Origin of the sequence: Pseudoalteromonas sp. Of7M-16 (genome assembly GCF_022347805.1) — a bacterium.
Classification (GTDB): domain Bacteria; phylum Pseudomonadota; class Gammaproteobacteria; order Enterobacterales; family Alteromonadaceae; genus Pseudoalteromonas; species Pseudoalteromonas luteoviolacea_F.
In genome coordinates, this window is sequence record NZ_JAKRFY010000018.1 from 57672 (window position 1) to 115342 (window position 57671).

General features: G+C 42.6%; 56 protein-coding genes (2 of these 56 cut by a window edge). 25 read left to right on the plus strand and 31 right to left on the minus strand.

The window, feature by feature from the left end:
- The 25 genes from MHN81_RS17885 to MHN81_RS18005 form a co-directional block, all read right to left on the minus strand.
- On the minus strand, positions 1-1549 hold the 5' portion of the coding sequence (locus tag MHN81_RS17885) for a chemotaxis protein CheA (protein WP_023401820.1). It extends 710 nt beyond the left edge of the window; the window shows 1549 of its 2259 coding nt (coding positions 1-1549); it begins with the start codon at positions 1547-1549; the stop codon falls past the left edge of the window.
- A gap of 15 nt (positions 1550-1564) precedes the next feature.
- On the minus strand, positions 1565-2332 hold the full coding sequence (locus tag MHN81_RS17890; protein WP_023401819.1) for a protein phosphatase CheZ: 768 nt from the start codon (positions 2330-2332) through the stop codon (positions 1565-1567).
- Between the two features lie 20 nt (positions 2333-2352).
- A complete protein-coding gene (gene cheY, locus MHN81_RS17895; RefSeq protein WP_010364893.1) occupies positions 2353-2736 on the minus strand; it encodes a chemotaxis response regulator CheY in 384 nt (127 codons plus the stop codon).
- 47 nt (positions 2737-2783) lie between these two features.
- Positions 2784-3518: an RNA polymerase sigma factor FliA gene (locus MHN81_RS17900; protein WP_023401817.1), complete on the minus strand. Its 735-nt coding sequence runs from the start codon at positions 3516-3518 to the stop codon at positions 2784-2786.
- Between the two features lie 2 nt (positions 3519-3520).
- Positions 3521-4381 carry a MinD/ParA family protein gene (locus MHN81_RS17905; RefSeq protein ID WP_023401816.1) on the minus strand — a complete coding sequence of 287 codons (861 nt, stop codon included), beginning with the start codon at positions 4379-4381 and terminating at the stop codon, positions 3521-3523.
- A complete protein-coding gene (flhF, locus tag MHN81_RS17910) occupies positions 4374-5870 on the minus strand; it encodes a flagellar biosynthesis protein FlhF (RefSeq protein WP_023401815.1) in 1497 nt (498 codons plus the stop codon). The genes MHN81_RS17905 and flhF overlap by 8 nt, the downstream gene beginning before the upstream one ends.
- Positions 5871-5892: 22 nt before the next feature.
- Positions 5893-7992, minus strand: coding sequence for a flagellar biosynthesis protein FlhA (flhA, locus tag MHN81_RS17915; RefSeq protein ID WP_023401814.1), 2100 nt, complete (start codon positions 7990-7992; stop codon positions 5893-5895).
- A 58-nt stretch (positions 7993-8050) separates the two neighbouring features.
- Positions 8051-9181: a flagellar biosynthesis protein FlhB gene (flhB, locus tag MHN81_RS17920; RefSeq protein WP_023401813.1), complete on the minus strand. Its 1131-nt coding sequence runs from the start codon at positions 9179-9181 to the stop codon at positions 8051-8053.
- 9 nt (positions 9182-9190) lie between these two features.
- Positions 9191-9970: a flagellar biosynthetic protein FliR gene (gene fliR / locus MHN81_RS17925; protein WP_023401812.1), complete on the minus strand. Its 780-nt coding sequence runs from the start codon at positions 9968-9970 to the stop codon at positions 9191-9193.
- 1 nt (position 9971) lies between these two features.
- Positions 9972-10241, minus strand: a complete 270-nt coding sequence (fliQ, locus tag MHN81_RS17930; protein WP_023401811.1) for a flagellar biosynthesis protein FliQ — start codon at positions 10239-10241, stop codon at positions 9972-9974.
- A gap of 1 nt (position 10242) precedes the next feature.
- Positions 10243-10986: a flagellar type III secretion system pore protein FliP gene (fliP, locus tag MHN81_RS17935; protein ID WP_023401810.1), complete on the minus strand. Its 744-nt coding sequence runs from the start codon at positions 10984-10986 to the stop codon at positions 10243-10245.
- 5 nt (positions 10987-10991) lie between these two features.
- On the minus strand, positions 10992-11363 hold the full coding sequence (fliO, locus tag MHN81_RS17940; RefSeq protein WP_239426341.1) for a flagellar biosynthetic protein FliO: 372 nt from the start codon (positions 11361-11363) through the stop codon (positions 10992-10994).
- Positions 11364-11374: 11 nt separating this feature from the next.
- Positions 11375-11770: a flagellar motor switch protein FliN gene (gene fliN, locus MHN81_RS17945; RefSeq protein ID WP_023401808.1), complete on the minus strand. Its 396-nt coding sequence runs from the start codon at positions 11768-11770 to the stop codon at positions 11375-11377.
- Positions 11771-11794: 24 nt separating this feature from the next.
- Positions 11795-12889: a flagellar motor switch protein FliM gene (gene fliM / locus MHN81_RS17950; protein ID WP_023401807.1), complete on the minus strand. Its 1095-nt coding sequence runs from the start codon at positions 12887-12889 to the stop codon at positions 11795-11797.
- 9 nt (positions 12890-12898) lie between these two features.
- Positions 12899-13423, minus strand: coding sequence for a flagellar basal body-associated protein FliL (gene fliL, locus MHN81_RS17955; RefSeq protein ID WP_023401806.1), 525 nt, complete (start codon positions 13421-13423; stop codon positions 12899-12901).
- Positions 13424-13469: 46 nt separating this feature from the next.
- Complete coding sequence (locus MHN81_RS17960; RefSeq protein ID WP_239426342.1) at positions 13470-15716, minus strand: flagellar hook-length control protein FliK; 2247 nt, start codon at positions 15714-15716, stop codon at positions 13470-13472.
- An 83-nt stretch (positions 15717-15799) separates the two neighbouring features.
- Positions 15800-16246, minus strand: coding sequence for a flagellar export protein FliJ (gene fliJ / locus MHN81_RS17965; protein ID WP_023401804.1), 447 nt, complete (start codon positions 16244-16246; stop codon positions 15800-15802).
- On the minus strand, positions 16246-17589 hold the full coding sequence (fliI, locus tag MHN81_RS17970; RefSeq protein WP_023401803.1) for a flagellar protein export ATPase FliI: 1344 nt from the start codon (positions 17587-17589) through the stop codon (positions 16246-16248). Before fliI ends, fliJ begins: the two co-directional genes overlap by 1 nt.
- Before the next feature lie 20 nt (positions 17590-17609).
- Positions 17610-18428, minus strand: coding sequence for a flagellar assembly protein FliH (gene fliH / locus MHN81_RS17975; RefSeq protein WP_023401802.1), 819 nt, complete (start codon positions 18426-18428; stop codon positions 17610-17612).
- A 3-nt stretch (positions 18429-18431) separates the two neighbouring features.
- Positions 18432-19472, minus strand: coding sequence for a flagellar motor switch protein FliG (gene fliG / locus MHN81_RS17980; protein WP_023401801.1), 1041 nt, complete (start codon positions 19470-19472; stop codon positions 18432-18434).
- Positions 19465-21183, minus strand: coding sequence for a flagellar basal-body MS-ring/collar protein FliF (gene fliF / locus MHN81_RS17985; RefSeq protein WP_023401800.1), 1719 nt, complete (start codon positions 21181-21183; stop codon positions 19465-19467). Before fliF ends, fliG begins: the two co-directional genes overlap by 8 nt.
- Positions 21184-21208: 25 nt before the next feature.
- Positions 21209-21544, minus strand: coding sequence for a flagellar hook-basal body complex protein FliE (fliE, locus tag MHN81_RS17990; protein WP_023401799.1), 336 nt, complete (start codon positions 21542-21544; stop codon positions 21209-21211).
- Positions 21545-21697: 153 nt separating this feature from the next.
- Complete coding sequence (locus MHN81_RS17995) at positions 21698-23107, minus strand: sigma-54 dependent transcriptional regulator (protein WP_211010431.1); 1410 nt, start codon at positions 23105-23107, stop codon at positions 21698-21700.
- Positions 23104-24210, minus strand: a complete 1107-nt coding sequence (locus tag MHN81_RS18000; protein WP_239426343.1) for an ATP-binding protein — start codon at positions 24208-24210, stop codon at positions 23104-23106. The genes MHN81_RS17995 and MHN81_RS18000 overlap by 4 nt, the downstream gene beginning before the upstream one ends.
- 224 nt (positions 24211-24434) lie before the next feature.
- The gene (locus MHN81_RS18005; RefSeq protein WP_239426344.1) at positions 24435-27101 is read right to left on the minus strand and encodes a hypothetical protein; all 2667 of its coding nucleotides are present in this window, start codon (positions 27099-27101) and stop codon (positions 24435-24437) included.
- A 192-nt stretch (positions 27102-27293) separates the two neighbouring features.
- On the opposite strand from MHN81_RS18005, the gene MHN81_RS18010 reads away from it, so the two are divergent.
- Positions 27294-27899 carry a DNA-3-methyladenine glycosylase I gene (locus MHN81_RS18010; RefSeq protein ID WP_239426345.1) on the plus strand — a complete coding sequence of 202 codons (606 nt, stop codon included), beginning with the start codon at positions 27294-27296 and terminating at the stop codon, positions 27897-27899.
- 16 nt (positions 27900-27915) lie between these two features.
- Here MHN81_RS18010 and MHN81_RS18015 read toward each other — a convergent pair whose 3' ends face one another.
- A complete protein-coding gene (locus MHN81_RS18015) occupies positions 27916-29352 on the minus strand; it encodes a sigma-54 dependent transcriptional regulator (RefSeq protein ID WP_023401794.1) in 1437 nt (478 codons plus the stop codon).
- Between the two features lie 149 nt (positions 29353-29501).
- The gene (locus MHN81_RS18020; protein ID WP_239426346.1) at positions 29502-30290 is read right to left on the minus strand and encodes a flagellin; all 789 of its coding nucleotides are present in this window, start codon (positions 30288-30290) and stop codon (positions 29502-29504) included.
- Between the two features lie 225 nt (positions 30291-30515).
- Between MHN81_RS18020 and pseB the strand changes: the two genes are divergently transcribed.
- Genes pseB through MHN81_RS18035 form a run of 3 tightly spaced genes read left to right on the plus strand, consistent with a single transcriptional unit; the run spans position 30516 to position 33835 of the window.
- Positions 30516-31517 (plus strand): UDP-N-acetylglucosamine 4,6-dehydratase (inverting), encoded by a 1002-nt coding sequence (gene pseB, locus MHN81_RS18025; RefSeq protein ID WP_023401792.1) that lies wholly within the window; start codon positions 30516-30518, stop codon positions 31515-31517.
- Complete coding sequence (gene pseC / locus MHN81_RS18030; RefSeq protein WP_239426347.1) at positions 31514-32692, plus strand: UDP-4-amino-4,6-dideoxy-N-acetyl-beta-L-altrosamine transaminase; 1179 nt, start codon at positions 31514-31516, stop codon at positions 32690-32692. The genes pseB and pseC overlap by 4 nt, the downstream gene beginning before the upstream one ends.
- A 9-nt stretch (positions 32693-32701) precedes the next feature.
- On the plus strand, positions 32702-33835 hold the full coding sequence (locus MHN81_RS18035) for a Gfo/Idh/MocA family oxidoreductase (RefSeq protein WP_239426348.1): 1134 nt from the start codon (positions 32702-32704) through the stop codon (positions 33833-33835).
- Between the two features lie 37 nt (positions 33836-33872).
- On the opposite strand, the gene MHN81_RS18040 is transcribed toward MHN81_RS18035, so the two are convergent.
- The 4 genes from MHN81_RS18040 to pseI are packed head-to-tail and all read right to left on the minus strand — an operon-like array spanning position 33873 to position 38266.
- On the minus strand, positions 33873-35423 hold the full coding sequence (locus tag MHN81_RS18040; RefSeq protein ID WP_239426349.1) for a class I adenylate-forming enzyme family protein: 1551 nt from the start codon (positions 35421-35423) through the stop codon (positions 33873-33875).
- Positions 35392-36981, minus strand: coding sequence for a pseudaminic acid biosynthesis protein PseG (locus tag MHN81_RS18045; protein WP_239426350.1), 1590 nt, complete (start codon positions 36979-36981; stop codon positions 35392-35394). Before MHN81_RS18045 ends, MHN81_RS18040 begins: the two co-directional genes overlap by 32 nt.
- Positions 36978-37226, minus strand: coding sequence for a hypothetical protein (locus MHN81_RS18050; protein WP_239426351.1), 249 nt, complete (start codon positions 37224-37226; stop codon positions 36978-36980). Before MHN81_RS18050 ends, MHN81_RS18045 begins: the two co-directional genes overlap by 4 nt.
- Entirely contained in the window at positions 37226-38266 is a 1041-nt protein-coding gene (gene pseI / locus MHN81_RS18055) for a pseudaminic acid synthase (protein ID WP_239426352.1), read from the minus strand. Before pseI ends, MHN81_RS18050 begins: the two co-directional genes overlap by 1 nt.
- A 167-nt stretch (positions 38267-38433) precedes the next feature.
- Here pseI and MHN81_RS18060 point away from each other — a divergent pair, with 167 nt between their 5' ends.
- The 21 genes in view from MHN81_RS18060 to MHN81_RS18160 are tightly spaced (at most 54 nt apart) and all read left to right on the plus strand, a layout consistent with a single transcriptional unit that may run on beyond the window.
- Positions 38434-39177, plus strand: a complete 744-nt coding sequence (locus MHN81_RS18060) for a glycosyltransferase family protein (protein ID WP_023401785.1) — start codon at positions 38434-38436, stop codon at positions 39175-39177.
- Between the two features lie 8 nt (positions 39178-39185).
- Positions 39186-40250 carry an FkbM family methyltransferase gene (locus tag MHN81_RS18065; protein ID WP_023401784.1) on the plus strand — a complete coding sequence of 355 codons (1065 nt, stop codon included), beginning with the start codon at positions 39186-39188 and terminating at the stop codon, positions 40248-40250.
- A gap of 25 nt (positions 40251-40275) precedes the next feature.
- On the plus strand, positions 40276-41223 hold the full coding sequence (locus MHN81_RS18070; protein WP_239426353.1) for an SDR family oxidoreductase: 948 nt from the start codon (positions 40276-40278) through the stop codon (positions 41221-41223).
- Positions 41220-41831 (plus strand): SIS domain-containing protein, encoded by a 612-nt coding sequence (locus MHN81_RS18075; protein WP_023401782.1) that lies wholly within the window; start codon positions 41220-41222, stop codon positions 41829-41831. The genes MHN81_RS18070 and MHN81_RS18075 overlap by 4 nt, the downstream gene beginning before the upstream one ends.
- Positions 41824-42819, plus strand: coding sequence for a GDP-mannose 4,6-dehydratase (locus MHN81_RS18080; RefSeq protein WP_239426354.1), 996 nt, complete (start codon positions 41824-41826; stop codon positions 42817-42819). The genes MHN81_RS18075 and MHN81_RS18080 overlap by 8 nt, the downstream gene beginning before the upstream one ends.
- A gap of 7 nt (positions 42820-42826) precedes the next feature.
- Positions 42827-43489, plus strand: coding sequence for a class I SAM-dependent methyltransferase (locus MHN81_RS18085; protein ID WP_023401780.1), 663 nt, complete (start codon positions 42827-42829; stop codon positions 43487-43489).
- Between the two features lie 36 nt (positions 43490-43525).
- A complete protein-coding gene (locus MHN81_RS18090) occupies positions 43526-44992 on the plus strand; it encodes a GSCFA domain-containing protein (protein WP_239426355.1) in 1467 nt (488 codons plus the stop codon).
- A complete protein-coding gene (locus MHN81_RS18095; RefSeq protein ID WP_239426356.1) occupies positions 44992-45792 on the plus strand; it encodes a transketolase in 801 nt (266 codons plus the stop codon). Before MHN81_RS18090 ends, MHN81_RS18095 begins: the two co-directional genes overlap by 1 nt.
- Positions 45792-46712, plus strand: coding sequence for a transketolase C-terminal domain-containing protein (locus MHN81_RS18100; RefSeq protein ID WP_239426357.1), 921 nt, complete (start codon positions 45792-45794; stop codon positions 46710-46712). Before MHN81_RS18095 ends, MHN81_RS18100 begins: the two co-directional genes overlap by 1 nt.
- Positions 46709-47305, plus strand: coding sequence for a hypothetical protein (locus tag MHN81_RS18105; protein ID WP_023401776.1), 597 nt, complete (start codon positions 46709-46711; stop codon positions 47303-47305). The genes MHN81_RS18100 and MHN81_RS18105 overlap by 4 nt, the downstream gene beginning before the upstream one ends.
- Entirely contained in the window at positions 47302-48306 is a 1005-nt protein-coding gene (locus MHN81_RS18110; RefSeq protein ID WP_239426358.1) for an aminoglycoside phosphotransferase family protein, read from the plus strand. The genes MHN81_RS18105 and MHN81_RS18110 overlap by 4 nt, the downstream gene beginning before the upstream one ends.
- On the plus strand, positions 48303-49355 hold the full coding sequence (locus tag MHN81_RS18115; RefSeq protein ID WP_239426359.1) for a zinc-binding dehydrogenase: 1053 nt from the start codon (positions 48303-48305) through the stop codon (positions 49353-49355). The genes MHN81_RS18110 and MHN81_RS18115 overlap by 4 nt, the downstream gene beginning before the upstream one ends.
- A 4-nt stretch (positions 49356-49359) precedes the next feature.
- Positions 49360-50379 carry a radical SAM protein gene (locus MHN81_RS18120; RefSeq protein ID WP_239426360.1) on the plus strand — a complete coding sequence of 340 codons (1020 nt, stop codon included), beginning with the start codon at positions 49360-49362 and terminating at the stop codon, positions 50377-50379.
- Positions 50380-50433: 54 nt separating this feature from the next.
- Positions 50434-51078, plus strand: coding sequence for a formyltransferase family protein (locus tag MHN81_RS18125; protein WP_231105426.1), 645 nt, complete (start codon positions 50434-50436; stop codon positions 51076-51078).
- Positions 51075-52346 carry a hypothetical protein gene (locus MHN81_RS18130; protein WP_239426361.1) on the plus strand — a complete coding sequence of 424 codons (1272 nt, stop codon included), beginning with the start codon at positions 51075-51077 and terminating at the stop codon, positions 52344-52346. Before MHN81_RS18125 ends, MHN81_RS18130 begins: the two co-directional genes overlap by 4 nt.
- A complete protein-coding gene (locus MHN81_RS18135; protein ID WP_023401770.1) occupies positions 52339-52842 on the plus strand; it encodes a WbuC family cupin fold metalloprotein in 504 nt (167 codons plus the stop codon). The genes MHN81_RS18130 and MHN81_RS18135 overlap by 8 nt, the downstream gene beginning before the upstream one ends.
- Positions 52835-54043 (plus strand): DegT/DnrJ/EryC1/StrS family aminotransferase, encoded by a 1209-nt coding sequence (locus tag MHN81_RS18140; RefSeq protein ID WP_239426362.1) that lies wholly within the window; start codon positions 52835-52837, stop codon positions 54041-54043. Before MHN81_RS18135 ends, MHN81_RS18140 begins: the two co-directional genes overlap by 8 nt.
- Positions 54044-54053: 10 nt before the next feature.
- Positions 54054-55346, plus strand: coding sequence for a class I SAM-dependent methyltransferase (locus MHN81_RS18145; RefSeq protein ID WP_239426363.1), 1293 nt, complete (start codon positions 54054-54056; stop codon positions 55344-55346).
- Positions 55327-56388 carry a Gfo/Idh/MocA family oxidoreductase gene (locus MHN81_RS18150; RefSeq protein WP_023401767.1) on the plus strand — a complete coding sequence of 354 codons (1062 nt, stop codon included), beginning with the start codon at positions 55327-55329 and terminating at the stop codon, positions 56386-56388. Before MHN81_RS18145 ends, MHN81_RS18150 begins: the two co-directional genes overlap by 20 nt.
- Positions 56367-57254, plus strand: a complete 888-nt coding sequence (locus tag MHN81_RS18155) for a sugar nucleotide-binding protein (RefSeq protein WP_239426364.1) — start codon at positions 56367-56369, stop codon at positions 57252-57254. The genes MHN81_RS18150 and MHN81_RS18155 overlap by 22 nt, the downstream gene beginning before the upstream one ends.
- On the plus strand, positions 57242-57671 hold the 5' portion of the coding sequence (locus MHN81_RS18160; RefSeq protein WP_239426365.1) for a PfkB family carbohydrate kinase. Its footprint extends 1034 nt past the window's final position; the window shows 430 of its 1464 coding nt (coding positions 1-430); it begins with the start codon at positions 57242-57244; the stop codon falls past the right edge of the window. The genes MHN81_RS18155 and MHN81_RS18160 overlap by 13 nt, the downstream gene beginning before the upstream one ends.

Genomic DNA, 57671 nt, shown 5'->3' on the forward strand with positions numbered 1-57671 from the left:
GGATATGATCACCTTCTTGTGAAGCTGACAAGGTCACTGTACCTGTACGCACTTTTCCAGCCGCTTCACGAACATCTGGCATTTCTATTCCGTGGTCAACAGAGTTTCTAACCAAGTGAACCAAAGGATCCGCCAGCGCCTCTACGAGGTTTTTATCTAAATCAGTATCTTCACCTTCAAGGATCAGATTAATATCTTTTTTAAGGCTACGCGCCAAATCCCTAACAACGCGAGGGAAGCGACCAAATACTTTCTTAATTGGCTGCATTCGCGTTTTCATAACAGCACCTTGCAAGTCTGCGGTAACCACATCTAGGTTTGAGATGGCTTTACCCATAGCTTCGCTGTTGCTGTTATTGGCAAGACTTACTAAACGATTTCGAACCAATACTAACTCACCGACCATATTCATTATTTGGTCTAAGCGTTTTGTATCAACACGGACTGTGGTCTCAGCTTGCGCTGCTGGCTTTTTCGCTGCTCCACCTTTTGGCTCTGCTTTAGCAGGCGCTGGTGCCGATTTTGCCGCAGGCTTCGCAGCCGGTTTTGGCGCTTCCACTTTTGCAGCTGGCTGAGGTTTAGGCTTTGGAACAGGGGCAGGTTCAGCTTTTGGTGCCGGTGCAGGTTCCGATTTTTCTGACGACTCTTCCTTGTTCTTAGGCGCCTGACCTTTACCATGTAGCTCGTCTAATAAGGCCTCAAATTCGTCATCATTTATTTCCTCATCAGCACCTGTCGATTCTGTCGCAGGCGCTGGTGTTGGTGCTGAAGCAGCTGGAGCCGCTGGCTTCTCAGGTTCAGTGGGTGTAGAACCAAACTGACCAACACCGTGTAACTCATCTAACAAACTATCGAATTCATCGTCAGTAATATCACCGTCATTTGCATTTGCTGGCGGTGCAGCAGGCGACGGGGCAGCCGGTGCTTGCTCTTCTACCGAAGGACCGTTTCCTGAGCCATGTAGCTCATCTAACAGGCTTTCAAATTCTTCTTCTGTTATTTCATCAATGTTATCAGACTTAGCGGGCTCGCTACTTTCTTCACTACTGCCATCTAAGTCAAAAAATACGTCAGCTTCAGGTTCGGGTGGTGCTTCTGGCGGCGGGGCAACAACAGCCTCTGGTTCTGGAGTTAATGCGACAGGTTCTTCGTCAGCAGATGCTGGTTGGCTAAGCTTGTGCAATACATCAAGTAACGCTTGATCAGCAGGTTCTGGTTGCTCGCGGTTTTGAATACAAGCAAACATATCGTTTATTGTATCCAGTGACTGCAAGATCACATCCATTAATTCTGGGTTGACTGAACGTTGGCCTTGTCTCAGTACATCGAAAACATTCTCAGCACCGTGACAAGCATCAACCAGCTCATTCATGCCTAGAAAGCCTGCACCACCTTTGACGGTGTGGAAACCTCTAAAAATTGCATTTAGTAAATCTTTGTCATCTGGGTTGTTTTCTAATTCAACGAGTTGCTCAGATAACAGTTCGAGTATTTCTCCAGCTTCAACAAGAAAGTCTTGTAAGATATCTTCATCGACTTCAAAGCTCATTATTATACTCTCCTATTAGAAACCCAAACTAGATAACAAATCATCAACTTCATCCTGACCAGACACAACATCGTCTCGTTCTTCAGCGTCAATGATAGGTCCTTCTGGACCAGATAGTTCATCAGTGGTGGTTTCAACTACTTCTTGTGGTTGTTGAGCCGTGCTAAGTTGACCCACTTCTGACGTGCCAAATACAGTTAATAAGTGAATTAAACTGTCTTCAACCTCTCTGACAAGTTCAATGACTCGGCGAATAACTTGACCGGTCAAATCTTGATAATCTTGCGCCATCAATACATTTGTCATCAAGGTTTGTAGCTCGTCGGTACGGCCTTGTGAAGATTGCATAAAGTCGTTTAAGTCGTGACACAGGGATTTAAACTCCCCTAATTGTATATCACGACTCATTAACCTATCCCAGGTAGGCTTTATTTCAGAAAGCTCATCTGCCAACTGTTGAGCAAGCGGCAAACTCGCTTCCACCGCGTCCATTGTTTTGTTAGCCGCGTTTTCTGTCATTTCCATGACATAATTTAAACGTTGTTTTGCATCTGGTAAGGCTTCAGTTGTTAAGTCTGATAAACGCGTATCTAACTCGAAGTTTTTCAACGATTCGTGTAATTGGCGTGTCAATTTTCCGACTTCAGCAAATAATTCAGATTGTTCTTTATTAGTCGCTTCAATTAAAATTTGATCAGCTTTTTCTTGTTCACCATTTTCAAGAAACTCAACAAGTTGCTTTGCTTGCTCTAATGTTATTTGTGGCGCAGAGGATTCTGACATAAGCCTATCCTTACTCGTAACTAGCCTAAGCGTTCAAAGACTTTTTCTAACTTAGTTTTCAATGTTCCAGCTGTAAATGGCTTGACGATATAACCATTCACACCAGCTTGAGCTGCTGCAACAATTTGTTCTTTTTTAGCTTCTGCAGTTACCATCAGCACAGGAATGTGCTTAAGGCTGTCATCGGCTCTTATCGCTCTTAGCAGGTCGATACCTTGCATACCTGGCATATTCCAATCGGTAACAACAAAGTCAAATTCTTGATTTTGCAACATTGGAAGCGCAGTGCTGCCATCATCTGCCTCTTGAACATTTGTAAAGCCTAAGTCTCTCAACAGGTTTTTGATTATTCTTCTCATTGTAGAGAAATCATCAACCACGAGAATTTTCATGTTCTTATCCAAAACTTCCTCCGGTGAGGTTTGAACCTAAATAAATAATAAAATGTACTCTAATTGATCCAGTCATTTATCTTGGCTCTGAGTTTAATCATTGCCTGACCATGAATCTGACTCACTCGAGACTCGCTCACATCAAGGATCTGGCCAATCTCTTTTAAATTCATTTCATCGTTATAGTACAAAGACAGAACCATCGCATCTCGCTCCGGTAATGTTTTAATTGCTTCTACTAACGATTCATTAAAGCGCTCATTCTTAACGTTATTGAATGGTTTGTCTAGCGCTAAATCACTGCCTGCAGGTGAAATTACATCTTGATCGACACCCAAGTCTTCAATGCCAATAATTTTACTTGCATTTACGTCATGTAAAATATGATGGTACTCATCTAAGGGAATATCAAGTTTTTCAGCGATTTCAGTATCTTTAGGCTCTCGGCCTAAGGCTGTTTCCAGCTCAGAAATTGCCTCTGCCACCATACGGCTATTTTTATGAACTGAGCGTGGAGCCCAGTCTCCGCGGCGTATTTCATCTAACATAGCACCGCGAATTCGAATCCCAGCAAAGGTTTCAAAACTAGCCCCTTTACTTGCATCAAAATTCTTTGTCGCTTCAATTAAGCCGATCATGCCTGATTGAATTAGGTCATCGAGTTGAACGCTCGCGGGTAGCCTCGCGAGCAAATGACAAGCAACTTTTTTGACTAAAGGTGTATGACGCTCAACCACCTTATTCAGGTGATCTGCTGTTTGATATCCCGCCATTCGATTGACCGGTGTAGCCATAATTACCCGTTAACTAGTTGCTCAATGAAAAACTCTAAGTGACCTGAAGGCTGGTGAGGTACAGGCCATTTCACTGCTTTACTTGCCAATCCCCTAAATGCAACTGCTGCTGGGGAATTAGGGTAGAGTTCCACGATCGTTTTTTGACGACGCGAAGACTTTCGCATATTTTCGTCGAAAGGTATTGTTGCAACGAGTTCAAGCGCTACATCTAAAAACCTGTCCGTCACTTTCGAGAGCTTTGCAAAAAGTTCTTGGCCTTCGCGAAGGCTTCTCACCATATTCGCGACAATTTTAAATTTGTAAACTCCGTGCTCTCGGCTTAATACTTTTATCAGTGCGTAAGCATCTGTGATTGACGTTGGCTCATCACAAACGACAACCATGACATCTTGAGCTGCTCTTGAAAAACTGAGTACCATATCTGAAATACCAGCAGCCGTATCAACAATCAGAACATCAAAATCGTTGCTTAATTCACTGAATGCTCGAATAAGACCTGCATGTTCTGCTGGGCTTAATTCAACCATATTTTGAGAGCCTGAAGTAGCAGGCACAATTCTTATACCAGCAGGCCCTTCAACTAAAATCTCATCTAATTCACATTCGCCGGATAGCACATGAGACAGGTTGCGTTCAACACGTAACCCTAGCATTACGTCACAATTTGCTAATCCAAGGTCAGCATCTAAAACTAATACTCTATGGCCTTGTTGTCCTAACGCAATCGCAGTATTCAATGAAACATTGGTCTTACCGACTCCTCCTTTACCACCAGTTACTGCTATTACTTTTACTCCGTGGTTACTTTTTTGATTCATTTTACGCAGGCCACTTGCTTGATCTAAAACTGTATTAATCATACATTCCTACTGTCTGGGACGCCACTGCTTCACGTCGTGAATGTTGTGCTTTTGTTCTTTTTAAATACAATTGCTCAGCCTTTTTAACTAATTTTTGAGCATTTGCTACACGAATGTCTTCTGGCACTCGCTGTCCGTTGGTAAGATACCCTATTGGCAAACGATTTTGAATCGCAATACTAATAATCTCACCTAAACTTAGACATTCATCAAGTTTTGTAAAAATGCAACCGCTTAAATTTACTTTCTTAAAGTGATTGACAGTTTCTTGTAAAACATGCATTTGCGATGTTGCACTTAATACTAAATAGCTACGAATATCAACTCTTGAACTACGCATCAATGTATTAAGTTGTTCAGTTAAACGCAAGTCTCTTTGACTCATGCCTGCAGTATCTATTAATACTAGTCGTTTATTTCGTAAATGATAAAGAACTTCTGCTAATTCATTAGCATCTTTAACTTGCTTTACCGGACAGCCAATGATTCTACCATAAGTTGCCAATTGCTCGTAAGCACCAATTCGATATGTATCTGTGGTAATTAAAGCAACTTTATCTGCACCATACTTTTGAGCGCCTAATGCAGCTAGCTTTGCAACAGTAGTTGTCTTACCAACTCCAGTTGGTCCAACCATGGCATACACACCGCCTTGACGAAGAATATCGTTATTGGTTGTGTGCATTTGATTTACAACCATATTTAAAAGTGCATTCCACGCTTCTTTTCTCGATACGTCATCAGGGATAAAACAGGCCATTTGCTCTGCGACATCAGAACTAATACCCATACCTTGAAGGCGGTCCACTAAACAAGCTCTGGTCGGATCACGCCGTTCCATTTCTTGTTTCATTAAACCCGAAAGCTGATATTCAAGTAATTGACGTATCGCATTCATCTCATCACGCATCGAGCTCATTTCATCTTGTGGAGCGGCTTTAACTGTTTGTTGCGGATCCAGCTCTGAATCTAAATCATCGTCAAAACCCCAATCTGAAGAAATAGGATCTGCTTCTTTAACAGGACGTTGACGAGCGCTAATAGGTTGAGTTTGCTGAGTTTGATTAAATTCAGGTCTCTGTGCTTGTTGAGGTTGAAACAAGTCATCAGTATCTATACCTGAGTTCGAAAACATAGAAGCAAGCTCAGGAGAACGAGGTTTTGGAGCTTGACGCTCTAGGAGCGCTTCTAGGCTATCAGCCACTTGAGCCTGAGGCTGTGCTTGAGGACGACGCGTTTGAGGCTTAACCACTCTTGCAGGCTGACTATATGTTGGCTTTTGTACAGCTGCAGGTGCAGGCTCTGGACGAGTATCCACGGGTGCTGCCTGTGCCTGCGGCGCTACACGGTCGTTGTCAATTGCAGCGACAATTTCTACGCCGTCAGCAAGCTTTTTGTTTGACATGATCACCGCGTCTGCACCTAATTCATCTTTTACTTCTTTTAGAGCAGTACGCATATCTTTTGCAAAAAATCTTTTAATCTTCATAACTCAGCACCTCGTTCCTCTATTATTGCCCTACAGAGCTAATAATCTTGATTTGTCTCTCGTCTGGTACTTCCTGATAAGACATCACTCTTAATCCAGGGATCGTATGTTTGACAAATCGAGATAAAACACTTCTTAACATACCTGAGGTTAATAAGATGGACGGCTCGCCTAGCATTTCTTGCGTTTGATGCGCTTCTCTCAATGAACCTTGAAGTCGCTCTGCAAGTCCTGGCTCTATGCCTGCCCCCTCATCACCTGCGTTCTGAAGTGACTGATGCAACATCTGTTCCAACTCGGGCGCCAATGTTATGACAGGTATCTCATCAGCGTTACCAACAGCATCTTGAACAATGAGTCTGCGTAGTGAAATTCGCACTGCAGCCGTTAGTACATCAGGGTCTTGGCTTCGCGGACCGTATTCAACTAAGGTCTGTACAATTGATCTCATATCTCGAATTGCCACACCTTCATTGAGTAAATTTTGCAGTACTTTTACAATCGTTGTCAGTGGTAGTACATCTGGAACTAGCCCTTCAACTAATCGCGGATGGCTTTTCGCTAACATATCTAATAAGTTTTGAACTTCTTCATGGCCTAACAGCAAAGAAGCATTATTGGTCAACAGCTGGCTAATGTGCGTTGCAACCACTGTAGCCGCGTCTACAACCGTATAACCTAAAGAGTGAGCCTCATCTTTTTGGTCAGGTTTAATCCAGACAGCATCTAATCCAAAAGCCGGATCTTTTGTAGCGACACCTTGAATTGGTCCAAATACCTGGCCTGGGTTAATCGCTAGTTCATCGCCATGTTTTAGTTCGCCATCGCCAGACCCAACGCCCATTAGCGTGATCTTATAAGCATTAGGATCTAACTCTAAATTGTCGCGAATGTGAACAGGAGGGACGAGAAAACCAAGCTCTTGTGATAACTTTTTACGCACACCTTTAATTCGGCTCAGTAACTCACCACCTTGAGCCTGATCGACAAGTGGAATAAGTCTATAACCTACTTCTAATCCAATCACGTCAACTGGTTGAACGTCATCCCACCCAAGCTCTTTTTGATCTTGCTGCTTATTAGCTACTTGCGTACCTTTGGCTTCTTGCTCAGCTTGTTCAGCAGCAGCTTTTGCTTTGTGCTGCTTCGAGTAATATGCTAAGCCACCTATTAAGCTCCCCAAGCCTAAAAATGCAACATGTGGCATACCCGGCACTAAGCCCATTACGATGAGGATACCAGAGGCAATGTACAGTGACTTTTCATTACCTAACTGCTGTGTTACCTGCTCACCCATGTTGTGCGATTCATTTTGACGTGTCACAACGATTGCGGTGCCGATTGATAACAACAGCGAAGGTAACTGTGCAACAAGGCCATCCCCTATCGTCAGTAGCGTGTATACCTCCATAGCTCTGCCGAACGTAAGGTCATGCTGTACCATACCGACAAATAGTCCACCAATAATATTGATCGCAAGTATCACAATGCCAGCGATCGCATCACCTTTTACAAATTTACTGGCACCATCCATCGAACCATAAAAATCCGCTTCTCTTGTCACTTCTTCTCGGCGGGTACGTGCATCTTCAGCTGAAATAAAACCGGCATTCAGATCTGCGTCAATTGCCATCTGTTTACCTGGCATCGCGTCTAATGTGAAACGTGCTGATACCTCTGAAATACGTCCAGCACCTTTGGTGATTACCACAAAGTTAATAATGATAAGAATTAGGAAAACGACCAAACCAACGGCATAGTTACCGCCGATCACAACAGAGCCAAATGCTTCAATCACTTTACCAGCCGCATCACCACCGTTGTGACCTTCGAGAAGCACTACTCGAGTACTGGCAACATTCAGTGCCAGCCTCATGATTGTTGCAATAAGAAGCACCGCCGGGAACATACCAAACTCAAGTGGTTTTAGCGTATATACCGTTACCAATAATACGACCAATGCCAGTGCAATATTGAATGAAAATAAGATATCTAACAAAAACGGAGGCATGGGTAATATCACCATACCTAGCGCAGCAAGAACCAGTAACGGTGTACCTATCCCCTTCGCATATTCTTTTTTGTCTCGATTAATTTGTTGTAGAACCGCTTTAAAATCCATAACTTATCAACTTCAATTTATTGACGCAGATAAGTTAAAGCAAACTTCGTTCCAACTATCAGTGTTTCAAACTATCAGGAATAGGTAAGTCTTTACTCAGCTCGTTAGGCCTGCGACCACGGCCTTTATTGAATTTTTTCAGCTGGAATACATAAGCGAGCACTTGTGCCACTGCAGTAAACAACTGATCAGGTATTTGGTCACCCACTTCTGTGGTGTGATACAAAGAACGAGTCAACACGGGAGATTCGACAATCGGCACCTCATTACCTTTAGCCACTTTTCGGATCTGCATTGCTAATTCATCGACTCCTTTGGCTATAACCATAGGTGCACCTGCTTTTTCTGTGTCATATTTCAGCGCTACTGAGTAGTGTGTGGGGTTTGTTACAACAACATCTGCATCAGGTACATCTTGCATCATGCGCCGCTGTGACATTTCTCGTTGTGTTCTACGAATGCGCGCTTTAATTTGTGGATCACCTTCTGAGTTTTTATACTCATCTTTCACTTCTTGCAACGTCATCTTCAATTGCTTGTTGTGGTTATAACTTTGATAAGGTGCATCAATGGCAGAAATTATGATCATGGTGCAACTGAGAGCTAGGAACAGCCAAGACAAAATCTCCAATGAGTGGATAACACTACCTGGTACCGATTCGATACTCAGGTGTAAGATGTCGTAAAACATCCACTTGATGAATAAAATTGCAAACCCAGCAACCAGTACAAACTTTAATATCGATTTAAGCAACTCGACTGCGGCTTGCGGTCCAAACATGCGTTTGATCCCTTTCATCGGCGACATTTTGCTGGGCTTTGGAGACGCGGCTTCCCAGCTAAAATTAAAGCCGCCAAGCAGTGTATTACCGATCACACCGGCGACAAGAATAATCAAAACAAACATCGACATAGGAAAGAAAAGTTCGGAGAATGCATCCCCCCAAACAGCAAACATTTTGGTTGTATCATATGTTTCATTGCGATTGAGTGTGAGCATGCGGCCCATGATGTTATAAAGGCCTTTTGCGATATCCGCCCCATATAAAATGAGTGCGACGGCCGAGAAAATAAGTACAAAAGTCGTCCCCAGTTCCTTAGAACGAGCGACTTGGCCTTTTTTTCTCGCATCACTGATCTTTTTCGCGGTGGGTTCTTCGGTACGTTCTTGACCCGAATCTTCAGCCATCTTACTCTCCTACACCGTACAGCCAATTAAATTACACATCAGCTCTGTCATTTTAAGCCACTGAAACTCATACTGCATGGTAAAGTTGCCCAGCGTCGCCCAAATAATCATTAGTCCAGCTACTAGGGTAAACGCAAAGCCAACAGAGAAAATATTCATTTGTGGCGCGGCACGCGTCATGATACCAAAGGCCAAATTTATCACTAACATTGCAGTTAAAGGTGCCAGCGAAAGAGACAAAGCCGTTGCGAACAGCCAAGACCCCCAGTTAGCAATGTCATAATAATTATCCACATGCCACCAGTCGCCTCCGATAGGCCACGACTGAAAGCTAAATACAATCATTTGGATCATCATCAAATGGCCGTTGAACACAAAAAACAACAGTGTTGCTAGAATTAAGTAAAACTGGCCTACGGCAGGCACGCTCAAACCATTTGATGGATCAACAACGGATGCGAAGCCCAAGCCAGTTTGCATCGCCAAAACTTGACCGGCAAGAATAAAGGTATTTAATAACAGCAGCGAAGCAAAGCCAATCGCTACTCCAACAATCATTTCTTGGATCACCACCAGTATCATCTGAAACGAAAATAAGTCGGTAAATTGTGATTGCGGTATTGCGGGAGCAACAGCTAGAGTCACCACCATAGATAAACAAATTTTTATCCGCTTTGAAACACTTTGCGCACCTAAACCAGCCATCACCATGATCATTGAACTAATGCGAATGAAAGGGATCAAGTAATCACTTAACCCCTGCATTATGTCTGAGAATAAAAACTCCATCCTAGCCTGCTATTTCAGGGATACGCATAACCATTAGTTTAAAGAAGTCCATCAACTCTTGAGTCATCCAATGGCCCCCTGCGATTAAGGCAACCAGCGTAATGATGAGTTTTGGTAAAAAGCTTAAGGTTTGCTCATTGATTGATGTAGCGGCTTGAAACACGGACACCACAAGACCAACCATCAAGCCGGGAAGCACAATTGCGGAAACTAATTTGATGACGATAAACAGTGAGTCACTTAAAATATCTACAAATATTTCCGGTTCCATCTTACACTCCTAAGCCGAAACTTCGTGCCAATGTCCCCATAACCAAGGACCAGCCGTCAACTAAGACAAAAAGCATGATCTTAAATGGTAAAGAGACAATCATGGGTGATAGCATCATCATACCCATTGCCATCAAAACACTGGCGACCACCAAATCAACAATTAGAAATGGAATGAAGAACATAAACCCAATTATAAAAGCGGTTTGCAGTTCGCTAGTTACAAACGCCGGTATGATGACGATAAATGGCGTATCTTCTGGGCTATCCAACTTATCATAACCAGCTATTTTCGCAAAAGTCTCCAAATCTTTTATCCGTGTTTGCGACAGCATAAATTCCTTCATTGGCTCTTTTGCTGCATGCAAAGCTTGTACCGACGTCATTTCTTCATTGATATAGGGCTGCACCGCTTCATCATATATTTTGCTAAAAATGGGGGCCATAATAAAAAATGTCAAAAATAATGACATACCAACCAAAATTTGATTTGACGGTGACTGCTGCAAGCCAATTGCCTGACGTAATATCGCCAGTACCACGATGATCCGGGTGAATGAAGTCATCATGATCAATGCGGCAGGTATAAAACTAAACGCCGTCATGATGGCTAACACTTGAAGTGTTACAGAGTACTCTTGAGACCCGTCAGGGTTGGTCGTCACACTCAACGCTTCGATACCATCATTAGCGCTTACTTGTGGAATAAATACAGTTAATCCAAGTAGAATTAGCAATCGAAGCATGATATTCACTTTGTTTTTTTTATGGGTTGATTCATAAAACGACTGAGCTCTTTGACAAAAGGGGCCGTTTGATTTTCACTTAAAGGAGTTTCCAACTGATATAAGTAGTTGATATTTTGGGGAGTAACACCGAGTAAATGCTGTTTGTCATCAATTTCGATTACAAGCAATCTCTCACGAGTCCCTAAAGGCATACTTCGGATCACTTTAAAATCTTGATTGTTACCCACATTAGGGTTTATCCGCTTCACCAACCAAGCTAAGCCAACTATTAGAACAACAATAGCAGCCAGTGACAACATCACTGTCACTATTTCCAGGCTTGGTCCTTGTGGCTGCGAAACTGCAGCCGCATTTGAAAACATTATCCAAGTCATTTTTTAATATATTACCTGAGCTTTTTAATTCGCTCTACTTGGCTAATGACATCTGTTAGTCGTATACCAAACTTATCGTTTACCACGACTACCTCACCGTGAGCTATCAAAGTCCCGTTAACGAGTACATCTAAAGGCTCACCTGCAACCCTATCTAACTCGACGACCGAACCTTGGTTAAGCTGTAACAGGTTACGAATGTTTATTTTAGAACGACCCACTTCCATTGAAATGGTAACGGGAATATCTAAAATCGTATCTAGCTTTCTTTTTTCATCAACACTTAGGTTGGCGTTGCTTTCTTCAAGCTCTTCAAGCTCGGCTACTTCAGCATCACCTTGATCAGCATCTTCTGCTTCAGCAAGTGCTGCCGCCCATTCGTCCATTGTATCTTGATCATCACTCATGCACTAACTACCTTAAAAACTTGATCACCAGTCAAGGTCTACACCTTCAGACAGGTGCAGATCTTCTTCTAATTCCGCCAATTCTGCATCCGAATCGAGCTTTTTACCACCTTTGGTAAATACGTGAAGCTCTGATTTAACAGACTCTGGACGTTTGATTTTTTCACTTATTTGTAAAGCAACATTGTCTCTAGAACGACCCATTTTTGCTCTAAATGTAGGTAGCTCTTCGACAAAAACAGTAATATGTTCTGGCATCTCCACAGGAATAATGTCTCCTGCTTTTAGATCCATAATTTGTTGTAGTGACAAGTCGACTTCCAATAACTGTGTTGACATTTCGACTTCAACGTCCATTATTTCATCGCGAAGCGCCTTACTCCAACGTAGGTCTGTATCTTCTGTATCCGACTGTACACCTGCGTCCAGTAATTCTCTTATAGGCTCTAGCATTGAGTAAGGAAGAGAAATATGGAAGTCTCCACCACCTCCATCTAGTTCTATATGAAATGAGCTAATAACGACTACTTCGGTAGGCGAAACGATATTCGCCATCGCGGGGTTAACCTCTGAATCTAAATATTCAAATGACACATCCATGACAGGTGCCCAAGCTTCTTTATAATCTTCAAAGATGATCTTGAGCAGCATTTGAACAATACGGCGTTCTGTCGGCGTAAACTCTCGCCCTTCAATTTTGGCATGGTAACGACCATCGCCACCAAAGAAGTTGTCCACCAAAATGAAAACCAGTCGCGCTTCCATAGTGATGAGGCCTGTCCCTTTGAGTGGACGAAACCGCACCATATTCAAACTAGTGGGTACAAACAAAGTATGAATATACTCACCGAACTTAAGCATTTGGACGCCATTGATAGACACTTCAGCAGTGCGTCTCATCATATTGAATAAACTGATCCGCATATGTCTCGCAAAACGTTCATTCACAATTTCAAGTGTTGGCATCCGACCACGAACAATGCGGTCTTGCGATGAAAAGTCGTATTGCAAGGCATTTGCATCCTCGCCCTCTTCACCTGTGGATACTTCATCTTCTTCGACTTCATCAACGCCATGGAGTAGCGCGTCGATTTCGTCTTGCGATAATAAGTCACTCACAATTTAGTCCTACTGCATTACAAAACCAGTAAACAGCACACGCTCTATCACCTTGCTGCCCTCAACGCCTTCCATTGCAGCTTGCACCTTGTCCAGTGCTGTCAAGCGCAGAGTCTCTTTGCCTGCACTCGTACTTAGTTCGTCTGCAGTAGTCGTCGAAAATACGCTCAATAAAGTCCCCTCAATAAGCGGGATATGCTTCTTAGCAACTTCTTCATTAACGTCTCCGCGCACCAAAAGTTGCACTTTAATTTGCACAATTCGGTCTCTACTCGCACCAGGCACGTTAAATACGAAAGGTCGCGGCATAGCAACATATAATGCACTACCCATTTCAGCTGAGTTTTGTTCGCTTAAGTCTTCCTGTACAGCGGTCGCTTCCTCTTCTAACGAAGCTTCCTCTTCTTCACCACCAGACAATAGGAAAAAGGCTGCTGCACCACCTAAAATAACCACCGCAGCAGCGATTATGATGATAAGTTTCTTCTTCGACCCACCCGTTTCTTCTATTTCTAAATCGGTTTCTTCTGCCATATGTGCGCTTCTATAACTCAATAATCTTTTCTAATAATAGCAGTTGTTAAGCATAGTAATCTATCGCCGAATCACTTTGTTTTCTGCTAGTCACTGATTGTTCTTTATTATTTTGCGCTTCACTGCCTTCATTAGCAAGTTTTCCATGACCATTTTGCTCATTCCCTTCGTTGTCGCTGTTGCCTTCGGACTGTTGTTGAATATTACTTTCCCCTAATTCAATGCCTTGTTCCTCTAGCATTTCTCTCAGTTTAGGCATAGATTCTTCCAGCAGCTCCTTAGCTTGTTGGTTTTGAACAACAAAGTTTATTTGTGCCTGTTCAGCATCTGAGCGAATACGGATTTGCATACTGCCCAGTTCAGCAGGGTCAAGACGTATCTCAGCCTCTTTATTATTTAAGTTAATCATCATGTTAACTTTATCCTGCAACATTTTTGCGGCATCATTTCTTGCTAGATTCAACGCCTGTGTTACGGCTGGATCAGCCTGTAATTTAGCCTGCGCTGTCACTTGTTGTTGCACAGTTTGCTGACTCTGACGAGACTGTTCAACCTGATGGATCACTTGTTCAAATTCTTCTTTGCTCTGTATTTGCTCTGTGCCTAAAGAGCGGATCGCTTTGAAGATATTTTCCACATTTGCGCTAGCGGTTTGGCGCTGGTTGCTACCCGAATTTTGCGACTGTTCACTATCGGTATCAGATGTCATCTCTTGTGACTCATCACTTGGTGCTACCTCAACATTTTGTTTAGGTGACTCTGCAGTTGTTGTTTCTTTGGTTGAAACAACTTTTGTTGAATTATACGTTACTTCTGGTTTAGCAGCTTGAGGTGTCTTCACATCGCTAACTAAGCTATCCAACTTAGATTGACTTTCAACAGTCTTGTCTGGCTTTTGCCCTACGACTGCAACATTTTGTGCCTGTGCTGTCCCTGCTTCACCCTTGCTAGCTTCTCCTACTGGTTTGCCAGTTACCATTGCATATAGCGTACTTTCTATTCGCTTTACTTGGGGATCTGCTGCTTTGTCGCTATTGATACTTTCTTTGAGCGCCACTTCTAATTGTTTTTTCTCTTGAGGGCTCAGCTGTTCGACCATGGCTTTTAAGTCGGATATGGACTTGTTACTCATATCAGCGGGAATACGCTGCATAGCACTAGCTTCTGTGTTTTTACCCATATTCACAGCTGCTGGTTGTTCATCTGTTTGTTGTGTTGAATTCTGAGTAGATGCAGGCTCTCGGGCTTGTAACAGCGCTTTTTTAATATCAGCTGCTAACTGAGTTGTTTCAGCTTGAGGGCCAACTTCTGGTTGCTTAACAGGCTTTGTTAGATGCTCTGTAGACTCGCCATTGACATTCGATGCAACACTTGGTTTCTCTGCACTTTGGGACACTTGAGTGGCTTTTTCATCAGCTTGTTGCTGGGCTATTGCCTCTTGGCTTGCCGCATTTTTATTGTGTAAAAACCATTCCCTCGGCTTAATTTCACCGTTAAATGCTTCTACTTTTGAGTTTAAGTTTTTGCCGCGTTCAAGTTGGTCATTATTCGTTTGGCTCGCTTTAGCGTCAGTTGGCTCCTTTGAGCCAATAATTGGGCCTTCAGAGTATCTAGGACCTGGCTCTGTCGCTTTGAAGGCTTCTACATGAGTTTGTTTAGTTTTTGCAGCTTGCCCCTCTTCTAAGCCACTTTTGCCGGTCACCTTAACACCATCCGTTTCAACTTGCGGCTCTTCCCCTTGCTTAACTATCGGACCAATTAAATCAATCGGACCTTTTTTAGTCTCTTTGGCTATTATGTCGGGAGCAACAATTTCAACCTTTCCGGCATGATCCTGCATAGATTTTGGCAGTGCCCCGACGTGATGTTCAACATCTGTCTTTTGGTTGTTTGAGGCAGTAATTTGAGATAGCAAACTATCAGGGCTAGTTGACTTTGATTGGTCTTGCTCTCCTGCTGACTTTTCAACTTGCAACATGACATCTGGGCCATTTTTTGGTTTTGGCAAGTGTGAGTCATCTAGTTTAAGGCGTTCATCTGGGCCGATGTGGTTGGGGTTGTCAACACTATTGACGTGCTGCTCTTCACTACTCTCTTCGCTTTTTGTAGTGAAAAATCCGCGTAAAATCTCTTTACTGCCTTCATTGTCAGTACTGGCTCTTTTTTCCTGCTCCTGCTCATTCGCCTGCGCCATAATGGCCATAAACTTCTGATCATCTTGGTTTTCTTCAGTCTGTCGATGTTGAGGTGAAACTGTTTTGTTTAAACCTACATCTAGCGAAACATTAGCCATACTCTCACCTTTTCATGTGGCAATTTAAAACCGCTTGCCTACTTCAAATACTATTATTTCCAAAAAATGCAATTTTCAAGCCACTAATTGAGCAGTTTATTGCGCATAAATATATTAGTCGCAAATTCATCGAGCATTTTTTGCTCTGCTTTTGCTTCTAATCTTTGTTTTTCATCTTGTTTTTTCTCAATCAGCTTAGCGATCGCCTTTACTTTTGCCTGCTGAGATAGCCACAGCTTTCTTCGCTGCTCAACAACTCGTTTTGCAGTTGCAACCGTATTCGCTTGTTGTTTGATGGCCTCTTCAATTTTATTTATGAAGCTATGATATTGGGTAAACCCGCTACTACTTAGCCCCTGCTGCGCCTTTGTATGCAGTTGTTGTGTATATTCCAAGCGAAAATCATTTAACCCTTTGAGCTTCTGTTGATTCTCATTCAGGCTATTTTCGGCTTGTACAAAATTAATTCTCAGTGAATCTTCTTTATCTGTTTCAAGCTTATGTAACAAAGATAATTTATCTGCAGCCATTAACCTTGTCCTAGTATTTGTGATAAGCCTTGTAAGCACTCATCATAGTTAAGTACATCTTTCATACCTTGTTGCAAGAACCCATTTACAGTCGGCATCATCGCTATCGCTTGATCTAACATAGGATCACTCCCTTTTTGGTATGCCCCTAGGGTGATCATGTCTTTGTTCTGTTGATACATTGAATAAACCTGCTTCAGTACTCTTGCTTGCTGCATATGCGTATCTGATACAACTTGAGGCATAACACGACTAATGGACTTTTCAATGTCGATAGCGGGATAGTGCCCGCTATCAGCCAGTTCTCTAGACAATACAATGTGGCCATCAAGAATTGCCCGTGCTGAGTCTGCAATTGGATCTTGCATATCATCCCCCTCACTAAGCACAGTAAAAAATGCAGTAATTGAACCCTGCCCTTCACCTCCGTTACCTGCTCGCTCTACCAGAGCTGGTAACTTGGCAAATACAGAAGGCGGATAGCCCTTTGTTGCAGGCGGCTCACCAACAGCCAAAGCAATTTCACGTTGCGCCATTGCATAACGTGTTACCGAATCTAAAAGTAATAAAACGTTTAGTCCTTGATCTCTAAAATACTCGGCAATGGTGACTGCACTTTCACAGCCTTTTAACCTCATCAAAGGAGATGCATCTGCTGGTGCGGCGACAACGACAGAACGACGGCGACCTTCGGCACCCAGTATGTCATCTATAAACTCTTTAACTTCTCGCCCCCGCTCTCCGACTAGGCCTACCACGATGACATCTGCTTCACTGCCTCGCGTCATCATGCCAAGCAGTACCGACTTACCCACACCACTACCAGCAAACAGTCCCATCCGCTGCCCCTGTCCAACTGTGATGATGGAATTTATCGCTCTAACTCCCACATCCATTGGCTCTTTAATTGGTCTTCTTGCAAGGGGGTTTATGGGGGCTTGTGCGAATTTCAGTCGTGTATCGGCTTGAATTGCACCTAAGCCATCTAAAGGTCTACCTAAACCATCAACGACCCGGCCTAATAACCCCATACCAACAGGCAAGCCCGCTTCTTTAACTTGAGGAATAACCCGTGCGCCAGGTAAGACACCTGATATACGATCATTTGGCATGAGATACAGAACATCATTATTGAAACCTATGACTTCAGCATCAATAAAGCCATTTATTGTTTCAATCTTGCACTGGCTGCCTACTGCAGCATTTAAACCTTTCGCTTCTAGGGTCAGCCCAACAACACGTGTTAGGCTCCCCGCAACGGCAACACCGAAAGGGTGAATATGTTTTTGATACTTATTTAAACGTTGTGCAAACGACTGACTTTGTGATTCAAGATCTGACATGACACATGATGCGGTTATTCTTAGATACCGCTATCATGCAAAAACTTTTCCAATATTTCAGTTAGGCGCGTTTTTATTGTTAAATCGATAGAAGAGATAGGCGATTTTATTTCACATCCACCGCGTTCGAATGTTGGCTCAGGGATCAGTTGCCATTGCTGCTTTTGTATCATTTCTGCGCCGTACGCCTCTTCCACTAGCGCCAAGTCTTCTGGGTGAAGATGTACTTTTAACTGTACCTCTGCAATTGGCAGCGCATCCAAACCTTTTTTCAACGCTTGAAGAATTAAACTAGGATTGGCTTTAATTTCATGAAAAGTGATTTGTTGCGTCAATAAACTGACAAGTTCTATCAATTGCTTTTCACACGCCTCATCAACTTGCTTCAGTGGGTCATGCATCTTTTCAATCAGAGAGGATAACGTGTGTAGCCTTTCTTCCACCAAGGGCTTAGCATCTTCAAGGCCCTGTTGTTTACCGATCTCAAGTCCCTCTTTTTGACCCGCTTCGTTTCCTTCTTTAGCGCCTTTTTCAAAGCCTTCTATGTATCCTTGTTCGTGACCCTGTTTGAGGCCCTCATCATAGGCATCTTGGCGGATTTGTTCTAACTCTTCAAGCGTCAGAGTGGGGATTTCTGGCTCAACTGCTTCAGGTTCAACATTGCGCTCGGTTTTGGTGTATAGCTCTTCTAGGGGCGTACCCATCGCTGTTGAACGCCCCGACAAACCACTCAGATCCTCTTTCACATCTGGAATGGGCCAATCTTCTAAGTGCTCTAATAATGCATCGACTGCATCACCTTGCACGGGTCTGCCGCGTTGTAACTTAGGTTCAGACATGGTTTATAAGAACTCCTCACCGCCACCGCCGCCAAGCATGATCTCTCCTGAGTCAGCCAAACGTCTTGCTGTTGCTAATATTTCTTTTTGTGCCGCTTCTACTTCACTAATACGAACAGGTGGCATTGCTTCAAGGTCATCTGCCATCATTTCTGCGGCACGCTTCGACATATTGCTAAGGATCTTGTCTTTCAAGGAGTCATCAGCGCCTTTAATGGCCTTCATTAACACATCCTGCTGCACCTCGCGTAATATTGCCTGAATACCTCTGTCTTCAACATCCATTAAGTTTTCAAACACGAACATAAGGTCTTGGATCTGCTGCGACATTTCTTCATCATGTTCGCGGATAGAATCCATTAACTGACCTTCCACGTTCGTATCAAGGTAGTTCATGATGTCAGCAGCCGCTTTCAAGCCACCCATCTTCGCAGCCTGTGCCCCAGCTTGCCCTGCAAACTGTTTCTCCATAATTTCGTTTAGCTCTTGCAATGCAGCTGGTTGTACTTCTTCCAAGTTCGCAATACGCATTGTTAAATCAAGTCGTACTTTCTCAGTAAACTGCGACAAAATTTCCGCAGATTGCTCCGGCTCTAAATACGACAAAACGATAGTTTGGATCTGAGGGTGCTCATTTCGAATGATATTTGCAACCTGCTTAGAGTCCATCCATTTCAATGAATCTAAACCCTTCGCGCCTGAGCCCATGACAATTTGGTCAATTAAGCTCGCGGCCTTATCTTCACCCAACGCAGCCGTTAATGCCTTTTTAATGAAGTCTTCTGATTGGAAACCTATGGTACTAAAGCTTTGAATTTGTTCGATGAACAGATTATGTACCGCACTAATTTTAGATTGCGACAGGTCATCTATCGCGGCCATAGCCATACCGACTTTTTGCACTTGCTTAGGCTCTAAGTGCTTTAAGATTTGCGCCGCATCTTCCTCTGTTAGGCTCAGAAGCAAGATGGCTGCCTTGTCGACACCATCTAGCTTCTCAACATCGAATGTTGGGGGCAGTTGTTTTTGTTCTTCATCACTCATCTTCAGTTAACCACGCTTTGACCACTTGTGAAGAAAGCTCTGGTTCATTTGCTACCAATGCACGAACCGCTTTCAATAGATCTTCATCTCCATGTAAGTCTGGCAATTGTAATGTACCATCCGAGGAGAAGCCAACAGCTGATTCATCAAAGTCATTACTTAACATATCTAAAGTACTATCTCCTAAGTCTACACCAGCAGTAAGTGCATCCTCATCGTAGTCCTCAAGTGTATCATCTGGGTAAATAAGTCTTTTCAGCATAGGGCGAACTACTGCCATTATCAATACAATGATAACCAAAGCACCTGCTGCTAAACGGGCAACTTTCATAAACCACTCTTGTTCCCACAGTGGTTGCTCTGATGCCTCTAGAATATCTTCACGTACAAACGGAACAGTAACAACCTCTAGCGCATCACCTCGCTGCATATCGAAACCAACACCACCTTGCAGTAAACGACGAATGTTATTTAATTCTTCTTGAGCGCGGGGCACCATGGAAACATTGCCTTCTGCGTCCGCTTTTGCGACATAATCGACTGCTACTGAGACACTGATCCGACGGATCACGCCAGTTTGTTGACGCTTATGAGAAATCGTTGTATCCAGCTCGTAATTGCGCGTAGCCTCTTTTTGCGAACGACTCGGAGTCGTGCCTTTACCGCTGCCACCAGCACCTGCTACTTCAGGAATATTCGAGTCCATCGGTGGCTGATTACTCAACGCACCTGGGATACCTGCGGTTATCCCGCCAATGTTACTCTCTTCAAAAGTGGTTTCGCTGCGCACTGCAGGTAAGTCAGGGTTAAAGCGCTTTTGCGTTTCTTCAACCGCACTAAAGTCCATGGTCAAGTCAACTTGTGCTGTGAAATTGCCCAGCCCAACAACCGGGATCATAATGCTGTCTATTTTAGATAGATATTCAGATTCACGTTTGCGTTCAATTTCATATTCTTTGCGTGAGCGAGCAGCCAATGAATCTTGAGAACCTGAATTGAGCAGTCGACCATTTTGGTCAGTCACAGTAACACGTGATGGCTCTAAGCCCTGTACCGCGGACGCGACGATATCTACAATTGAGTCAACCTCTTCACCATCTAGTGTACGGCCGCGTTTCATTGTTAATACCACAGTCGCTGAAGGCTTTTTCTCTCTGCGAGCAAATACATTCTCTTTAGGTATCGCCAACAATACTTTTGCACGATTGATGTCTTGCAACTCTTCAATTGTGCGAGCTAGCTGCTGCTCTCGGCTATGCTTTAGTCGCTCTCTTTCAAGACGTTGACTCACACCAAAACCCATATCTTGCATTAAGATATCTGCGCCTGACGACGGTGATTGTGAAAACCCATCTCGCGCCATTTTTAATTTGATATTTTGGTAGTCCGATTCGGCAACCATGATGGTATTGCCTTCAAGGTCATACTCAATTTTTTGCGCGTCTAAAAAGTCTAGGGTTTGCACCAATTCATCAGTGGGATATTGACCCAGCGGACGCATATCTGGCTGACGCGCCCAAATGATGATGAAAACAGCGATTGCCAAGCAAATTGCCAGTGCGATGACGAGCGTAACTTGACGTAGCATATCAACGCCGCTCAAAGCGCTAAAATAGCCAGACTTTTGCTCTTGCTGGGTGTCTGCGCCTTCAGCTACAGCACCTGCTTGGTTGTCTGAAAGTGCTAAATCTGTCGTTTGATTCGTAGCCACAGTTACTCTCCAATCATCTCTTCAATTATACCGGCATGCTCATGATATCTTTGTAAGCTTCTACAAGTTTATTACGAACTTGTACAGTTGCTTCAAAAGCGACCGATGATTTATTTTTTGCAATCATCGCCTCTGCCAAAGAGACACTGCGATCTCCCATTTCAACGGCTGTCACTTTTTCTTTTGCGTCTCTTTGCAACCCGGCCACTGTATTCAATGCATTTTGCAGTACGTCACCAAACTGTGCCGTTGACGTAGCAGCACTTTCTTGAATAGGCGGCTTCGCCTGTGGTTGAACTCGGCCCGCTTGCGCTGCCATAGATTGCATTTCTTGATATAGACTGGTGTTTTGAATTTTCATGTCGCTCACCCTGTAAATACTCTTACACTGGATAAAGCACTAATCATGCCAACTTTTAAGCCTTTAATTTCAAAAGGTTACAAGTTAATTTGGAGGGGCAATATTTTGACAGGTTATAAAGCAACCAGTTGATAACTGGTTGCTTTATATAAATTAGGCTGGAACTGGTAATCCTAAATCTCGCATTTTAGCTAATTTATATCTTAGCGTTCTGGGGCTTATTCCGAGTATTTCCGCTACGTCCTTACGCTTACCGTTACAACGCGTTAATGTATCCAGAATAATTTGATGTTCCTTGTCTTGGAGCTCTTCTTTGTAGCTCAGGCTATCTACTGGTGTTGTATGGTTTTGCTCTTCAACAGGCTCTACTTTAAAAGGAGATGCATCCAATTCAACTGGATTTGGGTTGAGGATGGTTTCTCCTGAAGCTTCAATGGGAATCAAATTTTCAATAAAAACATCCGCATCAGATACTTCATTGCCTTGTTGTAGAATAAGGGCACGCTGAACTACGTTATCGAGTTCCCTAACATTACCCGGCCATGCATGTTGCAATAATTTTTGCTGAGCAGCCACAGTAAGCTGAGGTGTCGGCTGGTTGGACTTTTGACAATGTCTGTCCATTAAATGCATCGCCAAAGGCACAATATCTGCGGCTCTGTCTTTCAATGGTAGCCATGTTAACGGAAATACATTCAGGCGATAGTATAAATCCTCACGGAATTTGCCTTCTGCAACCGCATCTTTTAAATCTCGGTTACTGGTTGCCAAAACTCTGACATCCAATTCAATGGTTTTCCTACCACCTAGCCTTTCAACTTCACGCTCTTGTAATACACGGAGCAGCTTAGCTTGCAGACCAAGATCCATTTCAGTGATTTCGTCAAGTAAAATAGTCCCCTTTTGCGCTTGCTCAAATTTACCTGGACATGCTTGAATCGCCCCGGTAAAGGCACCTTTTTCATACCCGAATAATGTTGCCTCAAGCATGTTTTCAGGTATTGCAGCACAGTTAATTGCAACAAAAGGTTCGCTCTTTCGCTCAGAGTTGTCATGGATATAACGTGCCAAAACTTCTTTACCTGAGCCACTTGGACCCAACACCATGACACTGGCATCTGACAACGCCACTTTTTTGGCGAGATTCAAAAGCTGCAAGCTTTTTTCATCTGCAACAATTGGCCCATCCGTTTCTTTCTCTTTCTCTGGCATATAACGGCTGACCATATTGAGTAGCACCTCTGGCGCAAATGGCTTAGCCATGTAATCAATGGCACCCAAGCGCATTGCTTCTACAGCATCATCAATGGTTGCATAAGCCGTCATCATCAATACCGGTAAATTTGGAAAGTTCAGTTTAATACTTTTGAGCAAGTCAATACCGCTCATCTGACCCATTTGAACATCACTGACAACCAGTGAGAAACTCTGCTGTTTTAGCAATATCATTGCTTGCTCAGCGCTATCAGCCTCAACACAATCAATACCGGCGAGCTCTAAAGTATCCAAAAGTGCTTCACGTAAACCTGCGTCATCTTCAACGACTAGAATTTTATTGCTCATACAACCTCCTGAAGTTGAGTATGTTGAGAAATGGGTAATAGCATACTGAAGCATGCTCCTCCGTTTTGCGCGTTGTTCACTTCAACGCGCCCTTTATGCGAATTGGCTACTGAGCTAACAACTGCTAACCCCAACCCAGTACCCTGTGATTTGGTAGTAAAAAATGGTTCAAATAGTTTATCGGCTACCGTCATATCCACGCCCGGGCCGTTGTCACACACAGAGATCCGCACTAGGTCTTCTTCGTCTCTCACTGCACTCAAGGTAATTTGAGCACCGGAGCCAATAACCTGCACACTGTTGTGAATAAGATTCTGAATAGCGCTAGCAAGTGCTGTTTTATTGCCGATAATTTCTATATCCGGATCAGGTAAATTAACCTCTAGCTCTGCATTATTAAGCGATAACATGGCATCAGATCCCGCTTTTACTTCATTGAGTAATTGTTGCATAGAGACCTGCTCAATCACTTGTTGCTCACCACTTTTGGCAAATAACAACATGTCGTTGACTTGATTTTCGAGGTCTTTAAGACGCGACATTAATTTGTTATGAAACTTTTCGCGGGATTTAGCAGGCAAGTTTTCACTGCCTAGGTTCGCGCCGTAAAGCATAGCGGCTGAAAGCGGAGTACGGACTTGATGCGCAAGTGATGCAACCATCTTACCTAATGCACTTAAGCGTTGCATATGGGCAACACGCGCCTGCAAACGTCGCGTTTCAGTTAAGTCTGTCATTAGAATCAATTGGCCTGGCTCTGGCGTTAGGGCTGTGATCTCAAGTTTGATCAAACGGCCGTCACGCAGTGATACCTCATGACCATCATCTTGTTGCGGACTAAAAGAACGTTGAATGATGTTAAACCATTTTTCGCCCTCAAGCGGTTCGCCAAGCATATCTTTGGCTATCTGGTTTGCTTTGGCAATCATGCCCTGCCCATCTAATACAACTATGCCTGCGGGCATAGTGTCAACCAAATGGCTCAACCAACTTGCCTGCTGTCGCAAATCACTCAGCTCACCAATATACGCTTCTTGCAGCAAGCAAGGATTAAATTGGTTTTCTGGCACAAATTGTGGGTTTATCACTTTCGCTAACGCCATGACACTACTCTCATGAATCTTCCTAACATGAACAAAGCAAATGGCGTGCCAAGTTTATTTTTCAATAATTACAGCATGTTAGATTGAATTTTTAAGCAGACAAAACTTTGACACAGCCTTATGTAGTCAAATCATGTGCCATATTTTAAGAGGAGTTATAGATGAAATGCACAGAAGTAAACACAAAATAGGGCTGAACTCAGTCAGCCCTTTTTCGGGTCAATTTAATAGCTAATATTGGTGTATCCTTGGGCTACCATTTCCGCCAAGTACGCTCTTGTAGAAGCTGATAATGGACTATAAATTAAAGAAATCTGTGCTTCTTTATTGTTGATCCCGTCTATGCCTGACACTCTATTCATATATGAAAAGCCGCCATAAAAAGACTCTAGGCTGGTTAAGTTCTGAAAGTCGAACTGCGTCACTAATGTACCGTCGATACTCATTGACTTAATTTGATTGTGTTCTGGTATTTCAATACTAGTAATCTTTGTATTTGATAACCCTATTGACTCAACCTCAGGGAAGTTGTCCAAACTCACGCTGTTTAAGTCGCTATTTGATGCATATAGACTAGTTAGCTTTGGCGCATTAAACTGCGCAAGACTAGTTAATTTACTATATGAAAGATCAAGTACTTCCAAAACCTGCTGTGCTTGTGTGTCAATGTTTAATGCCAAGAATGGGTTGCCACCTATATGTAATTGTTTTAAGTAAGGAACACCAGTTACCTCAAGCGAAGAGATATCGTTTGCACGTAAATCAATATACTCGAGAAACTCGCTGATACCTGTGGAGAAACTTGTGAGGGAATTATCTGACAACTCAAGATGCGTGATATTTGGTAATTGTGTATTCCAAGATTTAAGATTGTTTTGAGACAAAACAAGTGTTTTAAGGTTGTCCGCCCCATTCAAATCAATTGCTGATAATTGGTTTTGATAAGCGCGGAATTCAGTGATTGAACTTACATTACCAATTGCAATCGAGGATATTTGGTTGTGCGAAATTTCGACTACCTCTATGTTCTCTGCATTTGATATATCTAGCTCTACCAATTCATTGCCAAATAAATTAACTGTTTTCAAACTTTTATTGTTAGCTAAATTTATACTTTTCAAGCCGATGCTAGCCAAGCTAACGTCGCTTAATTCCGGTACTTGAGAAAAGTCTAAACTCTCTATACTACCTCCACTGATACTAAAGCTCGTCATGGCTTTAAAGTTGCTTGGCTGTAGCTCGTTCAAGTTCGTACTCTGTAAATCAAGGGTAGTAATTTTATTATTTGCATTCACACTGAGAGAAACAAGCGGGTTTGACGCCAAATAAAGGGCAAAAGACAATTTACTATTTTTAGACAAATCTAATTGGCTTAACTTATTTTGAGATGCAAATAGAGAGGTTAATTCGGTGTTGTTAGACAAATCAAGTGTAGCAATCTTATTGTCTGAAACACTGAGGCTTGTCAGCATAGTTAAATGCGATACTGAAAGTGATTCAAGACTGTTGCTAGAAGCATGTAATTCCACAATACTGTCCGCTCCAGATATATCCAAAGAAGATAACTGATTGTCGTATAGCTCCAATGTCGTTAGCTTGTCAAAGTTTGTTAAATTTAGTTCAGTTAAAAAGTTATTGTTTAATCTGAGCTCTTCAAGGTTATTAGAACCAGAAAGGTCAATGGACTTTAGCTTTGCATAAGATGCATCTAAGTAAGCTAGTTTAGGTTTATTTGTTAACCCATTGACTTCAATTGTGCGGTCATAAAAAGAGCCAATATTGACATAGTCTAGATTTGTATTTTTACTAAAATCCATATATTCAAGCGGCACCGCCGTTAGGTTTATCGTTTTTAACTTAATTTGATTACTCAGATCAAGCGTGCTCAAACCTTGATACTCAAGCACTATTTCTAATAGTTCATCATTATTCTTGAGATCTAAAGCTGTTAGTACCCCTTCACACCCTTGGCTCTTATAACAACCAGGTACCCTTAAAAATGTCAAAGGTGATGCGTCTGGTAGTATTAGTTCGGTGAGAGGCAACCAAAGTAATTCAACACGCTCCAAACTACTTGTTTTGCTGAGATCTAAGCTCTTTAAATTCCCTTCATTGATGTAAATATCTCGTAGAGCAGAATTGTCCGCCAAGGTTAATCCAGAAAGGTCAGCATTGAATAGGCGAATTGTTTCTATACTGGGAGCACGGGATAAATCAACCTTGCCAATCGGTTTAAGCGTATCGTTTGAAATTTCAAAATATCTGAGTTTTTCGCTGCCCAATAATTTTATATCGCCTTTCAATTCACTATTTCTGAGAGTAAGTTCTGTTAGTTCTGTCAAATTCTCAATACCATCCAACGACACAACACCCTCACAGTGTATTGCAGTTAGATCAGACGAATATATGTAGCCATCGACACAAGTAGCAAAAGCAGCATCTTTAATATTAAACATCTCAGAGAGCTTCATACCATTGTCTTTGGCTATGAATGGCAGGTCTAATGAGCGTTGGACTTTGTTGCCAGATTCTTCAACAATCCATGAGACTAACAAACTTGCATCAGTATCACTCGTTAACTCCGGGACTGAAAAGGACAACGATTTTGCAGTAGTATCGAGTGACACCTGCTCAAAGTAAGCGATCTCAGGGATAGAAATTGACGCTTTGAGTTCGCTCATACCCTTTTCATCACCCGAAACGTTATAAGTCACTGTATATGTATGTAACTCAACATAACTACTGCCTAGCTGCGCTGTGACATCAGCCGGGGCAAGTTTATTATCTGTTCCTTGGCTCGCGTTATTTGATGTACTAGGGCTTTCACTTCCGCCGCCCCCACCACATGCAGTCAGTGCAACTGCAAACAGGGCAACTAAATAATTCTTCATTTTATTACCTTTATGAAATATAAAAAATAGAAAACGCTGCAATTATATACCGAAATTAGGGATAAACACATTTCTATCGAGAGTTTATTAACATATACATAAACAATGTCTTATATCTAAATACACCTATGAATTGTCAAAGCATCAGTTAAAATATTAATAGAGAATGTATAACGTTTCCCCGGACGAAATATGTGTAAAAGATGCCTATGGCTCGATGAGAGCAAACCCGACTATGTGGCCTATCATGATGATGAGTGGGGCGACCCTATATGGGACGACAATAAACTATTTGAGTTTATCACCTTGGAGTCTGCTCAAGCTGGGCTCAGCTGGTATACGATTTTAAAAAAGCGTGCGAATTATAGAGACGCATTTCATGATTTTAATGTTCAATTAGTTGCGAATATGAATGAAGGGGATGTTGAACACTTGATGCAAAACCCTGGTATTGTTCGAAATAAAGCAAAAATAGTCGCCACCATAAACAATGCGCAGCGCTTTATTGAAGTACAACAAGCCTACGGAAGCTTTGCCAAATATCAATGGGAATTTGTCAATTTCACTCCCATTGTTAATGACATTAAAAGCAAAGAAGATTACCCAGCTACCAGTGAAATAAGTATTCGATTTGCGAAGGATTTAAAAAAGAAAGGTTTTAAGTTTTTAGGTCCTACTACTGTATATGCACATATGCAGGCATGTGGCATGGTCAATGACCATGATAACGACTGCCATAGAAAACAGCCGTTAATTGACAAGTTGGCAACGCTAGATTTAGCCAATAAGCTAAACTAGCGCCTAGAGTACAACCTTAGTCTCTATTAAGGTTGTACTTTTTCATTTTCTCAACCAAAGTAGTGCGCCTCACACCCAAAATTTCAGCAGCGCGTGCCACAACGTAGTCATATCGCTCAAGCGCTTGCGTGATCAGGCTTATTTCCAATTCAGCCAAATAATCCTTTAATTCAATTCCCTCGTCTGGCAATAGACCAAGCATGGGTTGATCAGGTGCGACATCAACATCTTCTTCTTCAAAGTCGCTAAAGCCCTCGCTGAAAAGCTCGTTGAACGCATCTTTCTCCATCAGCTCTTCTGGGTATTCAGGCTCGAATGCTTCTACTTCAATATAACGGTATTTTGATGGTAAATCAGTGACATCCACCAGCTTATCTGGAAACATAATGGCCATACGTTCTACCAAGTTAGCCAGTTCTCGAATATTGCCTGGCCACGCATGAGATTTAAGGCTTTCGATTGCTCGATCAGTAAACTTAACAGCTTTATTGCCTTGCTCAGTCACTCTTCGTAAAAGCTCTTTAAGCAATAAAGGGATGTCGTCAACACGTTGGCTCAAAGATGGATTTTCAATTGGGAAAACATTTAAGCGATAGAAGAGATCCTCACGGAATTTGCCCTCTTCAATCATATGCTCAAGATTTCTGTGTGTAGCGGCGATGACTCTGACATTTGCTTGAATAGGTTTAGTACCACCCACTCGCTCGTAGCTTCGCTCTTGTAATACACGCAGTAACTTTACCTGCATTTGCAGTGGCATATCACCAATTTCATCTAAAAACAGCGTACCGTTTTGAGCGAGCTCAAAGCGACCCTTTCGAGCTGAGATCGCACCTGTAAATGCGCCCTTCTCATGACCGAACAATTCACTTTCAAGCAGTTCACCGGGAATGGCACCACAGTTGACCGGTACAAATGGGCCAGAAGATCGATTTGAGAGCAAATGAACATTGCGCGCCACCACTTCTTTACCCGTACCAGACTCACCTAAGATCAAAACGTTGGCATCTGTTTTGGCAACTTGTGAAATTAAAAAGCGCACATCCTTAACTGCTTCAGTATCACCAACTAGGCCATCAAAAGACTTTGCATCTCTGCCTTGGTTTGTTTGGCCTGGTAGCAAACTCAAATATTGCTGACAGTCGTGAAGTAACTGCATTGTCACATCATGGCTAAACGGCTCACTGATTAAACCAATCACATTTGCAAGAGACAACAAAGGCCTGAGAGTTTCACCTACTAGAATAAAAGGCTGGGCAGGCAAGCTTTTTATATGGCGCTCATGATCCAATCCTTCGAGTGCACCCAATACAACTTTACATTCTTGATATTTTTTAACCAACTCGGGAGAAAATTCTGATTCAACCACGACACGAGCAGGTTGTCCACAAAATGAAAGTGCGGCTGCTAGTCCAGAGGCGCGATTATTGTTGTTATCGATGATCAGTATCATTTGGACTGGATCCGAGAGTATTTATAAGTCTATGGTTATGATTGTAAGGGAGTATAATAGGGATGCAATACCTAAGTGGCATTTTATTGACGTAAACGCCAAATAAATGCCACGGGGTATGTTTCAAATCAATACAATAGTATTAATTTTTACTGTAGTAGTCCAAGTACTGACGACGCAGACTGATTAGCTTGGCCTCGAAGTGCAATGGATGCCTGAGACAAAATATCGTTTGCAGTTCTTTCAGCAGTAGCTTGTGCAAAATCAGTGTCGGCGATGCGACTTTGACTTTCAGCAATTCTGTCACTTTGGTTACCTAAACCGCGAATCGTGCTATCTAACGTATTTTCAAAAGCCCCCAATTGTGAGCGCTGTGTATTAACGTCTTTTGCAACTTGATCTGCAGCGGTAATGGCGGCTTGTGCACCCGCTTGAGTTGAAATATCAACACTTAAGATACCTGCGGCGACAGTTCCATCAGTTGGCGTGAAACTTTGGGTTGTATTTGCATCCGGACCAACCTGAAAACTGGCCTGTTGTCCGTCAAATAATGGATCACCACCAAATGTTGTATTTTCGAAAGTCTCTGTAATTTGCGTTTGCAGCTGTGACACTTCATCTTGAAGCGCTTGTCTATCGCTGTCAGTTAACGCTCCACTACCAGCTTGCAGAGATAATTCCCTGATCCGGCCGACAGCATCGTTAACACCAGACAATGCTGAGTCGGCTGTTTGAGAATATGAAATGCCGTCATACGCATTTCGGATTGATTGGTTATACCCCTCTTGTTGAGAGGTTAAACGATTAATAATCTGCAGCGCTGCTGCATCATCAGCCGCTGAGTTTACCTTTTTACCCGTCGCTAGTTGCTGGTTTAATTTATTATTCGTTTGCTCAATCCGGTTAAAGAAAGAGTTACTCGGTGAATTGACTTGCATGACACCTTCCTCCGCAATACCCATTGTTCCAGTCTACGCCTATTAGTGCAAAAAGTCACCTATAGCTTAAAATTCACTACTCAGTCCCTGTTAAATACTGCAAAAAATAAAAAAGTGATATAAAGTATTGAGTAATCACTTTTTTTAGGATGCAGGGGCAAAATCTTTACCTAATACTTTTTTCCATAGTGTAAAGAAATGATTGCACCTTTAGATGGGTAAAATATGTTTGATAACAAAACAATCTTGATTACTGGCGGAACTGGCTCCTTCGGTAAGAAATACGTCAAAACTCTGCTTGAAAGGTATCGCCCTAAAAAGATTATAGTTTTTTCTCGCGACGAACTAAAACAATTCGAAATGCAGCAAACTTATAATGCCTCGTGTATGCGATACTTTATCGGTGATGTCCGAGATAGAGAAAGACTACGCAGAGCCATGCAAGGCGTAGATTACGTTATTCATGCAGCGGCATTGAAACAAGTACCTGCGGCTGAATACAACCCAATGGAATGCATAAAAACAAATATAAATGGCGCAGAAAACGTGATCGAGGCCGCCCTCGATTGTAATGTCGATAAGGTTATCGCGCTCTCCACCGATAAAGCTGCAAATCCAATCAATTTATATGGCGCTACAAAATTGGCTTCGGACAAGTTATTTGTCGCAGCGAATAATATTGCAGGTGGACACAAGACAATGTTTTCGGTGGTTCGCTATGGCAATGTCGTGTGCTCGAGAGGTTCAGTCGTACCCGTTTTCCAAAATTTTATTGACGAAAATAGAGATCATATTCCAATTACCCACCCAGATATGACTCGATTTTGGATAAGTTTGCAGCAAGGCGTTGATTTTGTTCTTAAGAATTTTGAACGTATGTTAGGTGGCGAAATCTTCGTTCCTAAAATTCCATCTATCAAAATAACCGATTTGGCAACCGCTATGGCGCCCAATTTGAAACAGAAAATTGTTGGGATCCGACCTGGCGAAAAGCTCCATGAAGTAATGTGCCCAGAAGACTTATCATTTGATACCTATGAATTTGATGATCACTTTGTCATCGCGCCGGGGATCAAATTCAGTAGTCGGACAAATAATTTCGACACCAATGCCCAAAATGAGAAAGGGAAGCCTGTACAGCCTGGGTTCGAATATAATTCTCTTTCTAACCCTGAGTACTTATCTGTGGAAGAAATTGTAGAATTTAATAAACAGGCTTTATTATGATCCCCTACGGAAAGCAAACGATATCACAACATGATATTGATGCTGTTGTAGATGTATTGCAGTCAGACTGGCTAACACAAGGGCCAAAAGTTCCTGAGTTTGAAAGAACTGTCTGTGAATATAGCCACGCCCAATATGGCACTGCGACCAACAGTGCTACCTCAGCACTGCATATTGCATGTCTCGCTTTAGAAGTCGGACATAACGATATTGTTTGGACCTCCCCTAACTCATTCGTAGCGTCGTCAAACTGTGCCCTGTATTGTGGTGCAAAAGTTGACTTTGTCGACATAGACGCAAATACCGGGAATATGTGTATTGATGCTCTGTCTAGCAAACTTAAGCATGCACGCACCAATAATATATTACCAAAGGTACTTATACCCGTTCATTTCGCCGGTCAATCATGCGATATGCAAGCCATTGCGCAACTTGCAGAACAATACGGCTTTAGTGTCATTGAAGATGCTTCACATGCTGTAGGTAGCAAATATCAAGATCTCCCCGTTGGCAATTGTCAGTTTTCCGATATCTGTATCTTTAGTTTTCACCCTGTGAAAATAGTGACTACTGCAGAAGGTGGTATGGCGCTGACCAATCAGCCTGAGCTCGATAAAAAACTCAAGCTCTTTCGCAGTCACGGAATTACAGCAGATAAATCACAATTGCAACAAGAAGCCGACGGCCCTTGGTATTACGAACAACAAGCACTGGGGTTTAATTACCGCATGACTGATCTACATGCGGCTTTGGGTATTTCTCAATTTTTGCAGCTTGACCAATTCGTCGCCACACGTAACCAATTGGCCAGTTATTACGACAAGCAGTTGAGCAACCACCCGAAAATTCAACCACTAGAGCAAAGCGAAAGTGTCTACAGTGCATATCACTTGTATGTTGTTAGAGTAGCATCTGCGACTGTTGATATTCACAGACAATTGGTTACACAACTGAGAAGTAAAAATATATTTTGCCACGTGCATTATATCCCTATTTACTTGCAACCTTATTATCAGGAACAAGGCTTCAAGGCCGGGTATTGTGCAAACGCTGAGGCTTACTATCACAGCGCGATTACTTTGCCTTTATTTCCAGCATTAACACAACAAGAACAAGAGTATATTGTCGAGACATTGACTGAATCACTCGCAGCCTTAGAAATACCAACTCAATAGGAAACACAGATGTCAAAACACTGTTTAAAACTCGCATTTATCGGTGGTGGTGCCAATTCAGCAGTGGGCTACGTGCATTTTTCTGCGGCGCAATTGGACAACAGATTCAAAGTGGTTGCGGGGGCTTTTAGTCGAGACAGTGAACACAACTTACTCACAGCACAACAGTGGGGTATCGAAGCCAAGCATACCTACAGCAACTGGCAAACCATGCTAGAACAAGAGCGGCACAATATTGATGCGGTGGTTGTTCTGACGCCCACACCTCACCACTTGGAAGTGCTTGAAACACTTTTTAAACTCAACATTCCAACCATTTGCGAGAAGTCTTTGGTGTGTGGAAGTGATGAAATGCAGCAATTAGCTAAATGCTATAACCCAAAAAAACACTTTTTGGCAGTCACTTTTAACTATTCTGGTTATGCCATGATTAGAGAGCTTAAGAGTTTAATTAAGTTAAATAAGCTTGGAGATATTCAAAAGATCCACCTTGAGATGCCACAAGAAGGGTTTAAACGTCCACCTGAAATTGCGGGTAAAGCATCTCCTCCCCAATCTTGGCGTTTGCAGGACTATGCCGTACCAACGATTTGTCTTGATTTAGGTGTACACTTGCATCACCTCTCAAGTTATCTGCTAGATTTGGAACCAACACAGACCAGTGCGCTGTATGCAACACACTCTCAGTACCCAAATTTGGTCGATGATGTGCAGATGTTGCTTAAATACCCAAACAACATTACTGGCAGTATGTGGATGTCAAAGACGGCCATCGGTCACAGAAATGGCCTTAAGGTAAGAGTGTATGGTACAGAGGGAAGCGCAACCTGGTATCAACTCAACCCGGATGAATTGGAGCTGTACTTTAACGATGGCCGCCGAGAAATATTAGACCGGGCTGGGCAGTGTCAGTACGCCCACCAGTTTAGATACAATCGAATGAAACCTGGGCACCCAACCGGATTTGTTGAGGCCTTTGCTAATTTATACACGGATATTCATCAAGCGCTGTGCAGCTATTTAAATTCAGAAGAAAACGCCAACGAGTATGTCTTTGGCTTTGATCAAGCACGGGACGGATTGGCATTATTTGAGGCTGCAACTCGCTCAAATCAGTCTGGAAGTTGGGAAGTCGTCAAATAAATTGGTTATCTAAGTGAAGGGCTAGCCCTTCACTTCGTTATTGATTTTGCAGTTTAACATCATTTCTGAGCACTTTACCCATTTGATTCCTAGGGAGTTCACTTAGACGTACAAACGTTCTCGGCTGCTGATAATCTGTCAGCTCCTGTAAGCACATTAACCGCAATGCTCTATCTATCGACGCTTCACCTTGCTGCTCGTAGACTACTTTAATGATTTCACCTAGCTGTGGCTCATCTACACCAAATGCGACACAATCGATAACATCAGGATGGCGCTTGATCACAGCTTCAATATCTTGGGGGAATATATTGATACCGCCACTGGAAATTACCTCTTTTTTCCGCCCGACATAGTACAAATACCCCGACTCATCGAGATAGCCTAAATCACCAGTATAAAAATACCCTTCTTTATCGTAGGCAGCTTCTGTGGCATCCGGCATTTTATGATAACCGCTGAAACCTGTAAGCGTTTTACAGGCAATCTCCCCCACCACACCTTGCTGAACAGGCTGACCAACTTCTGAACATATTTTAACGTTAACAAATGGCAAAGGACGGCCAACACTACCATTTTTTTCTGGAGAATCTGACACACAAAAGTCGGTCACTACTCCCACTTCAGAAGCCCCATAACACTCGTGAAATGCACATTGTAATCTGCTTAGTAATGCACGTTTCGATTCAGCATTTAGCACTGCGGACGAAGAGACTAGGCAGCGCAACGAGCTCAAGTTAAAAACCGGCCCTTGATAGGCGAGAAAGCTCTCTAACTGTGCAGAAACCGCAAACAAAAAACTAATACGATGCGTTTCAATCGCATCCAGCCAGCCCTGCAAGGCAAATTTAGCCATAATTACCGTTGTTGCGCCAAGCATTAAGGGCATAAGCACGCCTCTTTGAGCCAAAGAATGATACAGTGGTGTCGCAACCAATACTTTGTCATTCTCATCCAAGCCATAGTAATTCTGAGTCGCTTCAATAGCACGCATGATTTTACAGTATTGGCTAAGCACAATGGGCTTCGGTGTTCCGGTTGAACCTGAAGTCATTGTTAATATAAACGGCGCATTTACATCCACTTGTTGGGGTAACTGCTGCGTAGAGGGGCTTAATGGAGTTTGGCGTTCAAAGACTTCTTGCCAAGTAATCTCTCCGGCAACGCTTTTCTCAAAGCTAATCAGCTTATCTTTTTCTATGAGATCTTTTTCAAGCAAGATTTTACTGATACTGGGCCAAGACAAGACAGCTGCAACTGGTGTTTTTTTAAGTGCGACCTCAAGGGCTGTCCCTTTGAGGCTGATCGGTAAAGGTACAACCGCCAAGCCAATTTTTGCGGCGGCTAATAAGACGACTGGATACTCAATCCCGTTGGGCGCAAACAGAGCAATTCGATGGCCTGAATTTAGCCCAATATGCTCAAAGTATGCCGCCAACTGGCAAACTTTTTGGTCCAAGTCTCTATATGTTAAATATGTATGCTTAAAAATCACAGCAGTTTTGTCTGGCGCCGCTAAAACACGGCGTTTAAAGATTGGATATATACCGTCCATATTAAGCTCTACTCGCTGGGAATTTTGCGACATAATTAAACTCATCTTCTGATGCTTGAGGAAATAACCTTTGCGTGACGGAAAACTCTTGAGATTCTGGCGTCAAAGCTACAAAACCTTCCTTTTGGTTCAACAAATTTACAAATTTATTGTCTTTGTTGATCACAGCCAGCCACACCGCCTCTGGGTGCTGCGCTGCGCAGTATTCTAGCTGCCAATTTAGAATAAGTTGTGCGTGCACAAAATTAACGTCATTGCTGGCGGCAAACCATCCACCAAAGAGGTAATCTTGCTGGTTATCTCGATACACCTGATGCCACACATAAATGAGCGGTTTGTTGTCTTTTTCTAACACATACGAATGACGATTATTGTTAAACCACCATGCATAGTGATCAACTTCTTTAATGGTATCTGTTATCGTCATACGCCACATATTTTCACTGCGATTGCGTGCTTGCAAATAACCATTTACATCATTATTTGTAACTTTGCGCACGTGAAGCGAATCAGACAGCTCTGAAACAACCTCAACTGCATTGCGAGACTCAGGTTGTAGCTGTTTGCGTTGCTTCACTGGTGTCCCTAGCAAGGTATCTGCGATGCGTTCTTGGCCCAAGCCATCGACATGAACACTAGGGTGCCTGCGCTGCGCTGCAATGGTACTGCGATGTTCAAATAACGTAATAATAAGCTTATACACAGTACTGACTGGGTAATCTAGCAGATCCGGAACGTGGTAATAGTGTCCAAGATCTTGCAAATTTTCAATCTCGTTATGTTGGTTTACAGCAAGCGAGAAAGTCAGCGCAGGTGTTTTCGTCACAGCTAATTCGTACAAAGATGTACCAAGCGCACCGACAAATAACCCCGTTTTTCTGTAAATAGATGCCAAACTCTTAGGCGCATCGACTAGTACTAAATTGTCGAATTGATTCTCTAGTTGGCGTAACTTTTCGGTATTCAGCGCTTTTGGCCCTATCACAGCCAATATATTGCATGTTTGTTCACCACAAAGGAAAAGTTGTTCAATAACCTCTGTTAGCTGAGTCCAATCTCCGCCGCCACCCAATGAGAAAGTAATGGTATCCGGCCTTTGCTCTAAGCTTTCATTTTCCTGATATTCAGGAGCAAGAATGGCAAATTCAGGTCCTAGCAAACAGTCTGTACCCGGTGCCACCAAGTTCTCATATCTTGAGTGAGTATCCTTACCTGCCCATTTCATATCAACCACCAGATCTGCGTGATGTTCGCGGCCTAAATCATCCATACTCATGAGCTGAACACCGTGCTGTCGGGCCTCGTCCTCCCATGTCACATCAAAGCCATAGCCATCCAAAACGACCCATTGAATATTCATAGCTTGAACGTCTAAATAGGATAGGCAAAATTCAGCATCCTCTCGGCAGTTTTGAAACTTAGGCACCCAGACAATTTTAGCTTGCAGCGGCGCCATGAACTCACCAACAGCTGCGTTTTCATCGATGAAAAACACTGTCTTAGCGCCTCTACCTTCAAGCGCTACAGCGAGCCACTTCATACGCATAAAGTGGCCCATACCACACTGTGTATCAACCCGAAAAGCTATCATGCCTGTTCCAGCATTGCCGTTACTAGATTACCAACAATGGCATTATTTTCATCTAACAGTAATGAAGGCGATACCACAATCGAGAAATGTGCCTCAAGCCCCATTGTTAAAGAGAGGATCTCAAATGAATCTAGGGCACCTTCGGAAATAAAGTTGTAACTTTCCAGCTCTGAAGAGCTTAACAAAACGCCACGCTCTTCCATAAATTGCTGAATGTACTCTAGTAATGCTTCTTTTGTAACCATTACAGCATGTCCTCCCAACGTAACTGCGTGCCGCATATCAACGGCTTATTAACTCGGCGTCCTATTAAGTTAGGTAACTCTTTAGGCATAATTTCTCCACCACCAGGACGCATTTGTCTTAAATGTTCCGCGGTCAAAACTTCGTTGGCCTGAATATCTTTGACAATATAAACACAGCGACGGGCTTTAGATGCTTCACTCGGATAATGAACCGTCCCCATGGCTTTTTCTATTTGTCGCACACCGTGGACCAAAGCTTTTAACTCATCAGGCGTCATCGAAAAAAAGCTATCTGCAGTGTTGTCTTTTTTATCTAATACGAAGTGCTTTTCAATCATACACGCTCCCACGGCCACCGATGCCAAAGGCACATCATTTCCGAGTGTATGATCCGACAAACCAACAGGACAGCCAAACGCTTCGCGCAGGTGCGGTATGGTCCGCAAATTAATTGACTCGGCAGGGGCGGGATAGGTGCTTGTGCACTTCATCAAGGCTAACTCCTCAATTCCCGCATCATGGGCTACTTTAACCGCTTCTGCAATTTCAGTAAGGGTCGCCCCACCCGTTGACATAATCACGGGCTTTTTAGTTGCCGCGACATCTCGGATCAATTGATGATCGATAAGCTCTGGAGAAGCAATTTTATATGCTGGGGCATCAAATTGCTCGAGTAAATCAACTGCGGATTTATCAAATGGAGAGGAAAAACAAGTCAGCTCCAATTTATTTGCCAGTTCAAATAGCTCAGCATGAAAATCCCAAGGCATATAAGCGCCTTGATAAAGGTCGTATAAATATTGACCTTGCCAGGGACCCGTAGCTTCAAAGTGCGGCAACTTACAGTTCATCGTAAGCGTATCTGCTGTATATGTTTGCAGTTTAATCGCATCGGCACCAGCTTCTTTGGCCGCGTATACTAATTCTTTGGCTTTAGTCAGTGATTGACCGTGATTAGCTGACATCTCGGCAATGATATAACATGGAAAGTCATGACCAACATCCCTGCCCGCAATTTGGAATTGAGATTTAAAATTCACAATGCTCTCTTCTTTTTTTGGCATATAACTTTAACTGTGTAAGCAAATATCGCGCCGACAATTAACATTGGTACAAAAAGCACCCAACGCCAATAAATACAACGCACACAATCACTTTTTTATTCTGTATTTGAGTGTAATGATTTGCTATATTGAACGCAATTATAATGATAACAACGACTTCGATGGAAAACGTTCAAATCATCATTCAAGCGCGAATGACGTCAACCCGTTTAGCGGGAAAAGTACTCTTACCATTGTGTAATTCAACCGTCTTGCAGGTTATGCTGCAAAGGCTCAATGAGTTTAAAGATCACATCGTTATTGCGACCACGAATGACGGTTCGGAAGCCCCCATTGTCGAACTCTGTAAAAAGAATAAAATAAAATATTATCAAGGCAGCACCGAAGATGTGTTATCGCGTTATTACGAAGCGGCGACTCTATTTGGAGCCACCGACGATACAACCATAGTGAGGCTGACAAGTGATTGCCCTCTCATTGACCCTCAATTAACGAGACAAGTGATAGAGAAGCATCGTCAATCTCAATATGATGTTGTCAACCTAGGACCGCACAGCGGATACCCTAGAGGGTTAGATTGCACCGCTTTTTCATATCAATTATTGAAAAAGACCCATCTCTTGGCCACCAGCGCGCCCGATAGAGAACACGTGACACTTGGTATGGCAAAGTTTTGCTCAATATCAACGTACTCATTTGCCGAAGGAGAGTCTTTGGATCACTGGCGTCTCACGCTTGATGAACCAGATGACTATACGGCAATTAAAGCAATTTACGCTCAGTTCGGCGATAACCTTGATTTTTCCTATCTCGAGCTAAAAAAACAATTAAAGGAAAAGCCTGAACTTACCGATATAAATAAACACGTAAGTCAAAAAACTGTTTAGGGGAAACAATGGAATATATTATTTATGGTGCGGGTGGCAATGGTAAGGCCATTTTCGATGCCATGTCTAAACAGGGTGACAATGTATTATTTTTCATTGACTTATACTCAACTGAAGATAGCTACAAAGGCGTCCCAATTTATAAACCTGATGCCGTAGAACCGAGTGAAACGCCAGTTTTGGTGTCGCTTTCTTGCCTAAGCCAAGTGGTCAAAAAGCAACTTGAACTCAAAGGCTTTAAAAACTGTTATAACTTAAATGAGGTGATGACAGGGTTTAAATATATATTTGACGCCTTTTTTGACGTTTCACATAAACAAGCACTACAGCAAAGTGAAATTCAGTTTGTTGACAAATTAGATAACCTTCACAGTAAACTTGCCAATGCTCAAAGCAAGCAGTGTTTAGAGCGGATCAGAAAATTTAGGCAAAACCCAAATTATGACACCTATTTGGAAAATGATTGGGAAACCCAATATTTTCCAAAAGAGCTAATGTCGAAAGGCCTCGTTCAATCGCCATTTAAAATGGTTGATTGTGGCGCCTTTAACGGGGATACGCTGCAGCTCGCCACAAACATTACGCAGCAATATGATATTGAGTTCGACAGTATCGTTTGTTTTGAACCCGACCCAAAAAACTATCAAAATTTAATGACTAGACTCAGAGGAAAGAACGGCGTATTTCCTCGCGTTTTTACACAGCAAGCCGGAGTGTGGTCTAAAAATACAACCCTGAGCTTTAGCTCATGCGGAGACCAAAGCAAAATAACAGAAGATGCGAACGCACAGAGCAATAGTCTGCAGGTCGCAAAAATAGATGATGTTTGTTATGGACTCGCACCCAACTACATAAAAATGGATGTGGAAGGCGCAGAAATTGAAGCCTTAAAAGGGGCATCTGAGATTATTACCGATTTTAAGCCGAACCTGGCAATTTCAGTGTACCACCATCCAGAACACTTATGGCAAATAGCTGAGTTAATTGAAGAACTCCACAGCGAATATCAATTTTACTTACATGCACACGGCGATTTTTGTAATGAGATCGTGCTCTATGCAATAGCAGAGTAATACAGTAATTCCGAGCAGAGAAAACATGAAAGAGAAAACGATTTTAGTAACTGGTGCAACAGGCTACAAAGGCACCGTTTTAGTACCTAAGCTTTTAAATAAAGGCTATCGTGTCGTCGCTTTAGACACACAGTGGTTTGGCAACTTCCTACCTACACACCCTAATCTTACTGTTGTAAAAGGTGATGTGAGAGACATTCATTCAATTGATTTAGCTGGTATCGATAGCATTATTCATTTGGCCTCTATCGCCAATGACCCATGTGGCGACTTAAACCCTAAATTAACTTGGGAAGTCAGTGCATTGGCCACTATGCAACTCGCTGATAAAGCCAAAAAGTCTGGCATCAAACAGTTTATTTATGCCTCTTCAGGCAGCGTATACGGCGTTAAAGATGAAGAGCAAGTAACTGAAGACCTGTCTCTTGAACCTATTTCAGAATACAACAAGACCAAAATGGTTGCTGAACGAGTGCTACTGAGCTATGCCGATGATATGGCAGTACAAATCGTTAGGCCCGCAACCGTATGTGGCCTCTCAGCGCGTATGCGCCTTGATGTCTCTGTCAATATGTTGACAATGCAAGCGCTTAAAAACAAGAAGATCACTGTGTTTGGTGGTGCGCAAGTTCGTCCTAATATACACATTGATGATATTACCGACCTGTATATCTATATGCTTGAGCACCCAGAAAAAACTTCTGGCATATTTAATGCTGGTTTTGAAAATATCTCGATCATGGATATTGCCAAAATGGTACAAAGCAAAGTGGATTGCGAAATAGAAGTAACGCCTTCCAATGACCCTAGGTGCTACAGAATCAACTCTGACAAACTATTGGCAACGGGTTTTAAACCTAAAAAGGATGTAAACACCGCCATCGGCGAATTGATCACTGCTTTTGAAAATGGAGAGTTGGAAGATCAAGACCGTTTTTACAACCTAAAGTGGATGCAACGAGAAGTACTATGAGCAATAAACAAGGTGCAGTTTCTGAACTGCCAGTCCAACACCCTGCAGAATCCATAGCGCAAGCGTACACAGATACTCTTAGCTGCGTGTTACAACAACTCGATACAAAGCAAATAGCACGACTTGTTGACAGTCTACTGGAAATGAAAAGGCAAAACGGCACCTTATTTATTTGTGGCAATGGGGGCTCAGCAGCCAATGCCATTCACTTAGCTAACGATTTCACTTTTGGCATTAACCCTCAAGGCAATGCCATTAAAGTAGAAGCGCTTGCCGCCAATAGTTCAGTATTAACATGTCTTGGTAACGATATTGGTTACGAAAACATATTCAGTCACCAACTTAAAGTCAAAGCAGGTTCAAATGACCTGTTATTGGTTTTATCGGGTAGTGGCAACTCTCAGAACATCATTAATGCTATCTCACAAGCTCAGACCATTGGGATGACGACTGTCGGCATTCTTGGCTTCAAAGGGGGTAAGGCTAAGCCCATGTTAGACCAAGTATTTCACTTTGATGTTCAAGACATGCAAATCTCAGAAGATACACAAGTTATTATTGGCCATATATTGATGAAAGCGCTTTATCAGGAATTAAAAAATGTCTAATTCTCCTATATTAGTACTGGGAAGCAATTCCTTCTCTGGTGCTTCTTTTTGTGCCCATATGCTCTCTCAAGAGCATATGGTCATAGCAGCTAGTCGCTCAGAAGAACCACATAATGCGTTACTGCCATACAGCTGGCAAAAAAACCGTGACGCACTGGACTTTCATCAGCTTGATTTAAATCATCACTTAGATGAAATTATTGCGCTGGTCAAAAAGCACAAGATCAAACACGTATACAATTTTGCAGCGCAAAGCATGGTTGGACAAAGTTGGGATTACCCTGAACATTGGTTCATGACCAATTGTGTTTCTACTATCCAGCTTCACAACCAACTAAGACATATTGACCACTTAGACAGATATATTCATATCTCGACTCCTGAAGTATATGGCAGCTGTGAAGGGCTAGTACCAGAGCATAGAAATTACAATCCAAGTACGCCATATGCCGTTTCAAGGGCTGCTGCGGATATGAGCTTACACACCTTTTTTGACGTGCATCAGTTTCCTGTGCTTTATACCCGTGCGGCAAACGTTTACGGTGAAGGTCAGCAGCTCTATCGCATCATTCCACGCACCATTTTATTTGCCTTGTTAGGTAAAGTGCTTCCGCTCCATGGCGGAGGACACTCGACTCGCTCCTTCATCCATATTGACGATGTCTCTCGTGCTACCCAAGCCATTGCGCAACACGGCCAACTTGGTGATATCTATCACATATCTACCGAGCGAACCATCTCTATTAGAGCGCTGGTTGAGCTACTTTGTGACATGCTACAAGTGCCATTTGAACAAGTTTGTGAAGTTACAGAAGACCGCCTCGGAAAAGATGCTGCATATTTGCTTGATGCAAGAAAACTACGTGACGAGTTAAATTGGCAAGATCAAGTATCGTTAGAAAATGGACTAGAGCGCACAATTGCGTGGGTTCAAAAACACCTTGACGATTTAAAACAACTACCAGATTCATATATTCATAAACCGTGAGAACTCTATGCTAGGACAAGAAATAGACCTATTGAAAAACTACCCAAAGTCAAAACGAGACACTAAGGGCAGAGCGAATGTGATCACCGAAGCTGACAGGGAAATTGCAAGGCAATACGGCAAAGACTTTTTTGATGGCGACCGCACTTATGGCTATGGTGGTTTTAGCTACTTTTCTCGCTTTTGGCAACCGGTTGTTCCTGACTTAAAAGCACATTTTGGATTGAGCGAGCAAACCAGCTTACTGGATGTTGGCTGTGCCAAAGGCTTTATGTTGTACGACTTACAGCAACTTATCCCAGGGATAAAACTACATGGTATAGACATTTCTGAGTATGCACTCGAAAATGCCAAAGAAGAAGTGAAGGATATCCTGACTCAAGGAAATGCAAAATCACTGCCGTTTGACGACAACAGTTTTGACGTTGTGATGTCAATTAACACCATCCACAACTTAGACGAGCAAGAATGTGCGCTTGCGTTAAAGGAAATTGAACGTGTGAGTCGTGGAAAATCCTTCATCACTGTAGATGCCTATCGCAATGATGAAGAAAAAGAGCGCATGCTCGAGTGGGCCTTGACTGCCAAAACTATTATGCATGTTGATGATTGGAAACAATTTTTCCTAGACAACGGCTACACTGGCGACTTTTATTGGTTTATACCTTAAATACGCACTCAACAAATACCTAGCAGGAGAATGACCATGCAAAACTTACTCCTTGGAAATATCCCAAGTCATGAGCGCCTTAACTTAGCGTTGCCTCATTACAACCTCATTGACAACTTAGACAAAAGCTTTGTCACGTTTGGCAGTTGTTTTGCCTCCTCAGTGAGTAGAGGGCTCTGGCGGCTAGGGTTTGACACTTATTTTTCTGAAGAAGAGAGCTTTCACTACTCGCCAAATTCGATTAAACAATATTTTGAGCAACTTTCTTCTTCAGCAAAAGATTTAGAAAATTATGTCGTCCCACTGGAGGATGGCAAGTTTAAATCTGTTGCGACACGGTATGTATCAGAGCCCGGCCAAAGCCTTGAGTCATTTTGTTCGTTTCTAAAAAACTCTAATCAACAAATGAAGCTGCGTATTGAAAAGGCTGACTTTATTGTACTTACTTTGGGCAATGCTACCTATCAAAAACTGAAAACTTCAGGCCTGACGCTATGCCATGGTGGTGGATTACCAACCGATTTATATGAAGTCATTAAGAGCCCGTATGAAGAAGTACTCAGTGACCTAACTTCATGCTTAAAGCAATTGAAAGCGTTAAATGCATCTTGTCAGGTTATTCTCACTGTATCTCCACAGAGGTACGGTTGGTTGATGAATGCAAACTTGTCTACTGGCATTAACGAAATTTTAGATTTAGATAAAACGGCAGCCACTAATTGGCTATTAAATAGCAATATTGATAAAGCTAAGCTAAGGCTTGCTATCGACTCCATGATCGAGAGCAATTCTGTCGAGCACATGCATTATTTCCCTTCATTTGAAATCGTTATGGATGAGCTCAGAGATTACGAGGGCTTTAACCATGACGTTAAAGATTTGATGCACGTTAACATGCCAAATACGCCCAACTTCGTTATTAATAAGTTTTTAAACTCATTTTGTGATGAGCAGCTTAGAGAAGTATTAGCTTTCTTTAGAACAACACTCGATATTCTGATTGATATCTATCCGTCACGTCTAAAGAAAATGAGCAGTGAACAGGCAAAAAAATACATTGAAGATAAGCTGCCAATCATCTCAAAATATGTTGATGCAGTGCAGTGTGACAAGCTCGCTGGTTATGTTCTCAGAGGCATGATGATTGCTTTTCCTACCATCACCGCAGAGACTGTTACAGCGCGTAAATTGAAAAATCTTGAATCGTATTTGTCAGATCCGATGAAAGACAAGATATCACAGATAGCCGCATTACAATCCGAAAGCATATGCGTGATTGGCAATACTCAAGACTTAGATACGCTGTGCAAGTCGTCAGCGCTGTTAAATAAAAATGTAACGCGTATTCTTACCACCAACCAAGATGATAAGCTCTGGGGCATCCCTGTGGAGAGTGTAACTCCTGATACCCACATAGAAGAACAAGTTGTCTTAGTACTGGATGACAACCTGCAACACCAACTTGCAGAGCAAGGTAAGTTACGCGCGAAGGTAATGATATAATGAAGTACACCGAAACCGCATCACAAATTAGACATACACTGTGTGATGTTTCTAGCAAGACAAAAACGCCCCACCTTGGGAGCTGCCTATCGTGTGTTGATATCTTGGTAGCTCTATATTGGGAGATCATGAATATAGATCCAAAGGCACCGACAATGCCTGATAGAGATTATTTTTTGCTCGGCAAAGGCCATGCAGCCAGTGCGTTGTACACCGCTCTGGCCTATCGAGGTTATTTTTCTATAGAGTCTCTATATCAGCATGGTCAAACCAATAGTCAATTTGAAGAACACCCAGGCATTCACGCGCCTGCCGGTGTCGAAACCGTATCAGGCTCATTGGGCCACGCACTTTCTCTGGCTGCTGGTATGGCTCTGAGCACCCGTCTAAGTGGGAAAGAAAATCGCTTTTTCACACTACTTGGTGACGGTGAACTGAACGAAGGAACTATCTGGGAAGCCGCGATGTTTGCCGGGGGGAAAAAATTGAGCAACCTTGTTGCCATTGTCGACTTCAACAAACTTCAAGGTACGGGTGAAAGTTGTGAGATCATGCACTTAGAGCCATTAGAAGACAAATGGTCGGCTTTCGGGTGGCACACAATTCGAGTTGATGGCCATGATATAGCGGCGCTGATCAGCGCTCTTGCAGAAGCAGGCAAGCACGATAAACCGACCTGTATTATCGCCGATACGGTGAAAGGTAAAGGGATTTCCTTTATGGAAAATGACAATAACTGGCACTATCGAATCCCCAAAGCAGAAGAAGTAGAGAAAGCAAAGCAGGAGTTATCAGTCTGATGAGAAATGCATTCGCCAAAGTATTAACGGAACTTGCAAAACAAGACAGCCGACTCTTATTGTATTACGCTGATATTGGCAACCGTCTGTTCAATCCGCTAAAAGAATTTGCCGCCGACAGAGCTATAAATGCGGGTATTGCCGAAGCGAATATGGCTTCTATGGCAGCTGGCAGTGCCATGATGGGGCACAAACCTTTTATTTATACAATTACTCCTTTTACCACTGCCAGAAACTTTGAACAAATAAAAATAGATATCGCTTATCAAAATCAGCCTGTCATTATCGTTGGCACCGGTTCTGGTTTGTCATACGCTAATTTGGGACCAACCCATCATTCGTTTGAAGATATTGCCTTAATGCGTTCGCTTCCCAATATGAATATAGTCTGCCCTGCAGATGCGGACGAACTTGAAATACTAATGCCACAGCTAATTGCGCTTAATAAACCCTGCTATTTTAGGATAGGTAAAAAGAACGAGCCACAGGTTCACCCAAGTCGCCCAGAATTGAAATTTGGCAAAGCACATGTCATGCATCAAGGTGAACAAATCGCGATCATAGCAACTGGTACGATTATGCCATTAGCACAAGCGCTTTATGGCAAATTGGCTGAGTGTGGGCTTTCACCAGAGCTGGTCAGCTTACATACAGTAAAACCGCTCGATAAAGAGTATTTGAATGGCTGTATGAGCCGCTTTAAACATGTGATCACACTTGAGGAGCACAATGTAAATGGGGGTATGGGCAGCGCGGTACTAGAATATTTTAACGATCAAAATCACCAAATAGCGGTGCATCGATTCGGGATCCCTGATCATTTTATTGACCAAGTGCACAGCCCTGACGATGCAAGAGAAAAAGCAGGGCTAACGCTCGACGCTATTTCAAAAAGCCTGACCGAGCGAGGCGTTTTATGATCATTGGCGTTGATTTCGATAATACAATAGCAAACTACACTGGCGTATTTTACCAAGTTGCGCTCGATCTCGGGTGGATACCAAAACAGACAGGGAAATCCAAACAGGAGGTGAAACAGTATTTCATTTCACAAGACAACGAAAAAAAATGGACCGAGCTACAAGGCATTGTTTACGGGAAAGAAATTTCAAATGCCAAGCCTTACCCTGAGAGCCTCACCCATTTAAAAGCGTTAAAGGCACAAGGCCATCAACTAAAATTAATATCACACAAAACCAAGTACCCTATCATTGGTGATAAAGTCAATTTTCACGATGCGGCCAAAGGGTGGCTTGAAACACATGGTTTTGTCAATTGCCCCAATGCCCCTTTTGATCCGGAACAAGTTTTTTTTAATGAAACCAAAGATAAGAAGGTCATGTTAATTGAATCGTTAGCATGTGACTTCTTTATTGATGACTTAGAAAGCATACTACTACACAAACATTTTCCCGCTGCGTGCAAAGGCATCCTATTCTCACCCGATAAAGTGAGTCAATCACCTCATTTGCAAGCCCAAGCATGGACACAAATTCCAGCACTCATTGTATGATTGAGACCAGTATCCTCAAATGGCTACAGGAAGTAGTCAACAACGAGCAGGTTTTGCTTACCCCGATTAATGGGGGCGCAAACAATCAAGGTTTTCGTGTCAGTTCAGGAACGGAGCCATTCTTTTTAAAGTGCTTTGAACCGCACAATAGCCGCTCACTGTCTAAATTGCGTAATGAATACGCCTTTGCGAGCCACTTATGCAAAGCTGAAATACGCAATATTGGTAAACCCATTGCGTACAGTGAGGAATTGAAGGTATCGTTATTCTCATTTATTGATGGCCAGACAATTTCCAAATTAACGGCGAGTCACATAGATGCAGCCTTAGCCTTTATCGAAGCAATTAATACTCCGGCAATATTTGATGAATCTCTGCCAGTGGCGAGCGAAAGCCCTGCGACCTTATATGGGTTTGTTGACATTATAGACAAACGACTCGAGAGGTTTGCTCAACTGAGCTTAAATGACAATCATCAGTTACAATCGTTGCTTCAAGCCATTGCATCTCGCACCCGGCAAATCGCCGAGACTGTTGAGCCTAGCTGGCATGAGCCGTTGCAAAAAACAATCCTCTCACCTTCGGATTTTGGATTTCACAATGCAATTGAGACATCCTCTGATATATATTTTATCGATTTTGAGTATGCTGGCCGTGACACTGTTTGGAAACTGTTAAGCGATTTTTTTGCTCAGCCTGCAATACCAGTCCCTTTGGAAAATATCACGCGCTTTTTGCAAAGCGCTGTATTTTCACAAATAAGCCAACGAAGGCAAGAATTTGTCACAATTTACGAGCTAACATTGATGAAGTGGTGCTTGATCATGCTCAACGAGTTTATTCCTGTCATTGAACAGCGAAGGCGATTTTCATGGAACAATTCTTGCTTGAACATAAACAATGATGTGCTCAGTCAAAAAAAACAGAGTCAGCTTGAAAAAAGTATGCGCTACTTTGCACATATACCTGAAAAGATTAAAACTTTAGATAAATATCTATGAAAAAACATATGAAAGCCGCCGTGCTTTTTGAAACCGGCAAACCTTTAAAATTGATTTCAAATATTAAAGTACCCGCACTCACAGCCGGACAAGTACGCGTCGAGATCCTTTACAGTGGATTGTGCCACTCCCAATTAATGGAAGTAAAAGGCGGCAGAGGTGAGGACAAATACTTACCTCACTTACTTGGTCATGAGGGCGTAGGCCATGTCACCGAGGTGGGTGAAGGTGTCACAAAGGTAGCAGTAGGTGACAAAGTCATTATTGGTTGGATCAAAGGCCAAGGACTCGATGCACCCGGGGGGAAATACCCCCATGAAGACTACCTAATTAACTCTGGCAGTGCCACCACACTGACAGAACAATCCATTGTCGCTGAGAACCGCTTGGTAAAACTACCAGAGGGCTTTCCCGAAAAACTCGCAGTACTATTGGGGTGCGCTCTGCCAACAGGCCTAGGATTGGTATTTAATGAATTAAAGCCACAACCAAATAAGACCATCGCTGTTTTCGGCCTAGGAGGCATAGGTTTAAGTGCGTTACTAGCGGCGAAATTGAGTCAGCCTACCAAGTTAATTGCCATTGATGTAAACCCAGATAAACTGGCACTTGCGAAACAACTTGGTGCGACACATTGCATCAACTCTTTAGAAGTTGATCCTGTCACCGAAATATACCGTCTCACTGAACAACAAGGTGTAGATTACAGCTTGGAAGCTGGCGGCACTACACAAACGATTGAGCAGGCTTTTGAAAGCGTTCGCGATGGCGGCGGCCAATGTATATTTGCATCTCATCCAAGTGACGACTTAAAAATACAATTAGAGCCGCATGCATTCCACCGCGGAAAGTCGATCCGAGGAAGTTGGGGAGGTGGCGCTCAACCTGATAAAGATATTCCGCTTTTTGCCGATATGTACTTTGAAGGAAGGTTAAACCTAGAGCCTCTGATCAGCAAGGAATACACGCTAGACGAAATCAATGAGGCAATTGACGATCTCGACAATAAAAAAATCGTCAGAGCTTTGATTAAAGTCACGCAAAGGTAATTCTATGAGTGAGAAAAAAATTCCGGTGCCCCATTTACCGCCTAGGTTATTGATGGATCTGTATACTGATTGTAACTTGAAGTGTCCGATGTGCATTGTTCACGGGCAACCAGATGCACCAGAATTAAAAGGGATGCTGAAAAAGAGCATGACATTGGCAAACGCCAAGAAAATTCTCGATGAAGCGATGCCAGCAGCCCCCGCTGTTGGCCCCACGCTGTGGAGCGAGCCATTGATGAGCAAAGATATACTCATTCATCTCAAAAGTATGAAAATGAGAAATATGAATATATCCATGAACACAAATGGCTTGTTGATGAACAAAAAAATGTCAAAAGCCCTCATTGAGATTGGTGTCGATAGTATTACTGTGAGTGTTGATGCCACGACACCGGATGTCTTAGAACAAGTTCGAGGCATTAAGAACCTAGATAAAATCAAAAATAATCTATTTACTCTGTTAGAGCTACGTGGCGAACACTCATTACCGCGGATCGGGGTTTCTTTGACTAAGCAAGATTGTAACCTACATCAGGTTGATGAATTTGTTGATTATTGGGTCGACATTGTCGATTTTGTTCGCATTGGTGAGATCTTTGAAGAAGGTACTTTTCCTAATGTGTCAGTAGATCATAGCCAACGTAAGCCCTGTCCAGAAATTTACTCGACGATGCCAATTCATACCGATGGCGATGTATCACTTTGCTGTCTTGATGGTTTCAAAGACCAGATCGTCGGCAATGTACTGGAAGACGGTGTATCGGGTGTTTGGAATGGTGATAAACTTAACGAAATCAGACACTACCATGAAACAGGTCAATGGGATAAAGTGCCATTCTGTAAATCATGCGAGCGCTGGTCTTCTTCAGATTACACCGAAGAAGTCGTAGGAGAAGTCTTGATCAGGCGCTCTACAGAATATACTTTCTATAACGATATCCATAAGCTAAACAACTGGCGTGAAAATTGTCGGCATGAAAGGGAACAGCAATCCCAACAAATAAATATAAAAATGGTGGATTAACTAATGCATGTTGGCATTTTTACTTACCAAACAGGACATTTGAAGACCTATCAAATGATCCAAAAATTTTTGGCAAAATCTTATAAAGTTTCACTTTTTGCATTTCCATTTCAACATAGGCCGCATCAAGCGCGCGCCTTTGAAGAGCGTCCGTATCAAATTATTCCACTAGATATCAAATCGTTCTGTCAAAAAGCTGGTGTGGACTATATTGAAGTCCCAGGGTGGGATGAAACAGGAGCTTCTGTGGTAAACAGCGTCGCACAAAAGCCCGATTACTTTATTACTGTGATCGCCAAGATTATTCCTCAACATTTTATTGACGGCAATACCATTATCAATGCCCACCCTGGCCTTCTGCCTGAAAATAGAGGTGTTGATGCATTTAAATGGTCTATTGTGAATCAAGCACCAGTCGGTATCAGCTTGCATGTAATTAACCGACATATTGATGCCGGACGTGTACTTAAAAGATTGGAAGTACCTGTGATAGCAAGTGACAGCTATGATGATCTATGCGCTCGCGCCTATGACATGGAGTGTGACCTTTTGGCAAACTTTGCACAGTATTTGGATAACAACCAAGCTTGCAACGAAGTCGATATCAATTCACCGCTGAGTAGAAAAAGCATACCCGAAGAACAAAACCAACAATTTGACCTTGTTTTTCAAGAATATAAGAAACGTGTTTGTTTATGAATACCCATTTGAACAATGTCATTTTATATGGCATCAACGGAGTCACTGACCTCCTTTATAACAACTTAGTTGGCGATAATATTATTGCTACAACCGATGGCAGTGGTGCTTTCGAAGAGCAGCCAGTGCTTTCACTGGAGCAGCTTACACAGCATAGAGACCGCAATGTCATTATTTGCTCTATTTTTGTTGATGATATTGTTGCATCCCTGCTATCAATTGGCTTTCACATTGAGCAGATTTTCTTTTTCCATATGGTGAACAACCAAATAGAAAGTGCCTGCGACTTTCTTATTTCCCCTTGTCAAAAAGAAGATATCCTATATGCCATCTATGATTTAGGCAGTTCCATCGCAACATTTGACGCAACAAACTTTGCCGTATTGGCTGAGGCCAAACGCATTGAGCTAGGTAAAAAGCATATCCACTTTATTGTTGTACCAAAACGAAACTTTCAACAGAGTATTCGATTACATGCAGTTCATGCTGAAGACGACGTAAATTGGCGAGTGAACCACATCCTGAATCCACTCTTTCAATGTATCAAGTCTACAACCGGGATCAGCTATTTAAACGCGAGGGAAGAATTAAGCGGTATACTTGGTGAATCCGCACACGTATTTCCAAGCAACTTTTCTTTGCAACATACTCAGCCACAGATGGGCTATCCAGAAATCATCGCACAAACGCAAAAAGGGGTTGATGTTGCCCATTTAGAAGCGCCTGCGACAGCAAAAAGATTGGTCGACAACTACATTCAACACCACTGTGCTGACAAACAAATTATTACGATCACCATGCGCGAGTACAACATGCATGAGCAGCGTAATAGTTCAGCCGATGGTTGGTCAAAATTTTTAGCAGAGCTCGATACTGACAAATACTATCCAATTATTATTAGAGATACATACCAAGCGACGACACCAATCGCTGAGTCACTATCACATATAGAGCAATTCCCACTTGCATCAATGGACCTAACGGTTAGAGTCGCACTGTATCAGAGAGCATTTCTCAACTTTTCGATCCCCACTGGCCCGGCGTACATGTTTTACTTTATTAAGCCTTGTCCATCTATTGTATTTAGAACATTTAATGAAGAACATTTCTCGACCAGTAAAGTCACAGTGGAGAAAGGCGGATTCTTTTTCGAACAGCAACCTGAATTTAGACACCATGATAATCAACGTGTTTTTTGGGGTGAGGAGAATTACGAGAATATAACCGCAGCTTTCAACGCTTTTGAAAAAGATTTTGTACATGACTAACGTGTTTTTCAATGACCAAAATACCATTGCTTTTGACCAAGCTGGTATTGCACATCTCAAAGAGGTTGCTCACACTCACCCTCAAAAATGTGCGCGATTTTGCCTGCACCATGACAATCAGGCTGGCGTGCAAGAGATGCTTTTAGTCATGCACAGAGACAGTCGATTTGCACCGCACCGCCACCCAAACTACAAATCTGAGTCCATTCATATTGTTGAAGGGAAAATTGGCATGAGTGTGTTTGACCAAAGCGGACAAGTGACACAGCTTAATGTGCTAGCACCTAATGCGCGGTTTTTATTTCGCCTTGAGGGTGGAACATGGCATTTGCCTATCGCGCTGAGTGAGTGGGTCGTATTTCACGAAGTGTTTCACGGACCTTATAACAAAGAAAACGACGTCGAATCACTAGTACATTATCAATCAGAAGCGGCAATTAATTCGCTCTACAATCAGTTAATTTCACAATTTAAAGAAATGGAAAGTAATGAGTAAACTTGCAATATTTGGTGGAGAGCCAGCCATACAATCTGCAATGCCAAAACGTGTCGCATTTGGCCAAAATGAAATTACCGCACTCAATAACGCTGTTGAATTTTATTCTGGTGAAAGCGTTGACCCAGGTTACTTTGGTAAATTTGAACACGAATATTGTGAAAAATTTAACCAGTATATGGGAGGTGGCTATACGACTGCCGTGGCTACGGGAACGGCGGCATTATATGTCGCAATTGCCGCTCTAGAACTGCCAAAAAATAGTCATATTGTGATGTCCCCTATCACGGATCCAGGCTCATTCAATGCAGCTGTTTTGCAAGGTTTTAAAGTGTCGTTAGCCGACACAGCAACGGACAGTTTAAACACCAACTGGACACAAATTGAAAAGGTACTAACACCAGAAACCAGTGCCATTCTGCTCGTGCATTGCGCGGGCATTAACGCTGACATCGAAACCATCGCCAAAAATGCCAAAGCAAGAGGCATTAAGCTCATAGAAGACTGCTCACAATCACCAGGTGCAGAGGTCAATGGCAAAAAATTAGGTACTTTTGGTGATATTTGTGCACTTTCCACCATGTACCGCAAAAGCTTGGCTTCGGGTGGCAGCGGTGGGTTGGTATTTACACTGGATCAAAAACTGCACTACAAGTGCCTATCTTATGGCGATCGCGGTAAAGACTTTGAGAATCCTGAGTATCAAGAGCGCAATGCTGAAGGCTATTTATTTCCAGCACTCAACTGGAACACCAATGAGTTGTCATGTGCCATCGGCATCGCTTCTTTGCAGCGACTAGACGATACCATTCGCGATCGCGCTGACTTCTGCAAAGCCTTAACTGATATGATGCAACAGTCAAAATTTTGTACTGTTCCTCCATTTATCGAGGGAACTTCACCCTTTTTCTTGACCGTTTATTTAGAAGATCTCGGCGTCACTAAAACGCAGTTTTGCGATGCGCTGCTTGGCGAAGGTGTCGAGCTAAATCCACATTACAGATTTGTGATCTCACAATGGCCATGGGCAAAACCGTATTTAACCCAGTTTCATCATACCCCAAATGCCCAATCTGCCAGAGATCGATCATTCAATATTTATTTGAATGAAAATTATACCACTGATACAGCCAAAGCTATTTTTGCCGCAATCATCAAAGTCGAAAATTACTTTCTGGATCACCTTAGCAAAGAAATGTAAGAGAATTAATATGAATCAGTGTTTAGAACAAGAAAGCAACCGTCATTACCAACACCGAAACAATTGTCGTTTGTGCCTGAGTACGGACATTCCATTGGCGATCCCATTTGCACCAACCCCAATTGCAGAAAAATATGTCTCTGACCCTAAAGGTGTAAAAACTCCGCTATTCCCCGTAGATCTATATATGTGCAATAACTGTGGTCATGTGCAAATTTTAGATGTGATTGACCCTGAATATTTATGGGCAGATTACACCTATCACTCTGGTCAAACTCAGGGGATTATTGACCATTTTAATGACGTTTCACAACAAATACTTGGTAATTTTGGTCCGTTTAGTAAAAAGTTTGTGATCGATGTTGGCAGCAATGACGGTACATTTTTGAAATGCTTCAAGTCGCAAGGATTTAAGGTTCTCGGCATAGATCCAGCAACCGAGATCGCCGCCAAAGCAACCAGTGAAGGCGTTGAAACAATTGCAGATCTAATGACTGAAGCCCGCGGCCAACAGATCCAATCCGAGTACGGACAGGCAGATCTCGTAACTGCATTTAATGTCTTTGCGCACGCAGATGAAATGATTGATTTGCTTAAAGGTATTGTGAAAGTTTTAGATAAAGATGGACTGTTTGTTTTTGAAGTATCATATCTAAAAGATATCATTGATAAAATGCTTATCGGTACTATCTTCCATGAGCATTTATGCAATCACTCATTAAAACCTATGATTGCATTCTTAGCTGCACAGGGGTTAGAAGTATTTGACGTAGAGCATGTCTCAATTCAGGGCGGATCAATCATTGGCTTTGCCCAGCACAAAAATGGCCCTCGCGAAATCAAGCCGTCTGTAGCAGCTATGGTAGAAGCTGAAGACAAGGCAATGCTGCACGAATTGGCAACTATGGAACAATTTGTATCTCGCTTTGACGCAATGAAACAACAAGTACGTGAAACCGTCCAAAATACGTTAGACAAAGGCGGTGTTGTAGCAGGTTATGGTGCGGCACGCAGTGGTCCAATGTTATTAACACAATACGAAATTGGCTCAGATGTTAGTGAGGTTTACGACGATCACAAACAAAAAGTGGGGCTTTTCACACCGGGTGATCTAATCCAAGTTAAGCCGACTCAAACCATTAATGAAACGCAGCCTGAGTTGACCGTTATTTTAGCTTGGATACATGCCAAAGCGATTGTTCGTAAGCATGAAGACTATCTTCAAAATGGTGGCCAATTTTTAACATTAACGCCAACCGTTCAATTAATTAATAAAGATAATTATGCCAACTTCATCGCGTAAAATTCGTTTAGGCTTTATTGGTGCAGGCTTTATTGGACAAATTGCGCATCTTGAAAATTATGCGCAACTGGACAATTGCGAGCTGCATGCAATCGCAGATCTGCGCCCTAACTTACTGAATCAAGTTGCCGACAAATTCGGCATAGAAAACCGCTATGGCTCACATAAAGAGCTACTGGCAGATGAACAAATTGATGCGGTTGTTGTTGTCACTGCACGCGCTCATACGGCAGACGTAGTGCGAGACTGTTTGTTGGCTGGCAAGCATGTCTTCAGTGAAAAGCCTATGGCTGGCAACAGTGAGATAGCGAGCGCTCTAGTTCAGCTCGCAGAGCAACACCAGTTAGTCTATTGTGTGGGTTACATGAAACGCTGTGATGCTGGGGTTATAAAAGCCAAAAGCATATTTGATGAGCTGATGGTTAAAAATACACTCGGTAAGCTTTTACAAGTTAGCGCACAATGTTATATGGGGAATAGCTACTGCAAAGCGGCAGGCTATATCCATGGTGATGAGGCCAGACCAGATATGGTCAGTGAGGCAAATTTTGCACCGAGCTTTTTAAGCGACAACAACAAGTCGCTATTTGCTCGTTATGTCAATGTCCATTCGCATTTATTGAACTTCGTTCGTCACTTTTTAGGCACCAAGCCATCCGTCGAGTACTTCAATACCCTTTCGCCTTTAGCACATGTCTGCGTTATGCGGGCAAATGAGCAGCTAGTAGTGCTGGAAACCGGAGAAGTTGAGCAAAAGGACTGGCAAGAAAGGTGCACATTTATATTCGAACAAGGTCAATTGATAGTCACATTGCCACCAGCCTTATTGCGCAATGTACCTGCCACTATTGAGCTGCAACAAAATGCCGAAGTATCTCAGCGCACCCATTTTCAGGTAGAGTGGTCTTGGGCATTTAAAAATCAAGCAGCTACATTTATAGACAGTGTTCAAAACGGAAATATCAATAACTTGATCAGTGCCAAAGAGGCTTTGGTTGATATTGAATTAGCAGAGGATATATGGAAAAAGCTCAGCAATTAACACCGATTATTTTTGGCGCCAGCGGACTACTCGGCGGACATCTATTCGAGCATTTTCACGCTCAAGATCCAAATACAATTGGTACTTTTGGCCAAAACCCGAAAACGGGGCTAGTCGAGTTTGATTTGGTCGATGGCAATATAGAGACTTTAAATCTGCAACAAGATCGCGGCTATGTTGCAATTATCTGTGCCTCACTGACAAATATTGGCTACATCAACGCAAACCCGCAAGCCAGCTTTGAAATTAATGTCAGTGCGACAGAGCGACTTATTCAATCACTGACGGACAGGCAAATACCGGTCGTGTTTGTTTCATCAGACAACGTCTTTCCTGGTCGTGCAGGTGCTTATACAGACGATAATATGGAAGCACCAGTATCTGAGTATGGAGTGCAAAAGCGTGCTCTTGAAGCAAGGTTGATGACGATCACCCATGGCAATTGTTGCATCGTAAGACTTGCGAAAATTATCGGCCAAGCTGGAAAAGATGGCACCATATTGAATGACATTGTCGGCCAATTGCAATCGGGCAACGAAGTAAAAGCAGCTTCTGATCTGATATTTAACCCCACAGCAGTCCAAGATATTGTGTTTGCAATTGAGCACCTAATTAAAGGTCAATACAAAGGCACCTATAACTTTTGTAATCCTCAAGTTTTTAGCCGATTAGATTTAACAAATATGCTTGCTAAATCGTTGCATATTGACTCAGCTAGTATCACAGATATTAAGTTTTCCGAACTTGATAGCTCAGGTAAAAGGCCTCTCAATACGACCATGATCAATTCCTCTATCTTTGATGGTTTTGACTTTACAAATGTTGAGACCTGTATTCAAAAAGGGTTGAGTTCATGGTGCAAATAGCCACTTCGAAAAAGTGTGTATTGGTACAGGGTAATTTTGACGTATTGCACCCGGGGCATATTCGGCTTTTAAGCTTTGCAAAAGCATGTGGTGACCAATTAGTAGTCGCGGTGAACACGGACAATGCAATGGCGGTAAAAAGCCGGGTCAGTGAACAACATCGTCTAGAGTTGGTTAACTCACTAGAGTGCGTCGACCATGCATTTTTAACTGGCGATACAGCCGAAAAAATTGTAGAACGACTTCAACCCTATGCTGTGGTCAAAGGTAAAGAGTTTGAATGCCGGGAAAACCCAGAACTTGATGCCCTCAAAGTCTATGGCGGTAAATTAATTTTTGGTTCTGGTGAGTTTGAAAGTAATGCTGAGCAGTACATCAAAAAAAATAACCGTGTCGCCAGTAACCTCGACTTTTCTG

Coding starts and splice junctions, on each gene's coding strand:
- fliP (WP_023401810.1), bottom strand. CDS start 10,986: ATGCTTCGATTGCTAATTCTACTTGGATTAACTGTATTTATTCCACAA.
- MHN81_RS18145 (WP_239426363.1), top strand. CDS start 54,054: ATGAATCAGTGTTTAGAACAAGAAAGCAACCGTCATTACCAACACCGA.
- pseC (WP_239426347.1), top strand. CDS start 31,514: ATGATCCCCTACGGAAAGCAAACGATATCACAACATGATATTGATGCT.
- flhF (WP_023401815.1), bottom strand. CDS start 5,870: ATGAAGATTAAAAGATTTTTTGCAAAAGATATGCGTACTGCTCTAAAA.
- MHN81_RS18115 (WP_239426359.1), top strand. CDS start 48,303: ATGAAAAAACATATGAAAGCCGCCGTGCTTTTTGAAACCGGCAAACCT.
- fliO (WP_239426341.1), bottom strand. CDS start 11,363: ATGACTTGGATAATGTTTTCAAATGCGGCTGCAGTTTCGCAGCCACAA.
- MHN81_RS18035 (WP_239426348.1), top strand. CDS start 32,702: ATGTCAAAACACTGTTTAAAACTCGCATTTATCGGTGGTGGTGCCAAT.
- fliJ (WP_023401804.1), bottom strand. CDS start 16,246: ATGGCTGCAGATAAATTATCTTTGTTACATAAGCTTGAAACAGATAAA.
- MHN81_RS18050 (WP_239426351.1), bottom strand. CDS start 37,226: ATGGTTACAAAAGAAGCATTACTAGAGTACATTCAGCAATTTATGGAA.
- MHN81_RS18090 (WP_239426355.1), top strand. CDS start 43,526: ATGCAAAACTTACTCCTTGGAAATATCCCAAGTCATGAGCGCCTTAAC.
- fliR (WP_023401812.1), bottom strand. CDS start 9,970: ATGGAGTTTTTATTCTCAGACATAATGCAGGGGTTAAGTGATTACTTG.
- MHN81_RS18150 (WP_023401767.1), top strand. CDS start 55,327: ATGCCAACTTCATCGCGTAAAATTCGTTTAGGCTTTATTGGTGCAGGC.
- MHN81_RS18130 (WP_239426361.1), top strand. CDS start 51,075: ATGAATACCCATTTGAACAATGTCATTTTATATGGCATCAACGGAGTC.
- MHN81_RS18105 (WP_023401776.1), top strand. CDS start 46,709: ATGATCATTGGCGTTGATTTCGATAATACAATAGCAAACTACACTGGC.
- MHN81_RS18140 (WP_239426362.1), top strand. CDS start 52,835: ATGAGTAAACTTGCAATATTTGGTGGAGAGCCAGCCATACAATCTGCA.
- fliE (WP_023401799.1), bottom strand. CDS start 21,544: ATGAAAATTCAAAACACCAGTCTATATCAAGAAATGCAATCTATGGCA.
- fliQ (WP_023401811.1), bottom strand. CDS start 10,241: ATGGAACCGGAAATATTTGTAGATATTTTAAGTGACTCACTGTTTATC.
- MHN81_RS18085 (WP_023401780.1), top strand. CDS start 42,827: ATGCTAGGACAAGAAATAGACCTATTGAAAAACTACCCAAAGTCAAAA.
- MHN81_RS17890 (WP_023401819.1), bottom strand. CDS start 2,332: ATGTCAGAATCCTCTGCGCCACAAATAACATTAGAGCAAGCAAAGCAA.
- MHN81_RS18070 (WP_239426353.1), top strand. CDS start 40,276: ATGAAAGAGAAAACGATTTTAGTAACTGGTGCAACAGGCTACAAAGGC.
- MHN81_RS18135 (WP_023401770.1), top strand. CDS start 52,339: ATGACTAACGTGTTTTTCAATGACCAAAATACCATTGCTTTTGACCAA.
- MHN81_RS18120 (WP_239426360.1), top strand. CDS start 49,360: ATGAGTGAGAAAAAAATTCCGGTGCCCCATTTACCGCCTAGGTTATTG.
- MHN81_RS18065 (WP_023401784.1), top strand. CDS start 39,186: ATGGAATATATTATTTATGGTGCGGGTGGCAATGGTAAGGCCATTTTC.
- MHN81_RS18080 (WP_239426354.1), top strand. CDS start 41,824: ATGTCTAATTCTCCTATATTAGTACTGGGAAGCAATTCCTTCTCTGGT.
- MHN81_RS18125 (WP_231105426.1), top strand. CDS start 50,434: ATGATCCAAAAATTTTTGGCAAAATCTTATAAAGTTTCACTTTTTGCA.
- MHN81_RS18000 (WP_239426343.1), bottom strand. CDS start 24,210: ATGGCGTTAGCGAAAGTGATAAACCCACAATTTGTGCCAGAAAACCAA.
- fliH (WP_023401802.1), bottom strand. CDS start 18,428: ATGTCTGAACCTAAGTTACAACGCGGCAGACCCGTGCAAGGTGATGCA.
- MHN81_RS18060 (WP_023401785.1), top strand. CDS start 38,434: ATGATAACAACGACTTCGATGGAAAACGTTCAAATCATCATTCAAGCG.
- fliI (WP_023401803.1), bottom strand. CDS start 17,589: ATGTCAGATCTTGAATCACAAAGTCAGTCGTTTGCACAACGTTTAAAT.
- MHN81_RS18020 (WP_239426346.1), bottom strand. CDS start 30,290: ATGCAAGTCAATTCACCGAGTAACTCTTTCTTTAACCGGATTGAGCAA.
- MHN81_RS18155 (WP_239426364.1), top strand. CDS start 56,367: ATGGAAAAAGCTCAGCAATTAACACCGATTATTTTTGGCGCCAGCGGA.
- pseB (WP_023401792.1), top strand. CDS start 30,516: ATGTTTGATAACAAAACAATCTTGATTACTGGCGGAACTGGCTCCTTC.
- MHN81_RS18110 (WP_239426358.1), top strand. CDS start 47,302: ATGATTGAGACCAGTATCCTCAAATGGCTACAGGAAGTAGTCAACAAC.
- MHN81_RS17960 (WP_239426342.1), bottom strand. CDS start 15,716: ATGGCTAATGTTTCGCTAGATGTAGGTTTAAACAAAACAGTTTCACCT.
- MHN81_RS18100 (WP_239426357.1), top strand. CDS start 45,792: ATGAGAAATGCATTCGCCAAAGTATTAACGGAACTTGCAAAACAAGAC.
- MHN81_RS18015 (WP_023401794.1), bottom strand. CDS start 29,352: ATGATACTGATCATCGATAACAACAATAATCGCGCCTCTGGACTAGCA.
- fliN (WP_023401808.1), bottom strand. CDS start 11,770: ATGAGTGATGATCAAGATACAATGGACGAATGGGCGGCAGCACTTGCT.
- MHN81_RS18040 (WP_239426349.1), bottom strand. CDS start 35,423: ATGTCGCAAAATTCCCAGCGAGTAGAGCTTAATATGGACGGTATATAT.
- MHN81_RS18005 (WP_239426344.1), bottom strand. CDS start 27,101: ATGAAGAATTATTTAGTTGCCCTGTTTGCAGTTGCACTGACTGCATGT.
- MHN81_RS18095 (WP_239426356.1), top strand. CDS start 44,992: ATGAAGTACACCGAAACCGCATCACAAATTAGACATACACTGTGTGAT.
- flhB (WP_023401813.1), bottom strand. CDS start 9,181: ATGGCTGAAGATTCGGGTCAAGAACGTACCGAAGAACCCACCGCGAAA.
- MHN81_RS18045 (WP_239426350.1), bottom strand. CDS start 36,981: ATGATAGCTTTTCGGGTTGATACACAGTGTGGTATGGGCCACTTTATG.
- MHN81_RS17905 (WP_023401816.1), bottom strand. CDS start 4,381: ATGATTAATACAGTTTTAGATCAAGCAAGTGGCCTGCGTAAAATGAAT.
- fliG (WP_023401801.1), bottom strand. CDS start 19,472: ATGAGTGATGAAGAACAAAAACAACTGCCCCCAACATTCGATGTTGAG.
- MHN81_RS18075 (WP_023401782.1), top strand. CDS start 41,220: ATGAGCAATAAACAAGGTGCAGTTTCTGAACTGCCAGTCCAACACCCT.
- fliL (WP_023401806.1), bottom strand. CDS start 13,423: ATGGCAGAAGAAACCGATTTAGAAATAGAAGAAACGGGTGGGTCGAAG.
- flhA (WP_023401814.1), bottom strand. CDS start 7,992: ATGGATTTTAAAGCGGTTCTACAACAAATTAATCGAGACAAAAAAGAA.
- MHN81_RS18010 (WP_239426345.1), top strand. CDS start 27,294: ATGTGTAAAAGATGCCTATGGCTCGATGAGAGCAAACCCGACTATGTG.
- MHN81_RS17900 (WP_023401817.1), bottom strand. CDS start 3,518: ATGGCTACACCGGTCAATCGAATGGCGGGATATCAAACAGCAGATCAC.
- MHN81_RS17995 (WP_211010431.1), bottom strand. CDS start 23,107: ATGAGCAATAAAATTCTAGTCGTTGAAGATGACGCAGGTTTACGTGAA.